General features: G+C 43.8%; 50 protein-coding genes, 1 tRNA gene and 2 pseudogenes (1 of these 53 only partly in view). 19 read left to right on the forward strand and 34 right to left on the reverse strand.

Annotated elements, in window-relative coordinates:
- The 9 genes from B5D77_RS04435 to rpmG form a co-directional block, all read right to left on the reverse strand.
- A protein-coding gene (locus B5D77_RS04435; protein ID WP_106908353.1) for a PBP1A family penicillin-binding protein crosses the window boundary here: on the reverse strand, positions 1-737 show its beginning. The gene continues 1,516 nt to the left of window position 1, outside the view; the window shows 737 of its 2,253 coding nt (coding positions 1-737); the start codon lies at positions 735-737; its stop codon lies off the left edge, out of view.
- 260 nt (positions 738-997) lie between these two features.
- A complete protein-coding gene (gene ilvN / locus B5D77_RS04440) occupies positions 998-1,522 on the reverse strand; it encodes an acetolactate synthase small subunit (RefSeq protein ID WP_002743360.1) in 525 nt (174 codons plus the stop codon).
- 136 nt (positions 1,523-1,658) lie between these two features.
- The gene (locus B5D77_RS04445) at positions 1,659-2,273 is read right to left on the reverse strand and encodes a hypothetical protein (RefSeq protein ID WP_008202449.1); all 615 of its coding nucleotides are present in this window, start codon (positions 2,271-2,273) and stop codon (positions 1,659-1,661) included.
- Positions 2,274-2,684: 411 nt separating this feature from the next.
- Positions 2,685-3,302: a flavin prenyltransferase UbiX gene (locus tag B5D77_RS04450; RefSeq protein ID WP_008202451.1), complete on the reverse strand. Its 618-nt coding sequence runs from the start codon at positions 3,300-3,302 to the stop codon at positions 2,685-2,687.
- Positions 3,286-4,029 carry a HEAT repeat domain-containing protein gene (locus tag B5D77_RS04455; RefSeq protein ID WP_008202453.1) on the reverse strand — a complete coding sequence of 248 codons (744 nt, stop codon included), beginning with the start codon at positions 4,027-4,029 and terminating at the stop codon, positions 3,286-3,288. Before B5D77_RS04455 ends, B5D77_RS04450 begins: the two co-directional genes overlap by 17 nt.
- Before the next feature lie 433 nt (positions 4,030-4,462).
- A tRNA-Phe gene (locus tag B5D77_RS04460) sits at positions 4,463-4,535 on the reverse strand.
- A gap of 76 nt (positions 4,536-4,611) precedes the next feature.
- A complete protein-coding gene (locus B5D77_RS04465) occupies positions 4,612-6,840 on the reverse strand; it encodes a GAF domain-containing protein (RefSeq protein WP_008202455.1) in 2,229 nt (742 codons plus the stop codon).
- Positions 6,841-7,242: 402 nt separating this feature from the next.
- The gene (gene rpsR / locus B5D77_RS04470; RefSeq protein WP_002770735.1) at positions 7,243-7,458 is read right to left on the reverse strand and encodes a 30S ribosomal protein S18; all 216 of its coding nucleotides are present in this window, start codon (positions 7,456-7,458) and stop codon (positions 7,243-7,245) included.
- 40 nt (positions 7,459-7,498) lie between these two features.
- Complete coding sequence (gene rpmG / locus B5D77_RS04475; protein WP_002734724.1) at positions 7,499-7,693, reverse strand: 50S ribosomal protein L33; 195 nt, start codon at positions 7,691-7,693, stop codon at positions 7,499-7,501.
- A 177-nt stretch (positions 7,694-7,870) separates the two neighbouring features.
- On the opposite strand from rpmG, the gene B5D77_RS04480 reads away from it, so the two are divergent.
- Positions 7,871-9,283 carry a DUF697 domain-containing protein gene (locus B5D77_RS04480; protein WP_106908354.1) on the forward strand — a complete coding sequence of 471 codons (1,413 nt, stop codon included), beginning with the start codon at positions 7,871-7,873 and terminating at the stop codon, positions 9,281-9,283.
- Between the two features lie 9 nt (positions 9,284-9,292).
- Here the strand turns inward: B5D77_RS04480 and B5D77_RS04485 are convergent, their stop codons facing one another.
- The 3 genes from B5D77_RS04485 to B5D77_RS25710 all read right to left on the reverse strand — a co-directional run bounded on the left by B5D77_RS04485 (position 9,293) and on the right by B5D77_RS25710 (position 11,516).
- A complete protein-coding gene (locus B5D77_RS04485) occupies positions 9,293-9,679 on the reverse strand; it encodes a DUF2358 domain-containing protein (RefSeq protein WP_106908355.1) in 387 nt (128 codons plus the stop codon).
- Positions 9,680-9,839: 160 nt separating this feature from the next.
- The gene (miaB, locus tag B5D77_RS04490; protein ID WP_008202465.1) at positions 9,840-11,180 is read right to left on the reverse strand and encodes a tRNA (N6-isopentenyl adenosine(37)-C2)-methylthiotransferase MiaB; all 1,341 of its coding nucleotides are present in this window, start codon (positions 11,178-11,180) and stop codon (positions 9,840-9,842) included.
- 102 nt (positions 11,181-11,282) lie between these two features.
- Positions 11,283-11,516 carry a hypothetical protein gene (locus B5D77_RS25710; RefSeq protein WP_008202467.1) on the reverse strand — a complete coding sequence of 78 codons (234 nt, stop codon included), beginning with the start codon at positions 11,514-11,516 and terminating at the stop codon, positions 11,283-11,285.
- Positions 11,517-11,560: 44 nt separating this feature from the next.
- On the opposite strand from B5D77_RS25710, the gene B5D77_RS04500 reads away from it, so the two are divergent.
- The 9 genes from B5D77_RS04500 to B5D77_RS04540 all read left to right on the forward strand — a co-directional run bounded on the left by B5D77_RS04500 (position 11,561) and on the right by B5D77_RS04540 (position 19,544).
- A complete protein-coding gene (locus tag B5D77_RS04500; RefSeq protein WP_002741693.1) occupies positions 11,561-11,845 on the forward strand; it encodes a Nif11-like leader peptide family natural product precursor in 285 nt (94 codons plus the stop codon).
- Positions 11,846-12,811: 966 nt separating this feature from the next.
- Positions 12,812-13,123: a carbon dioxide-concentrating mechanism protein CcmK gene (locus B5D77_RS04505; RefSeq protein ID WP_002734613.1), complete on the forward strand. Its 312-nt coding sequence runs from the start codon at positions 12,812-12,814 to the stop codon at positions 13,121-13,123.
- 66 nt (positions 13,124-13,189) lie between these two features.
- Complete coding sequence (locus B5D77_RS04510; RefSeq protein WP_002733426.1) at positions 13,190-13,531, forward strand: carbon dioxide-concentrating mechanism protein CcmK; 342 nt, start codon at positions 13,190-13,192, stop codon at positions 13,529-13,531.
- A 32-nt stretch (positions 13,532-13,563) separates the two neighbouring features.
- Entirely contained in the window at positions 13,564-13,875 is a 312-nt protein-coding gene (locus B5D77_RS04515; protein ID WP_002734360.1) for a EutN/CcmL family microcompartment protein, read from the forward strand.
- 70 nt (positions 13,876-13,945) lie between these two features.
- The gene (locus B5D77_RS04520; protein ID WP_106908356.1) at positions 13,946-15,904 is read left to right on the forward strand and encodes a ribulose bisphosphate carboxylase small subunit; all 1,959 of its coding nucleotides are present in this window, start codon (positions 13,946-13,948) and stop codon (positions 15,902-15,904) included.
- Between the two features lie 131 nt (positions 15,905-16,035).
- The gene (locus tag B5D77_RS04525; protein WP_008202481.1) at positions 16,036-16,698 is read left to right on the forward strand and encodes a hypothetical protein; all 663 of its coding nucleotides are present in this window, start codon (positions 16,036-16,038) and stop codon (positions 16,696-16,698) included.
- 550 nt (positions 16,699-17,248) lie between these two features.
- Positions 17,249-18,664, forward strand: a complete 1,416-nt coding sequence (locus B5D77_RS04530) for a form I ribulose bisphosphate carboxylase large subunit (RefSeq protein WP_002753365.1) — start codon at positions 17,249-17,251, stop codon at positions 18,662-18,664.
- A gap of 130 nt (positions 18,665-18,794) precedes the next feature.
- Positions 18,795-19,193 carry a chaperonin family protein RbcX gene (locus tag B5D77_RS04535; protein ID WP_002732424.1) on the forward strand — a complete coding sequence of 133 codons (399 nt, stop codon included), beginning with the start codon at positions 18,795-18,797 and terminating at the stop codon, positions 19,191-19,193.
- Between the two features lie 15 nt (positions 19,194-19,208).
- Positions 19,209-19,544, forward strand: coding sequence for a ribulose bisphosphate carboxylase small subunit (locus tag B5D77_RS04540; protein WP_002741682.1), 336 nt, complete (start codon positions 19,209-19,211; stop codon positions 19,542-19,544).
- Between the two features lie 254 nt (positions 19,545-19,798).
- On the opposite strand, the gene B5D77_RS25715 is transcribed toward B5D77_RS04540, so the two are convergent.
- The 4 genes and pseudogenes from B5D77_RS25715 to ntcA all read right to left on the reverse strand — a co-directional run bounded on the left by B5D77_RS25715 (position 19,799) and on the right by ntcA (position 23,102).
- Positions 19,799-19,960 carry a hypothetical protein gene (locus tag B5D77_RS25715; protein ID WP_008202489.1) on the reverse strand — a complete coding sequence of 54 codons (162 nt, stop codon included), beginning with the start codon at positions 19,958-19,960 and terminating at the stop codon, positions 19,799-19,801.
- 291 nt (positions 19,961-20,251) lie between these two features.
- Positions 20,252-20,756: pseudogene (locus B5D77_RS26945) on the reverse strand (DUF4277 domain-containing protein); the annotation flags it as partial.
- A gap of 173 nt (positions 20,757-20,929) precedes the next feature.
- Positions 20,930-22,417 carry a DUF3084 domain-containing protein gene (locus B5D77_RS04550; protein ID WP_106908358.1) on the reverse strand — a complete coding sequence of 496 codons (1,488 nt, stop codon included), beginning with the start codon at positions 22,415-22,417 and terminating at the stop codon, positions 20,930-20,932.
- A 7-nt stretch (positions 22,418-22,424) separates the two neighbouring features.
- The gene (gene ntcA, locus B5D77_RS04555) at positions 22,425-23,102 is read right to left on the reverse strand and encodes a global nitrogen regulator NtcA (protein ID WP_002793163.1); all 678 of its coding nucleotides are present in this window, start codon (positions 23,100-23,102) and stop codon (positions 22,425-22,427) included.
- 214 nt (positions 23,103-23,316) lie between these two features.
- On the opposite strand from ntcA, the gene fabI reads away from it, so the two are divergent.
- The gene (gene fabI, locus B5D77_RS04560) at positions 23,317-24,093 is read left to right on the forward strand and encodes an enoyl-ACP reductase FabI (protein ID WP_002760333.1); all 777 of its coding nucleotides are present in this window, start codon (positions 23,317-23,319) and stop codon (positions 24,091-24,093) included.
- Positions 24,094-24,241: 148 nt separating this feature from the next.
- On the opposite strand, the gene B5D77_RS04565 is transcribed toward fabI, so the two are convergent.
- The 5 genes from B5D77_RS04565 to B5D77_RS04580 all read right to left on the reverse strand — a co-directional run bounded on the left by B5D77_RS04565 (position 24,242) and on the right by B5D77_RS04580 (position 27,270).
- Positions 24,242-24,520: a UPF0175 family protein gene (locus B5D77_RS04565; protein ID WP_002797556.1), complete on the reverse strand. Its 279-nt coding sequence runs from the start codon at positions 24,518-24,520 to the stop codon at positions 24,242-24,244.
- Between the two features lie 70 nt (positions 24,521-24,590).
- Entirely contained in the window at positions 24,591-24,716 is a 126-nt protein-coding gene (locus B5D77_RS27630) for a hypothetical protein (protein WP_002780589.1), read from the reverse strand.
- Positions 24,717-24,830: 114 nt separating this feature from the next.
- The gene (locus tag B5D77_RS04570) at positions 24,831-26,717 is read right to left on the reverse strand and encodes a tetratricopeptide repeat protein (protein WP_106908359.1); all 1,887 of its coding nucleotides are present in this window, start codon (positions 26,715-26,717) and stop codon (positions 24,831-24,833) included.
- A 116-nt stretch (positions 26,718-26,833) separates the two neighbouring features.
- Positions 26,834-27,061, reverse strand: coding sequence for a type II toxin-antitoxin system HicA family toxin (locus B5D77_RS04575; protein ID WP_008198191.1), 228 nt, complete (start codon positions 27,059-27,061; stop codon positions 26,834-26,836).
- 2 nt (positions 27,062-27,063) lie between these two features.
- Entirely contained in the window at positions 27,064-27,270 is a 207-nt protein-coding gene (locus tag B5D77_RS04580) for a type II toxin-antitoxin system HicB family antitoxin (protein WP_008198193.1), read from the reverse strand.
- A 524-nt stretch (positions 27,271-27,794) separates the two neighbouring features.
- On the opposite strand from B5D77_RS04580, the gene B5D77_RS04585 reads away from it, so the two are divergent.
- The 3 genes from B5D77_RS04585 to B5D77_RS04600 all read left to right on the forward strand — a co-directional run bounded on the left by B5D77_RS04585 (position 27,795) and on the right by B5D77_RS04600 (position 32,087).
- Positions 27,795-29,705 carry a heavy metal translocating P-type ATPase gene (locus B5D77_RS04585; RefSeq protein WP_106908360.1) on the forward strand — a complete coding sequence of 637 codons (1,911 nt, stop codon included), beginning with the start codon at positions 27,795-27,797 and terminating at the stop codon, positions 29,703-29,705.
- A gap of 20 nt (positions 29,706-29,725) precedes the next feature.
- On the forward strand, positions 29,726-31,006 hold the full coding sequence (gene hisS / locus B5D77_RS04590; RefSeq protein ID WP_106908361.1) for a histidine--tRNA ligase: 1,281 nt from the start codon (positions 29,726-29,728) through the stop codon (positions 31,004-31,006).
- A 430-nt stretch (positions 31,007-31,436) separates the two neighbouring features.
- Positions 31,437-32,087 (forward strand): hypothetical protein, encoded by a 651-nt coding sequence (locus B5D77_RS04600; protein ID WP_106908363.1) that lies wholly within the window; start codon positions 31,437-31,439, stop codon positions 32,085-32,087.
- 224 nt (positions 32,088-32,311) lie between these two features.
- Here B5D77_RS04600 and murJ read toward each other — a convergent pair whose 3' ends face one another.
- The gene (murJ, locus tag B5D77_RS04605) at positions 32,312-34,021 is read right to left on the reverse strand and encodes a murein biosynthesis integral membrane protein MurJ (protein ID WP_172456670.1); all 1,710 of its coding nucleotides are present in this window, start codon (positions 34,019-34,021) and stop codon (positions 32,312-32,314) included.
- A gap of 199 nt (positions 34,022-34,220) precedes the next feature.
- Between murJ and B5D77_RS04610 the strand changes: the two genes are divergently transcribed.
- Positions 34,221-35,945, forward strand: coding sequence for a diflavin flavoprotein (locus B5D77_RS04610; RefSeq protein ID WP_106908365.1), 1,725 nt, complete (start codon positions 34,221-34,223; stop codon positions 35,943-35,945).
- A 295-nt stretch (positions 35,946-36,240) separates the two neighbouring features.
- Here the strand turns inward: B5D77_RS04610 and ppk1 are convergent, their stop codons facing one another.
- The 9 genes and pseudogenes from ppk1 to B5D77_RS04675 form a co-directional block, all read right to left on the reverse strand.
- Positions 36,241-38,409, reverse strand: a complete 2,169-nt coding sequence (gene ppk1, locus B5D77_RS04615; RefSeq protein WP_106908366.1) for a polyphosphate kinase 1 — start codon at positions 38,407-38,409, stop codon at positions 36,241-36,243.
- Between the two features lie 984 nt (positions 38,410-39,393).
- Positions 39,394-41,052, reverse strand: a complete 1,659-nt coding sequence (locus tag B5D77_RS04625) for an IS1634 family transposase (RefSeq protein WP_104395285.1) — start codon at positions 41,050-41,052, stop codon at positions 39,394-39,396.
- Positions 41,053-41,288: 236 nt separating this feature from the next.
- Positions 41,289-41,549 (reverse strand): hypothetical protein, encoded by a 261-nt coding sequence (locus B5D77_RS04630; RefSeq protein ID WP_254053035.1) that lies wholly within the window; start codon positions 41,547-41,549, stop codon positions 41,289-41,291.
- 282 nt (positions 41,550-41,831) lie between these two features.
- Positions 41,832-47,846 carry a DUF4347 domain-containing protein gene (locus tag B5D77_RS25720; protein WP_159036940.1) on the reverse strand — a complete coding sequence of 2,005 codons (6,015 nt, stop codon included), beginning with the start codon at positions 47,844-47,846 and terminating at the stop codon, positions 41,832-41,834.
- Between the two features lie 225 nt (positions 47,847-48,071).
- Positions 48,072-48,412, reverse strand: a pseudogene (locus B5D77_RS04655) (hypothetical protein); the annotation flags it as partial.
- 26 nt (positions 48,413-48,438) lie between these two features.
- Complete coding sequence (locus tag B5D77_RS04660) at positions 48,439-48,945, reverse strand: hypothetical protein (RefSeq protein ID WP_371515151.1); 507 nt, start codon at positions 48,943-48,945, stop codon at positions 48,439-48,441.
- A gap of 36 nt (positions 48,946-48,981) precedes the next feature.
- Entirely contained in the window at positions 48,982-49,218 is a 237-nt protein-coding gene (locus B5D77_RS27945) for a hypothetical protein (RefSeq protein ID WP_008205433.1), read from the reverse strand.
- A gap of 54 nt (positions 49,219-49,272) precedes the next feature.
- Complete coding sequence (locus tag B5D77_RS04670; protein ID WP_254053036.1) at positions 49,273-49,563, reverse strand: DUF4347 domain-containing protein; 291 nt, start codon at positions 49,561-49,563, stop codon at positions 49,273-49,275.
- Positions 49,564-49,675: 112 nt separating this feature from the next.
- The gene (locus B5D77_RS04675) at positions 49,676-49,867 is read right to left on the reverse strand and encodes a hypothetical protein (RefSeq protein ID WP_106908367.1); all 192 of its coding nucleotides are present in this window, start codon (positions 49,865-49,867) and stop codon (positions 49,676-49,678) included.
- Between the two features lie 588 nt (positions 49,868-50,455).
- Here B5D77_RS04675 and hoxE point away from each other — a divergent pair.
- The 4 genes from hoxE (at position 50,456) to yvcK (ending at position 54,656) form a co-directional block, all read left to right on the forward strand.
- Complete coding sequence (gene hoxE / locus B5D77_RS04680; RefSeq protein WP_002762924.1) at positions 50,456-50,965, forward strand: bidirectional hydrogenase complex protein HoxE; 510 nt, start codon at positions 50,456-50,458, stop codon at positions 50,963-50,965.
- Between the two features lie 28 nt (positions 50,966-50,993).
- Positions 50,994-52,601: an NADH-quinone oxidoreductase subunit NuoF gene (nuoF, locus tag B5D77_RS04685; protein WP_106908368.1), complete on the forward strand. Its 1,608-nt coding sequence runs from the start codon at positions 50,994-50,996 to the stop codon at positions 52,599-52,601.
- A gap of 122 nt (positions 52,602-52,723) precedes the next feature.
- The gene (locus tag B5D77_RS04690; protein WP_008198255.1) at positions 52,724-53,209 is read left to right on the forward strand and encodes a Tic20 family protein; all 486 of its coding nucleotides are present in this window, start codon (positions 52,724-52,726) and stop codon (positions 53,207-53,209) included.
- 73 nt (positions 53,210-53,282) lie between these two features.
- Positions 53,283-54,656: a gluconeogenesis factor YvcK family protein gene (gene yvcK, locus B5D77_RS04695; protein WP_106908369.1), complete on the forward strand. Its 1,374-nt coding sequence runs from the start codon at positions 53,283-53,285 to the stop codon at positions 54,654-54,656.
- Positions 54,657-54,771: 115 nt separating this feature from the next.
- Here yvcK and B5D77_RS04700 read toward each other — a convergent pair whose 3' ends face one another.
- The 3 genes from B5D77_RS04700 to B5D77_RS04710 all read right to left on the reverse strand — a co-directional run bounded on the left by B5D77_RS04700 (position 54,772) and on the right by B5D77_RS04710 (position 57,651).
- Positions 54,772-55,509: an ABC transporter ATP-binding protein gene (locus B5D77_RS04700; protein ID WP_106908370.1), complete on the reverse strand. Its 738-nt coding sequence runs from the start codon at positions 55,507-55,509 to the stop codon at positions 54,772-54,774.
- A 136-nt stretch (positions 55,510-55,645) separates the two neighbouring features.
- Positions 55,646-55,870, reverse strand: a complete 225-nt coding sequence (locus tag B5D77_RS04705; RefSeq protein WP_039899583.1) for a ferredoxin family protein — start codon at positions 55,868-55,870, stop codon at positions 55,646-55,648.
- Between the two features lie 95 nt (positions 55,871-55,965).
- Positions 55,966-57,651 (reverse strand): glycosyltransferase, encoded by a 1,686-nt coding sequence (locus tag B5D77_RS04710; protein WP_106908371.1) that lies wholly within the window; start codon positions 57,649-57,651, stop codon positions 55,966-55,968.
- Positions 57,652-57,671 lie beyond the last annotated feature (20 nt).

A 57,671-nucleotide genomic window follows, 5' to 3' on the forward strand; every position in this document is an offset into this window, starting at 1 on the left:
CGGACAATCCCCAAAGGATCAACGCCAAAATGCCAGTAAAAACGACTATCTTCGGAAGCGACAACCGCCTTGGGCAAATAGGGTGAAAAATCCCCCAGATTATCTAATTCTTGGTGAGTTTCCTGTCGAATGGGATTGAGGGGAGTTTGACCATCCCTAGCATAGACGACCACCGGACCTCTCACCCCGGAAGGGAGTGGATAAACATTAACTTTGCGACTTTCCCAGATAACCGCTAAAACTAATAAACCGAAAATACCCCCCGCACCATAGAAACCATAGCGCAAAAGTCGCACCCACAGAGGAGGGGGACAGTAATAGGAGATGGTGACACAATTGGCTAAGTCTGGAGGGGCCAGGGTAAAGGTATCACCATGACGCAGGGAAACGCTTTTCAGACGACGTTTACCCATATAAACCCCGTTAGTGGAGTTTTCATCTGTGAGCAGGAAATTATGGGGATTTTTCGGGTCACGCTGTAGGGAACAATGAATCTGACTGACCACGGTATTACGGATAGTAATATCACAGGAACTGGAACTGCGGCCTAACAAATAGCGATCGCCAATAAGGGGATATTTGCTTTCCCCGCTGCCATTCTCGTTTTTAAGGCGTAATTCGGGAACTCTAGCCCCTTTTTTGAGATTTACCGCCTGAAAATTCACCTTTCCTTGCAATTTCTGCACGGCAACGGTGACAAGTTGACTAATTTGGGTTTTCGGCGACTGGTTAGACATAGTTTTTATCAGTTATCAGCTTCTGGAGGCAACAGGGGAAGTGGGGGAATGGGGTAGTGGGGGAATGGGGTTGTGGGGGAATGGGGTAGTGGCAAGTGGGGGAATGGGGAATTTCAACTAAAACCCCAACACCCTAACACCCCCCGCAACGCGCACGCAGTGACCACCCTAACACCCCATCACCCCAACACCCTAAAACCCTAACACCCTAAAACCCTAACACCCTAAAACCCTAACACCCCAATTCACTCCCAATATCCCTAAATTGCCATTTTAGCCTCTAAAGCTTTCAGGTATTCCGTATTGACTCCCGACTCGCGAATCAGAGCAATTTTACCGGTACGGGCCACCTCGCGAACGCCAAATTTATTCAGCATTTGCATAATCGCCACCATTTTACCCGGATCCCCCACCACTTCGATGGTCAGGGTTTCCTCGGAAATATCCACAATTCGCGCCCGGAATACCTGCGCTAATTCGATCACTTCGGCCCGGCGCTCGGCGGTAGCATTAACTTTAATCAGCATTAATTCCCTTTCCACACAAGGGGTTTGGGTGATATCCTGCACCTTGAGGACGTTAATTAACTTGTAAAGTTGTTTGGTTAACTGTTCGATACTGTCCTCGTCTCCTGGTACTACCATCGTAATCCGAGAAACTCCCATCTGTTCGGCAGGACCCACGGCCAGACTTTCAATATTAAAGCCCCGACGGGCAAACAATCCAGCAATACGGGTTAAGACTCCTGCTTCATCTTCAACTAATACGGATAATGTGTGTTTCATGGCGATCTATCTACACAACCTAGATTTCCCCATTGTAAGACAGGAGGCAAGGCCACAACAGTTTGTCTTCTCGGAGGGATTTGGGTAGGAAGGAACCTCTACTCTGTCCTGGCCCTGAGCTACGTCGAAGGGAAAGTTAAATCCAATCCTCGTCATCCCCTTTGTTTACCTCCCGATCTTGGTTTTGATCCTGGGCGGGGGGCGTAATAATCCGATAATTGACATCGTACACTTGATCGGCCTTTTCCCCGCGAGTCTGTTTGGCTGTGCGGTAACTATAAGAATAAACCGTGCCAGTTTTAGAACTGTCACTTGGAGGCTTGACAAAATTTGCTTTTTCCTCATCGGCAAGCCTAGGCGAGAATTCTTCCCGATCCTGAATGGTGGTCGGTTGTTCGGGGGGTGGATCAAAATTCCAATCATCACCGCTCTCTCTTTCCCAATCGTTACCCCGTGCAGAAGCAGCAGTATCTTGAATATAGCTAGGTCGGGGAGATGGGGGTGGGACTGTAGGATTATTCGCTATACGAGGGGAGGCTTTTGGGGCAGCCAAAGGACGACCAAAACTATAGAGAAATTGCAGGGTTAAACCACTGATAATTCCCGCTAGGGTGAAAAGTAACACCCAGACCGCTAGGGGCAGTTTTACCGTCATCATACCGCCAAAAAAGACCAAAGTGATCACCGTCAGATTCTGCCAGATCAGTAATCCGCCTACAGCGATCGCAAATAAGACCATTATCCAGCCCATTTTTACCTCCCTTGATTCAGTGATCAGTAAACAGTGATCAGTAAACAGTGATCAGTGATCAATCACTAAGGGACTTGCGTGGGAATAATATCCCAATCGATCGGAGGGCGCAAGCTTTGCGCCCCTACAGTAACGGATTTTGTCCACAATGTAGGGGCGAACTGCATTCGCCCAAAAGGTACATTATCAAAGCGCAGGTCCCTAACCACTAACTAACCACGGGAGCATCTCACCTTTGTAACCCCTAAATCAGGTTTTTATGTCAAGCTATTTTGAAAGTCTTGCTAGAAACCAGTTTTATGGATAAGTATAATTACTCACTTGCATAAATGAGATGCTTTCCCACTAACCACTGTCCACTATCCACTGATAACTGATAACTGATAACTGATCACTGATCACTGATCACTGTCAATGTCCTTGCCAGCGATTAATGGCCACACAATCGATATCTAACTGATCGAGAGTACGAGCGATGACAAAATCGACCAAATCCTCGATCGATTGGGGATGGTGATACCATGCCGGTATTGCTGGCACAATTCTAACGCCTGCCTCAGCTAAAGTGGTTAAATTACGCAGATGAATTAAACTAAAGGGGGTTTCTCGCGGTACTAAAACCAATTTTCTGCCCTCCTTAATCTGCACATCGGCCGCTCTTTCTAGCAAATCGGAACTTAATCCCCCCGCTAATTTGGCCACTGTACTCATGCTACAGGGAATAATTACCATGCCAAGGGTGCGATAGGAACCACTGGCGATCGTTGCTCCCACATCACCCCAACGATGACAGCGTAGTTTTCCCCCTTCCATCACCCCACATTGGCTGCGCCAAAATTGTTCTTGCAGCTCTGGTTCTGGAGGCATCCGCGTCTGATCTTCCGCTTGCCAGACAGTGTAAGCTGATTTGGAAGCCACTAGATCGATCGTGTAGTCGGCTAAAAGTAGATATTTGAGGGTACGCACGGCATAAATCAGCCCTGATGCCCCCGTAACGCCCAAAATTAGCGGTTTAGATAATTCCTTCAAGCTCTAATTCCTCGATCAATTGTAATCCTCTTGGGTCGCCCACTTTTAATAAAGCACCTCTCGCATCCTCCTTGACACCTAAATCCTCATCTTCCACCAAGGCCTCGATTAAAGCATCGATCGCCGTGGCATAAATCACATTGAAGGGCAATTCTCGGCATAATTGACCGATCGACCAAGCGCAATTACTCCGCACGGCTGCGATTAAATCTCGGCGCAATCCTTCAATTAAAGGCGGCAACACGGTGATGATATCTTCATAATTGACCTTGGCAATCTGGGCCAAACTACTGGCGGCCCATAATCGCACCGCCGAAATATCGGTTTTGAGAGCGTGAACCAAAGGATTGATCGCTCTGCGATCACCACAGTTACCCAGGGCCCAAACTACCCCTTTTCTGACGTAACCATTCCAATCTCTGGCCAGTAAATCGATTAAAGGCTCCACGGCGCTAAGACTGGGATTTCTGCCCAAAGCGTAGGCGACACTGACACGCACTAAGGGACAGACATCGTTTAACATCTCCAGTAACGGGGCGATCGCTCTTTCGTCACGCAATTCACAAAAGGCGCGGGCCGCGATCATCCTCTCGCTCAGATGAGCAGAAGTAAGCAATGAGAGCATTTCCTCCGGATCGGGGGGGATTTCCGCTGCTTGATTCGGATCGCTCCCATCGAGAGGATTATTTAAGGAGTTGCTAGAGTCTAGGATTTCATTGTCGTACATACTTGTTAGATTATCTTAATCCGTGACCGCTTACGTCAAGCCCAAAATCAAAAAGTAAGTAGTCGTGCAAAATTAATTTCCTAGTGAAGATAGGCAACAGGCAACAGGCAAAAGAAAGAATCTGGCAATTCTCCCACCTAAAAACAAGGTCAGAAACTAAGTACATCAAAGCTTTTAGCTTACCAAATTAGGTTACACTTCATCTTGACGAGAAAGGCTGCAGGCTCTCCTATTCTTTGTGTGATAAGTTTAACTGATATAGTAGCGATCAATCTTTGTGTCCTTTGTGTCTGGAGTAGTTCGTTCCAGTCGTTCGCCCGCAAGACTGTATCTTAGAATACATTTTACCCACCAAACCTAAGACAGTCAGCTGCATTTACAAAACCTAGCAGAATAGAAAGTAAATACAGGGCAGATTTTCGTTTTTTTGCGATGCCAAGACGCGGATTTGAACCGCGGACACGAGGATTTTCAGTCCTCTGCTCTACCAACTGAGCTATCTCGGCTTTTTTTTGTCCTTTCTCAATATAGCACGCCCTCGAAATAATTGCAAGGTTTTTTTCTAAAAAGTTTTCCGCTCGACTAGATTGGCAAGGTGAGGGTAAAAGTGGTGACAGCATTGGCACTGGTGACATCGATGGTGGCATTCAGGGGTTTAATCAGTTGGCGGACCAAAGCTAAACCCAAACCCGTGCCACTGTAGCGCCAGGGATCTTGGTGAGGAATGCGATAAAAAGGGGCGAATATCTTTGATAACTCTTCTGGGGCGATTTCTACACCTGAATTACTCACACTAATTAATATTTGCTCGTCCGCACGCCAGACATCTACCCTAATTATCCCTTGTTCTGGGGTATATTTGGAAGCATTGGTTAGTAATTCCGCTATGATGCGCTCGATATCACACAGACTGGTATTAATCTCCGGTATGTCCCCATCTATATCTACAATTAACTGCTGTTGTCGCTCGCGGGTGAGAGTGCGAAAAGGTTCCACTAATAAGGGTAGCCAAGAAAGTAAGTCGATCGCTTCGATCGCTGGGGGTTCGCTTTCCGCATCCAGATAGGTTAAAGTCAACAGATCATTAACTAACTTGCTCTGACGTTGAGATTCAATGTTAAGAATTTGCAACAGTTGACCGATCGAATCCTCTGGATCGATCTCGATTCCTTGATATTCTAGGAGACTTTCTAGGGTTTCCACCGCTAGACGAATGCTGGTAATCGGGGTTCGCAGTTCATGGGAAAGGGTTTTCAGGAATTCGCTTTTTAATCTTTCCAGTTTTTCTAATTCCCGCACTTGTGCTTGGGAAGATTCGTAAAGTCGCGCCTGTCGAATAGCGATCGCACATTCGGTGGCAATATGTTGAATCAAATTAGTTTCTAAGGAGTTAAAAATCTGATTAGCCGGTCGAATTAGCCAAAGATTGCCCAAAAAGCCCTGATCATCAAAGATAGCACAAGCGCAACGGTTAACACGACAAATTTGCCGATTGTCAAGGGGAAGATGATCGACAAATTGTAAAATTTGTTTGTGCAGCAGCGGTTGATAGATTTCGGGAAAATCGCTAATTTGACGAGTAATTCCCTGACAGATAAGCTCTTGATTGGTATATTCGTGGACAATGGTGGCTTTGCTGCGACTGGGATCATAAAGCTCAATTTGGGCCCGTTCTACGGGTAAAACCTGCACTAATTCCCTAGTGGTAGTTTGCAAAATATGATTTTCATCGAGACTATCGCGAATTTTTTCGGTAATCCGTCCGATTAATGCTTCATACTTCAAAGTCATCTGCAATTCGGCGGTTCTTTGCTGAACCTCCGATTCTAGAGCAGTATTCAAGCATTTTACCCGTTGGTGTAGTTCTGCTTGTTGAATGGCAATTCCCACTTGAATGGCTAATTGTTTGAGCAGATCGATTTCTTGGGATTGCCAAGGGCGAGTTTTTTGGCAATTTTGGGCAATTAGTAACCCCCAGAGTTGGTTATCGCAGATAATCGGCACCACCAGGTTAGCCTGTACTTGTAAAGAGGTGAGTAAGTTGCGATAACAGGGATCAAGTCCCGAATTATGGACATTTTCAATCACTTGAATCCTGCCACGGCGATAATTTTCCAGACGTTCTGGGGATAAATTAAAACAGGGATCTAATATCCTGTTTCCTAAGACAGAATTAATCCTCCCAGTATGGGATTCCACCACAATCATGCCACTACGATCGGGGAATAAACGATAAATTAACACTCGATCGCAGTTAAGAAATTGTCGCACTTCTTTAACGGTTCTTTGCAAAATGCGATCAAGATCCAACGATTGCCGGATTCTTTCCTGCATTACCCCCAGTAGTTGTTCCCGTTCTGCTTGTAATCTTAAAGCTTCTTCGGCCTGTTTGCGTTCGGTGATATTGGTACTGGTTCCCACTAAACGATAGATGCAGCCATTGTCATCCCGTAGGGGTGTTAGAGTCGTTAGCCACCAGTAGGGTATATTTTGAAAAGGTAAATACTGTTCGTAGGAAATAGTCGTTCCGTAACGCACACAATCACTGTAGTGTTGCCGCACACTACGCGCATCATCGGGGGGAAGGATTTGTTCGGGGGTTTTTCCTTTAATCTCTGATGAGCGCAATCCTGTCCAGCGTTCATGAACGGGGTTTGCTCCCACATAGCGAAAGTCTCTATTTTCCAGCACGTCCACCACAAAAATCGACGCTTGCACGGAATTGAATATACTACGCAGAAACTGCTCGGAATCCTCCTCTTGTGGCTGTCCATCTAACTCGGTATCGATTGCTGATGGCTGCTTTTCCATAAGAGCCTCCCCTTGTGCTAATTGGTGGATTTGGATCGATAATCACAAAATCGTCGGCTACTCCTAGAGGTATTTAACAATTTCTTAAGATCCTCGCACGAATTTTCCGATCCGCTGCCGATTCCGATATATTTCTTTGCAAAAACGAGAAAGCAACCCCAATATACTGAGATCAGTTATCAGTTATCAGTGATCAGTTATCAGTTATCAGTGACCAGTTATCAGTTATCAGGTTTAAGTTTTAAGTTAAGTAGCTAGATACAATTAATTACACATATCCAATTACTTCTTCCATGAGTGCCTATCCTCACCAAGAAGTTAATTTTGTCCTATTACTTATATGTGTTATTTTCAGCGATCACTGTTCACTGATTACTGATTACTGATCACTGATTACTGAATTTAGGCTTCTTGATTGACAAAAGGCAATAAAGCCATTAAACGGGCCCGTTTTACCGCTTCCGTTAAATCTCGCTGTTGTTTAGAAGTTAAACCAGTGATACGTCTCGGCAAAATTTTGCCGCGTTCGGTGATAAATTTGCGGAGGAGTTCGGTGTCTTTGTAGTCAATCGGTTGACTGGGGGAGATGGGAGAAAGACGTTTACGATAGTAGCTCATAGATTTGTAAAGATTGCTTGACTTTTTAACTAAAGTGTGTTTACTTAATTTCCTTGTGGACGGTGTGCTTATTGCAGTGGGGACAGTATTTCTTGATTTCCAGTCTGCCGGTGGTATTGCGACGGTTTTTGCTGGTGGTGTAGCGAGAAACGCCGGGGGTACGCTTATCGGGATTACTGCGGCATTCCGTGCATTCTACAGTGATGATTAGGCGAACGCCTTTTTTACTAGCCATAACAACAGGGGATCGGGTAAATTTACACGCAATCGATCATTATGACATATCTGGGTCCTTTTAGGCAAGAGCAGCCTGGACGAACCAGGGGAACTGTCGGCTAAAAAGTTGAGTTGGGGATGAAATCCAGCACAAAAAAGCTAGAATAATCAGAGCAGTTGGCGAGGATCAGGAAAAATGACGGTAAGATTGGGTAAACCGATTTTAGTGACGGGGATAGGTATTACCATTGCTTTCACCCTGGGGGAAAGTCTCAATAGTACAGTGAGCGAAATTGGTTCCTGGGGTATTTTCGGTGCGATTGCTGTTGGTGCCGGTATCTGGTTTTGGCAAAAACCCAATGCGAAAACCGATTTTTCCCCCCCCAGTCCCCTGAGTCTAGAAAAGGTTAAACAAGGGATTGGCAAGGCCGAGCAGATAATTAATTATCTGGCCAAAGAAGACCCCGATCAAGACTTAACCCCTCTCAAAACCACTTTAACCCAATTAAATCAAGAATTTAGTCGCCAAGACCTGAAAATTGCCATTACCGGTGCGAGAAAAACTGGTAAAACTGCCTTAAAAAAACTACTAGAAAGCGGCAACTTTGGGGAATCTATCGCTTTTCTGGAAACGGAACCGCTTCTAACTCTCGACTCCACCGCTAACCAGAAAAAGGCCCTAGCAGCTGACTTAGTTTTGTATCTGATCAATGGGGATTTAACCGATTCCGAATGGCAAATCCTCCAGCAATTCGATCGAATGCACCAGCGTGTTATTCTGTTACTGAATAAACAGGATCGTTTACCTGCCGAAACCAGAGAAGAAATACTCCTTTCCCTGAAACAAAGACTAAAAGAAACTATTCCCGCTCATCATATTTTAGCCATAGCTGCTGCCCCTGAACCCCTAAAAGTTCGTCAACATCAAAGCAATGGAGAAATCAAGGAATGGACGGAACCCCAAACCGTGGTTATCGCTCCTTTAGACAATCATCTCCGACAAATTATCGAACAAGAAAAGCAGGAATTAGTTCTCGGAACTATCTGGAGACAAGCGCTAGAATTAGCCAAGGAAACCAAACAATTACTCAATCAATCCCGACGCAAAAAGGCTTTACCTGTTATCGAACAATACCAATGGATAGCCGCTACTGCCACTTTTGCTAATCCTCTTGCGGCCCTAGATTTAGTTTTAGCAGCAGCTACTAACGCTCAAATGTTAGTGGATTTAGGGGCAATTTATCAACAAAAAATGTCCCTTGAACAAGCAAAAACAGCTATGACTACCCTGGGAAAAATGATGGTACAATTGGGTATGGTAGAGGTGACAACTCAGGCATTGGGAACAATTCTCAAGGGAAATGCGATTACTTATATCGCCGGTGGTACAGTACAGGGAATCGGGGCAGCCTATCTAACTCGTTTAGCAGGTTTAAGTTTAGTTGAATATTTCCAAGAACAGGAAATTAACGAGCAACTGAATAATGATTGGAATTGGACGAGTTTGCAGAATAAAGTTAAACAGGTCTGGGAACAAAATCAACGCCTAGCATTTTTACAGGATTTTGTCAAGCAAACGAGCGCTCGTTGGTCGGCATTTTCTGGTTAAAAAATGTAGTTAAGAACTGGGAAAAGATAAATGCTGACGCAGCACATCCCAGCGTGAACAATCCCAATAATCGATATGGGAAATAATCAGATTATTGTCATCGAGAGTTAATTCACTGCGTCCAGAAATAGCGATGCGAGGCCGCCAAGGTAAAGGAGTTATCCAGTGCAATGTCCAACGGGTATTAATAATATTTCCCTGATGTTCAATTGCGTGGACATCCATCTTGATAGCTTGGAACCATTGACCCATAAAACCAATCATTTCCCGATAGCGTTTAATCCCCCGAAATTGATTGAGAGGGTCTTGAAAATAAACGTCATCAGCATAAATATCATAGGTTTGATCGAGGGGAAATCTTTGATAATCTTGCTGCAAAATAGCGATAATATCCATAAAATACCCAATTATTCCCGATAGCTATTGTCTTTTTTCGCTGCTGAGGGGTCACTGTTAACTATTAAGTACCTAAGCAAAATTAGTTACACATATTTAACTACCTTTTGCCTATTGCCTATTGCCTCTCCTAACCAAGAAATTTATTTTGCACCACTACTTAAAAGATCACTCCCGTCAAACTAAAGGGACGGACTTCGGTAATTTTAACCTTAACAAATTTGCCTCGCAATTCCTCAATATTTCCGGTAAAGAAAGTTAAGCGATTACCTCCAGTTCTTCCCATAACTTGACTAGCATCTTTAGGGTTAACGTCTTCCACTAAAATTTCCTCAATTCTGCCTAAATATCTTTGGGAACGTTCGGCGGCTTTGGTGGCCACTAAATGATTTAATCTTTGTAGGCGATCGCTTTTTACCTGCTCACTTAATTGATCATCCCAAATAGCGGCCGGAGTGCCTGGACGGGGAGAATAGGCCGCCGTATTCAATTGATCAAAACCAATCTCATCGACTAATTTTAAAGTATTCTCGAACTGTGCCTCTGTTTCTCCGGGGAATCCGACAATCGCATCGGCACTAATGGCAGCATCCGGCATTAAATCGCGAATATTAGCAATAATTTGTCGGTATTTTTCCTGAGTATAGCCCCGTTTCATCGCCTTGAGAACATCATTATCCCCCGATTGAAAAGGGATATGAAAATGTTCACAAACTTTAGGTAATTCCTGACAAGCTTTAATTAAACGTTCGGTAAAATAGCGGGGGTGACTGGTGGCAAAACGGAGACGTTCAATACCGGCCACATCGTGAATGTAGTAGAGTAAATCGGTGAAATTGTGCAGATGTCGGCCGCTTGCCGTCACTCCGGGTAAATCCCGTCCGTAGGCATCGATATTTTGACCTAAAAGGGTGATTTCTTTATAACCCTGTTGTCCTAATTGTTCCATTTCTGCTCGAATTGCCGCAGGAGTGCGAGATTGTTCCACCCCACGCACCCCCGGAACCACACAATAGGTACAGCGTTCATTACAACCATAGATGACGTTTACCCAAGCGGTAATATTACTATCCCGGCGCGGTTTGGTGATATCTTCCATGATGTGGATGGGTTCGGTGGCCACCACCTGGGAACCGTCAAAAACTTGTTGTAATAAGTCTCCCAAACGGTTGGCGTGTTGGGGACCGATAATTAAATCCACTTCGGGAACCCGTCTTAATAATTGTTCCCCTTCCTGTTGGGCCACGCAGCCAGCGACCACTAGAGTAAGGTCGGGTTGAGTTTGTTTGCGTTTAGCCTGTCTGCCGAGATAGGAATATACTTTCTGTTCGGCATTATCGCGAATTGTACAGGTATTGTAGAGGATTAAATCGGCTTCGTTGGCATCCTCGGACCATTGAAACCCCAAATCTTCTAAAATACCCGCCATGCGTTCGGAGTCAGCTTTATTCATCTGACAACCAAAGGTGGTGATATGGTAACGACGTGGGGATTTATTCATGATGCTGGCTACAGAAACAAGAGTGCAGGTTTCTATTTTAGGCTATTTATTCTCTGACTTGAAAGAAGCGGTCGGCGGTCGGCAGGATTCAGGAGTCAGGATTCAGGAGTCAGGATTCAGGAGATTATTTTTATTTATTGTCCCCACACTCCACACCCCACTTCCCCACTTCCCCACACCCCCACTCCTCAATTCATAATTCATAATTCCCACTTGCCACTCCCCAGAAAAAGCATACTCAGCCATACAAGCAAATAAAAACGAAACTTTTGCTTTGAGGATATCTCCTGACTGGTAGGATAAAAATAAACCATAACTAGGCAGTTTAACCTCCACGCCGCCGAGGCCACACCTTTAATCATCAAAGGAAAAGTATTTATATGTCTAAAAATCAAGTGTTCGATTTCTTCGCCTTAGCCGCCAAAAACGAAGAATTAGGTCAAAAAATGCGCTCAACCCAAGATCCTCAGCAATTACTAGAGATAGCTCGCTCCCAAGGCTTCGATTTCTCCCGTCCTGAATTAGAAGCGGCACTTAAATCCTTGCACGAGAGTCCCGACTTTTTCCAAAAGTTGGCCCATGCAGTGTTAGAAGTTTTCAGTCCTAACCACGATAATTATCCCTCGATCGGTGTTCAACCCTACGAAGGCGAGATCGATCGCTAGAATCAGTCATCAGTGATCAGTTACCAGTGATCAGAGGTGAGTTTTGATTTCACTGTTTACTGATCACTGAAAAAGGCTCCCCTCTCTCCCCAATTCATAGGGAGCATCCCACTAAGCATTTCGCGTCTAAGTATAATTGCTTATGGCAAAATTGGAATGCTCCCAATTCATAATTCATAATTCATAATTTATAATTCCCAGAACTACCGAAAAGGCTTGCCATCTAAGCATTTCGCATCTAAGTACAATTGCTTATGGCAAAATTGGAATGCTTCCAATTCATAATTCATAATTCATAATTTATAATTCCCAGAACTACCGAAAAGGCTTGCCATCTAAGCATTTCGCATCTAAGTACAATTGCTTATGGCAAAATTGGAATGCTCCCAATTCATAATTCATAATTCATAATTTATAATTCCCACTCCCCTCACCCCACTCCCCACCCCAGCCGTATATAGTATAAAAAAATTATAAAAAAGCCAAAATCAGCGAAAAATAGGCTTTTATCTGCCAATAAATCTGGCAAAGACAAGCAAGCCGCCAAGAGAGAAGTTAAAGCGAAAATCCGTTCTTAGCAAGGGTTTTCGCTTTAAATCTCCCGATAATTGCTGAGGCTGATGGGTGAAGGGAGGGAATGATTAACTTTCGTTAACGTGAAGATGAGAAATAATCATAATGTTTTATATTGTCAAAGGTGTCATAGTTTCCTATGCTTTTTTTAGGTTGATAATTTTGCCTGACTCGTCAAATTTTTACCAACCAGCCCTAGAAAATAAAATTAGTGGATGAAAACGGTCACGATCGAGATAAAATTCAGGATGGTCTTACCCACCTTGCCACGATCCCGACTGCCACCAAAGCTAGAGCAGGAAAAGTAACAAGGAAAGAATTTGACTGAAACAAAATTGATAACGCTAACGAGATTAATAGTTTAGTTTGGCTTGACAAGCGAGGAACAAAAAAATGCCAATTGCAGTAGGAATGATTGAAACCCTAGGATTTCCCGCCGTTGTGGAAGCGGCCGATGCCATGGTCAAGGCCGCCAGGGTGACTCTAGTGGGTTACGAAAAGATCGGTAGTGGTCGCGTCACTGTCATCGTCCGGGGAGACGTTTCAGAAGTGCAAGCTTCTGTGGCTGCCGGAGTGGAAAACGCCAACCGGGTTAACGGAGGACAAGTGCTATCTACCCATATCATCGCTCGTCCCCACGAAAACCTCGAATACGTGCTGCCCATTCGCTACACCGAAGAAGTAGAGCAATTCCGCAGCTATTAAACACCGTTGATCGGGGTCAGCATCTATAGAGTCGAAGAAAGCCAACCATTAGGAGACAAAAATATTATGTCAATTGCAGTGGGCATGGTGGAAACCTTGGGTTTCCCAGCCGTTGTCGAGGCGGCTGATGCCATGGTAAAAGCCGCCCGCGTAACCCTAGTAGGTTACGAAAAAATTGGTAGTGGTCGCGTCACCGTCATCGTCCGAGGAGACGTTTCGGAGGTACAGGCCTCCGTATCGGCGGGGACAGAAGCGGCATCTAATCGTGTTAAAGGTGGTCAAGTCCTCTCGACCCACATCATCGCCCGTCCCCACGAAAACCTCGAATACGTTCTTCCCATTCGTTATACAGAAGCCGTGGAACAGTTTCGTGAAAGTGTTAACCCACAACCTTTAAGACGAATCTAGAGCGCAACTAACTTTTAGTGTAAACAAATTCCATGCAAATTGCCAAAGTTTGCGGAACCGTCGTTAGCACCCTGAAACCGCGCAGTATGACGGGAGTGAAACTTCTGCTTTTGCAATTCATCGACGCACAGGGGCAACTTTTGCCTAAATACGAAGTAGCGGGTGATATTGTCGGAGCGGGGCTTAATGAATGGGTGCTAGTGTCCCGGGGAGGAGCGGCTCGTATCGAAGACGGGCAGAACAATCGCCCCCTTGACGCGATGGTGGTGGGGATTATTGACACTATAACCGTAGAAAATCGCACCCTCTACAGCAAGAGAGACGAATTTCGTCAATCCGGTTAGAAATCGATAGGACCCAAACACAGTTAATTAACAACCAGCCAGCCAAATTCAGTATGGAGGAAGACTAACTATGGTCGTCCGCACAACGGCGGCTAGTCCGAAAAAGCGGACCAAATCCCCAGAGGAAACGCGCATAGACGAGAGTGCCAAAGTCCACACCTTCTCTAACCTCAGTGGTGCTATCGAGATCGGGGCGCGAGTGGTGATCGCTCCGGGGACTTCCATCCGCGCCGATGAAGGAACCCCCTTTCACATTGGCGACGACAGCAAAATTCAGGACGGAGCAATCATCCACGGTTTAGAAAAAAGCCGTGTGGTGGGAGATGACGGCCGAGAATATTCGGTGTGGATCGGCCGGGGCAGCTGTATCACCCACATGGCACTCATTCACGGGCCCGCCTATGTGGGCGATCGCTGTTTTATCGGTTTTCGCTCCACCGTCTTTAATGCCCGCATCGGTGCCGATTGCATCGTCATGATGCACGCCCTCGTTCAAGACGTGGAAATCCCCGCCGGTAAATTCGTGCCATCCGGTTCCGTGATCACCAGTCAACAACAGGCCGACCGCTTACCCGATGTCACAGAAATCGATCGAGCCTTCACTCGTCACATTGTCGATATCGACCTCGCCCCCAGCGTCGCGGTCAAAGCCCACAGCCCAGCGACTCCTGCACCAGCAGCCGCTATAAACATCGCTAATGAGACGCTATATAGAAATTCGGTGACACCTATGAGTTTAAATACAAACATTCGAGCGCAGGTTCGCTCCCTCCTCTCCCAAGGCTACAAGATCGGCATCGAATACGCTGACAAACGCCGCTTTAAAACCAGTTCTTGGTTAAGTGCCGGCTTTATCGACGGCAGCCGCGAAGAACAGGTATCCCAATCCCTAGAAGCCTCCCTGAGAGACCTACAAGGCGAATACGTCCGCCTGATCGGAGTCGATCCCGCCGCTAAACGGCGCATACTGGAAATGATTATCCAACGCCCCGAAGACACCCCGGGAGAACCGGCCCGCACCACCACCGCCGTCCACGGCGGTCATGGCAACGGTAACGGCCATTCCGACCTGTCCGTACAAGTGCGTTCCCTGCTCGCCCAAGGACTGAAAATCGCCACCGAACACGCGGATAAACGCCGGTTTAAAACCAGTTCTTGGTTAACTGGACCTGCGATCGAAACCAAGAGCGAAGCGGGCATCATTCGCGATATCGAAGCGATCGTGACTGAAAATAGCGATGAGTACGTCCGCCTGATCGGGATCGACCCGCACGCGAAAAAACGCGTCGTCGAAATGATTATTCACCGCCCCGGCGGCACCCCCGCTAGTAACGGCAGCGGCAAAGCCAGCAGCTACAGCGCCCCCGCTAGTAACGGAGCCAGTTATAGCAGCAGTGGTAGCTTAAGTGGGGAAACGATCGCTCAAATTCGTTCCCTGCTCGCCCAAGGCTACAAAATCGGCACCGAACACGCGGATAAACGCCGGTTTAAAACCAGTTCTTGGCAGAGTTGCGCCCCGATCGAAAGCAATCGCGAATCTGATGTAATTACTGCTTTGGAAGATTGTTTACGCGAGCATAGCGGCGAATACGTCCGCTTACTCGGTATCGATGCTAAAGCCAAAAAACGGGTTTTAGAAACGGTGATCCAGCGTCCCGATGGTTCGGTGGCCAGTAATGGCAACGGTAAAACCGCCACCGTTGCTGAACCGAGTTTCAAAAGCTATGCTTCTGGTTCTTCTGGCGGCGGTACTGCCACTTTAACCAGTACCTTAACTGCGGAAACGATCACTCAAATTCGCTCTTTATTGAACCAAGGTCACAAAATCGGGGCCGAACACGCGGATAAACGTCGTTTTAAAACCAGTTCTTGGCAAAGCTGCACCCCGATCGAGAGCAGTCGCGAATCCGATGTGGTGGCCGCTTTAGAAACCTGTCTGCGCGACCATCAAGGGGAATACGTTCGTCTGATCGGGATTGACTCCCAAGCGAAACGTCGTGTTCTCGAATCGATTATTCAACGCCCTTAATTTCAGGACTCGGCGATCGGTGAAGGGAGATAGGTGTTAGGTGTTGGCAGACCGGGAAAAATACCGGAAACTCTAACTCCTACCCCCTAACCCCCGCTCACTGATCACTGATCACTGAGTAACTGTCAATTATGTCCTTACCCCCCGTTCAACCTATTAGCCGCTCGGAATTCTATGTCAATGGTGATGTAACCATTGATGAGAGTGCGATCGTGGCTCCGGGGGTGATTCTCCGAGCAGCCCCCAATAGCCAAATAATTATCGGTGCGGGTGCTTGCCTGGGTATGGGAACAATTTTAACCGCCTATCAGGGTGTGATTGCTATCGGTGCGGGAGCAATTTTAGGTACAGGTGTTCTCGTCGTCGGTCGGGGTGAAATCGGTGAAAATGCCTGTATCGGGTCAACCACAACGATTTTTAATGCTTCTGTGGCTGCGATGTCGCTCGTACCGTCTGGCTCCCTGATCGGAGATACTTCCCGTCAAATTACCATCGAGGTGTCAGCGACCCCATCGGAACCGGAAAGACCCCCTTTACCGGAACCGGAACCCGTAGTCAGTCAAGTGTCCCCAGTCCCGTCCATGGAGGAAGTGGTCGCCGAAACCGTGGCCAGTCCTTGGGATAGCGAGGAAATGGTCGCCGAGGCCAGTCCTCCGGAAACCAGAGAACAAGCATCTACTACTAACCGACCGAATCAAGCATCGGTGGTCGGAAAGGTCTATATCAATCAGTTATTGGTCACGCTATTTCCAGAACGTCATCGTTTTAATGGCAACAATAACCATAATTCTTGAAGGGGAAAATAATCGTTCACAAGCCAAAAATCTCAACAATAATTACTGAGTAATTAGACCTAATTTATCTAGAGTTCACGGCTGTCTAACTGTCCTCTAGGTACTGGGTATAATTGCTTAGAAATCCCATTAATATTTAGCGATTGCCGACATTTTTTGAGGTTGTAATTATTGATAATTTTCCTCAATTAAGGAGTAGTTTTAATCGCTCAAAGCCTGATGAGCAGAAGTTTCTGTGTGTCAATCAGGTAAATTTTTGTTGATTTTTTTGTGTTTTTGTAGAGATTGTCAAAGTTAGATGACGACAGATTAAAGAAACTAATCGCCTCGAGAAAAAAAAACAATCAAAATTTTAGGGATAGAGAAAAAAAATGATCAGAATAGGATAAAGTTCGTGTTAAGATGATCAGTTGAAAAAAACATTAGTGAAAATTGCTCCCTAACTTCGCTCCTAGCAGCAGGGGACAGGAGCTTAAGAAAAATCTATGTCGGTTGACGGCGAGATTTTACAGGTGCGACTAATCATGCAGTTTATGGAGGAATAATCCCAATGGTGCAAGCCAAATCCAAAGGTTTCCAGGCCGGCGTAAAAGACTACCGCCTGACCTACTACACCCCCGACTACACCCCCAAAGATACCGATCTACTAGCTTGCTTCCGGGTAACACCCCAACCAGGAGTTCCTCCTGAAGAAGCAGGTGCGGCAGTAGCGGCGGAATCTTCCACAGGTACCTGGACCACCGTTTGGACCGATAACTTAACCGACCTCGATCGCTATAAAGGCCGTTGTTATGATATCGAACCCGTACCCAACGAAGATAACCAGTTCTTCTGTTTCGTTGCCTATCCTTTAGATCTATTTGAAGAAGGTTCCGTCACCAACATCCTCACCTCGATCGTTGGTAACGTTTTCGGTTTCAAAGCTCTACGCGGTCTCCGGTTAGAAGATATCCGTTTCCCCGTCGCTTTAATCAAAACCTTCCAAGGTCCTCCCCACGGTATCACCGTTGAACGGGACAAATTAAACAAATACGGTCGCCCCTTACTCGGTTGCACCATCAAACCCAAACTCGGCCTTTCCGCTAAAAACTACGGTCGTGCCGTTTATGAATGTCTCCGCGGTGGTTTAGACTTCACCAAAGACGACGAAAATATTAACTCTCAACCCTTCATGCGTTGGCGCGATCGTTTCCTCTTTGTCCAAGAGGCGATCGTTAAATCCCAAGCAGAAACCAACGAAGTTAAAGGACATTACCTCAACGTAACCGCTCCTACCTGCGAGCAGATGATGCAACGGGCTGAATTCGCTGCCGAAATCAAAACCCCCATCATCATGCACGACTACCTCACCGGTGGTTTCACCGCTAACACCACCCTGGCGAAATTCTGCCGCGACAAAGGGTTACTGCTCCACATTCACCGGGCAATGCACGCGGTTATCGACCGTCAGAAAAATCATGGTATCCACTTCCGCGTTTTAGCTAAGTGCTTACGTCTCTCTGGTGGTGATCACCTGCACTCGGGAACCGTTGTCGGTAAACTCGAAGGTGAACGCGGAATCACGATGGGTTTTGTTGACCTGATGCGTGAAGACTATGTAGAAGAAGATCGCGCTCGTGGTATTTTCTTCACCCAAGACTATGCCTCCTTACCCGGGGTAATGCCGGTTGCTTCCGGTGGTATCCACGTTTGGCATATGCCGGCGCTGGTGGAAATCTTCGGTGACGATTCCTGCTTACAGTTCGGTGGTGGAACCCTCGGCCACCCCTGGGGTAACGCACCGGGTGCCACCGCTAACCGTGTGGCTCTGGAAGCTTGTATCCAAGCTCGTAACGAAGGACGCTCCTTGGCCCGCGAAGGTAACGACGTTATCCGGGAAGCTTGCCGTTGGAGTCCTGAACTGGCTGCCGCTTGCGAACTCTGGAAAGAAATCAAATTCGAGTTCGAGGCTATGGATACCCTCTAATACAGCCATTCAGAAGGTTGTTAGCAGTTATCGGTGGAAAATAATGCCGGGGACTTGCCCAAAATCGGGAAGCAGTCGCTAGAATTTCAACACTGATAACTGTCTAGCCAATAACTGAAAACTGTATAAAATGTATCCGAAAAAAGTTGTTCAAGATACCGCGAAAGTCTTACAAAGTTACCTAACTTACCAAGCGGTTCGCACGATTATCGATCAATTGTCAGAAACTAATCCGACTTTGGCTATTTGGTTGAGTCACTATACTTCTAGCCATTCCATTCAGGATGGCGAGGCCTATATTGCCGGGTTAATGACTGAGAATAAAGAGTTAGTTTTGCGGATCATGACGGTAAGAGAACATCTAGCCGAACAGGTTTTAGAGTTCTTGCCAGAGATGGTAAAAACGGGAATTATTAATGACAATACCGAACATCGTCGGCAACTTTTGGAACGTCTCACCCGTACTGCTATAAGTCAACCAGAGACATCGGAATTAAATCTCGATGTTGATGATCTACCCAACCCATAAGGAATCAAGAAACCCATGAAAACTTTACCTAAAGAGAAGCGTTACGAAACTCTCTCCTACTTGCCCCCCCTCACCGATCAACAAATTGCTAAACAAATTCAATACATGATCGATCAGGGTTATATTCCTGCTGTGGAATTTGAAAAAGATCCCAAACCCGCGGATTATCATTGGACGATGTGGAAACTGCCTTTATTCTCTGTTTCTGGCCCCCAAGAAGTTCTTAATGAAGTTCGCGAGTGCCGCACCGAGTATTCTGATTGCTACATCCGCGTTATCGCTTTTGACAACATCAAACAATGTCAAACCATGAGCTTTATTGTTCATAAACCCAATGCTGGCCGCTACTAATTTGGTTGTCATCTAATTATTAACTGTTGAGGGGGGTTCTTAAACCTCCCTTTTTTGGTTTTGTTGCTAAAATAAATCTTCCTGATTCTTGTCTTTTTTTGCCTATTTCTTCATTCTTAAGTTCAATTTTTCCCGTAAATTTATATTTTTTTGTTGGCTTGTGAAGCTATTTCAATAACTTAAACCTCCTTAATTAAGGCTAATTTAAGCAACTTATTTATCTGATTTAATTTATCTGGAACGACCGCTAGATTTTACAATTCTTCTTTTTCTAATTTCCTGAGTAACTTTTCAGCTTTTGCTTCTTCTTTTTTAATTTTTTCTTCTAGTTTTTTCCAATCACTTTTCTTTCTTGATTCACTTTCTACAATTAACCATCTTTGTTTTATAGCGGTTCTCGCATCTGTGCGGCACACTTAAACCTTTGCCGATTAAGCTGTTCAGGATCGGAAATGTACCTCTTCTGAATCAGAAACGCTATATACTAAATCCGTTGAGTATAGGCTACTTATAGAGGGGAGGCAAAAGGCAACAGACTTCGGCCGTGACCTCAGCCGAACTGCAAGAGGCAAAAGGGGAAATAAATAATCAGTTTTTAATAACAAGATTTAGTATTACTTCCCCATAATTAACTATTGTTTCTTTTTATAGCCTTTTTCCTGTAGCTTTACTATTAGTTATTTTTCGACCGGTTCTAGGTTTTCTAGGTCTTTTAGTGATTCTATTGATAGAGATTGAATTAATTCTTTGGTCTTTTTAATAGTTAATGGTACTCTGGTTATCCAGTTCTAATTCTCTATTATTTTCAGGTTTTCTTGACTATATAATGCCCTATCTGCTACCATTATAATATCTAAATTTGCTTGTCTCTTGAACTCTACTAATATCTGGTCAAATACGGCTTTATCTGATTCATTTCCATCTCCACTATTTGATGAATTTCCTCCATGAATCTACCAATTTTATCATCGTTTAAATATTCACTTTTAATCTTAATCTCATCTCCTAATAATTTTTATGCAGCTTTGTCTTCAAAAAATTGACTAAATAAATACCAGGGGCGTGATACCATTCCTAGCCATTGAGAATCATGGCTTTTAAGACTTGTTCCGAACTAATTTTTTCTCTTTTATCAACACCTAGTTTTCCATTGATTACTGCGACTATTCCTATTTCATCAATTAGTCCTGCCAATATTCCTAAATGGTCGATATTTTAAATTTGTATTTCTTCTGAAGGAGACATTTCTTATGTTTTTTCGATCATTAATACTTTTTCCATTATCTCATGTTTTGGTCAAGGAAATTCTGAGTATTTATATTCAGTTAGTCTTTCAACTTGTTGGTAACGTTTTCTGTTACAAACTGAAGTGCGGAATCTAGGTTTTAAGAAGACGTACTAAAAACAATTTTACCATCTTTTACCGCTACCAAACGCAAAGTTAAGGGACCAGCAGTATTAGTTTTACTAGCGGCAATTGCCTCAAGTGTCTCGATAGAATTACCCGACTTTTTGACTTGACCAATAAAGTTAACTACCGTAGTTAATAACCCATCTTCCACTTGAATTGACCCTAAAACTCCCGCACTTCTAGCGCGGAATTGAGCCGATGCTAAGAGTAAATCTAAGCGCTTTTGTAGGTCTTCTTCTGTCATATTTTGGGGATCGATGGAAACGGCAGCGATTACCTGTTTCTCCTCAAAAACTCTTTGATTGGGAACCACATCAGCAAAGACACGAATCTCGGTTTCTCCTAGTACATAATTACCTGCTGAAAGAATTCTCACCACATATTCTTTACCGTCCTGTAATTGTTGACTTAACTGTTCTACCTGTGCTTTTGTGATCTTAACTAAACGCTGGTCAAAATTAGGCTGATTCGGTTGGGTGGCGCGGATAGCATTTATATTCGCTTCTCGCAATAACTTATCGATAACAGCGACAATAGCTTGGGGATCAACAATACGAAAAGCTCCAAAAGATAACACCTGTCCCCGGAAAATAGCGATCTGTTTTTCCCGCAATTCTTGATAGGTTTGATAGTATTGTTCTAAAACTTCCACTTCCCGCTTAAGAAAAGCCATTTGGGTTTCTAAATCTTTTAATTTTCCCTCGCGCTGTTCCAAAGCTAAATTTTTATCGATGATCGAGCTATCGAGTTCTCCAATACGTTGATCCCGACGATCAATTTCTAGCTGTAGGGTTTTTTGTTGGGTTTCCAACTGTTGAAGTCGCGCTTGTCTGGTTGTTAATAACTTTTGTTGATTAGCCAACTCTTTATCTCTAACTTGAACGGTGGTTTGTAGTTGATTGATCTGACTAGAAAGAATTGATTTTTGTTGGGACAATTGATCCCTTTGACTGGTTAACTGTGCCTTTTGATTAGTTAAAATGACTCGTTCATTATTTAAATTAGCCACTTCCTTACGAAACTTTTCCAACTGTCCAGAAACTAATCGCAAACGTTGACGAGAAGCTTGATAATTTTTATTAAGAACCTCCAGACGTTTCTGCACGGCTATCTGTTCACTTTTAGCCGTTTTTAACGCCTTTTCCACCTGATTTTTTTGTTCGGTGGTTTCTCTGACCTGACTTTCCAAATCCTTAATAGCGGCACGACGTTCATTTAAAAGACGATCCAGTTCAAAAACTCCTTGACGCAGGGATTTACTAGAAGCAAACAAGACAATTAAAGTGGAACCGGCGATAAAAATTCCCGTTACAATCGTCATCAAAGTTGCGGTTTGTTTCGGACGCAGATTAAATAAACGCATCCTTTTCTTACCGATACGGCTCCCTATGCGATCGCCAACCGCCGCTATCAGACCACCTAAAACCACGATGGCCAAAACCAAAATATAAGCGCTAGTCATCCAGAATTTAAGTAAATTGTTGACTGAGAGCGACGGGATTATGGACGGTAATTTTCTTCTTGTAAATTGAGACCATTTCTTGATCCCGCAGCTCTCCCAATAAACGGGTGACAGTGACGCGGGTAGAACCGATCGCTTCTGCGATCGCTTGGTGAGACAATTTTAGATCAACCCGGATACCATCGGTGGTGGGAACCCCAAAATCACGACAGAGAATTAATAAAAAACTGACCAAACGTGAACCCATATCCCGGTGAGCTAAGGTTTCGATCATCATTTCCGTTTGCAGAATCCGCGAGGACAACCCCTGCAGCATCAACATTGATAAATCGGGATTATTGCGGAGGGACCTTTCTACCTGATCGATCGGGGCCGAGAGTAATTCTACCGGAGTAAAAGCCACGGCATGATAAAAACGATCCGATCGCTGGCCGGTGAGTAAGGATAGCACACCAAAGACGCTATTTTCCCGCAGTAGAGCCACGGTAATTTCTTCTCCCGCTTCATAGACTCGCGACAACTTAACGGCTCCTTTCAGCAAAAAATAGACTCTTTCAGCGGGATCTCCAGGGAAAAAGATCGTTTTGCCACGCTCGAACAACTCCACCACCGGGGGGAAATTGCCGCTGCCGATTCGACGGAACACATCTGCTAGGGGTTTATCTTGTATTAATGATAAGTCCATCTCACATCCAAAAAAGGGGAAAATTGTTTTTATTATGCAACGAGTGTAACCTCTATTAAACATAACCGCTCCCTAAACTGGGAAAAGTTTTGGGCGCTTTTTGCCAGACAATGGGGGAGGGGTGATCATTGCTGCCCCGTTATCTGTATCCCTATTATACCGAATCTCGCTGGGGTCGGCTATTGGGGAGATTTTTGTAAGAGAAACGAGAACTATGTTAGATTTAACGGGAAAAAACGCCTTAGTGACGGGAATTGCCAATAATCGCTCGATCGCTTGGGGAATTGCCCAACAACTCCATCAAGCTGGTGCGAATATCGGTGTCACCTATCTCCCCGACGAAAAGGGCCGTTTTGAGAAAAAAGTGCGAGAATTGGCCGATGAACTTAATCCCGCTTTTTATGTCCCCTGCGATGTCCAAAATGACCAACAGGTAGAAGATACTTTCGCTACAGTGGCGGAAAAATGGGGTAAACTGGATATTTTGATTCACTGTCTCGCTTTTGCCGATAAAGAGGGTTTAACGGGCGATTTTACCGCCATCCCTCGGGAAGCTTTCACTAAATCCCTAGATATTAGCACTTTTTCCCTAACCCGTCTAGCTCGATCGGCTAAACCTTTGATGACGGAAGGGGGAAGTATTATCACTCTTACCTATCTCGGCGGTGTCAAGGTAATTCCTAACTATAATTTAATGGGGGTGGCAAAAGCTGGTTTAGAAATGAGTGTTCGCTATTTAGCCGCCGAATTAGGTGGCCAAAAGATCCGAGTTAATGGTATTTCCGCCGGTCCAATTCGCACCTTAGCATCTTCGGCCGTGGGGGGAATTCTTGATATGATCCATCATGTGGAAGAAATCGCTCCTTTACATCGCACCGTGACACAAATTGAAGTGGGAAATACGGCTGCTTTTTTAGCCAGTGATCTTGCTAGTGGTATTACCGGTCAGATTATTTATGTAGATTCCGGTTACGAAATTATGGGAATGTAGTTTTAAGTAGGTAGGTGTTAAAAACCATCAGCGCCCCCCTTATTAAGGGTAGTAGGGTTGATTCATGAATCAACCCTACTATGAATCAACCCTAGGATCAAGGAGGTATCAAAGGCGAAATCTATCTTCAATTTAATTGAAACGACTATCATAAAAGACTATGATCGTGTTTGTTGCGAAGTTGCTGAAGGGTTTTGCGATCGCTCTCTAGATCGACTTCATTGTAATGTAAATCGGCATCGTGGTTTTTCAAAAAAGCATCCACCACCCAACGAGAAGATAGACCTAAAATACTTCCGACCTCGGCACTGGTGATTTTTTCCGCTCGGTAGGCCTGCACCACCAAAGCCTCTAAAATTTCACGGGTAAGATTATTGTAGTTGTAATGTTGAAGCAATTCATCGGGAATATCGATAGTAATTTTCATGATTTAGCTTCCTTTTTTTTGGGTTTACCGATAATTTTTATAGAACTTAGGTTGAGTTGAAGCATGAAACCTAACACCTTAGTAATCGTCCAATTTCTTTGAGCGATCGCTGTAGATATTCTGGCAAGGGTTCAGTCTGCTGTGCGAGGGCAATTAGCAGCGCTTCAAGATCGATAATTGTTTTGGGAATTTCCATAAGTTAGTCCTGTCCAGTCAGGGTATAGGCTGCCCAATGGTAAGGATCGCTGTATTCTGTTAGTTGATCTAGCCCTATTTTACCCAGAGAACAAATCGCCCACCCTCGGTCAGACTAAGCTTGATGGTCATCGGATTTAATGGCTACCGCTTGGTAGTAAGAGGCGATCGCTTCTGCCCATCTGCCTAAATTCCTTAACGCATTCCCTCGGTTGGTCCAAGCTTGATGGTCATCGGGTTTAATTTCTAAAGCTTTGTCGTAAGATGCGATCGCTTCTTCTAATCTGCCTAAATTCTTTAACGCAATCCCTCGGTTGTACCAAGCTTGATGGTCATCGGGTTTAATTTCTAAAGCTTTGTCGTAAGAGGCGATCGCTTCTGCCCATCTGCCTAAATTACCTAACGCAACCCCCCGGTTAGTCCAAGCTAGATGGAAATCGGGTTTAATTTCTAAAGCTTGATCGTAAGAGGCGATCGCTTCTGCAAATCTGCCTAAATCATCTAACGCAACCCCTCGGTTGTACCAAGCTTGATGATAATCGGGTTTAATTTCTAAAGCTTGATCGTAAGAGGCGATCGCTTCTGCCCATCTGCCTAAATTACCTAACGCAACCCCTCGGCCGGACAAAGCTTGATGGAAATCGGGTTTAATTTCTAAAGCTTTGTCGTAAGATGCGATCGCTTCTGCCCATCTGCCTAAATTACCTAACGCATTCCCTCGGTTGTACCAAGCTTCATGATAATCGGGTTTAATTTCTAAAGCTTGATCGTAAGAGGCGATCGCTTCTGCCAATCTGCCTAAATCATCTAACGCAAACCCTCGGCCGTACCAAGCTTCATGCTTATCGGGTTTAATTTCTAAAGCTTTGTCGTAAGATGCGATCGCTTCTGCCCATCTGCCTAAATTACCTAACTCAACCCCTCGGTTGTTCCAAGCTTGATGGTCATCGGGTTTAATTTCTAAAGCTTTGTCGTAAGATGCGATCGCTTCTGCCCATCTGCCTAAATTACCTAACGCAACCCCCCGGTTAGTCCAAGCTAGATGGAAATCGGGTTTAATTTCTAAAGCTTGATCGTAAGAGGCGATCGCTTCTTCTAATCTGCCTAAATTCTTTAACGCAATCCCTCGGTTGTTCCAAGCTTCATGCTTATCGGGTTTAATTTCTAAAGCTTGATCGTAAGAGGCGATCGCTTCTGCCAATCTGCCTAAATCATCTAACGCAAACCCTCGGCCGTGCCAAGCTTCATGCTTATCGGGTTTAATTTCTAAAGCTCGATCGTAAGATGCGATCTCTTCTGCCCATCTGCCTAAATTACCTAACGCAAACCCTCGGCCGTACCAAGCTTCATGCTTATCGGGTTTAATTTCTAAAGCTTTGTCGTAAGATGCGATCGCTTCTGCCCATCTGCCTAAATTACCTAACGCAACCCCTCGGTTGTGCCAAGCTTCATGGTAATCGGGTTTCATTTCTAAAGCGCGATCCCAGGATGCGATCGCGCCGATAAAATCCCCATTGATTGCTTTCTGGTATCCTTGCTCAAACCAGAATTCGGCATCCTGAACCACTTCCGTTAAATCCGTCTCCTTTGAGTCTAGATTTTCCCCCTCCACACCGGAAACATCCCTCACCGCGTCGCGCAACTGGAGGCTAATCCGTTGGGACACTTCCCCCAGATTTCCCGTCATCACCTTGCCTAAAGCCGCCAGATTCCGCCCTAAAGTTTGATAATCTTCCGGATACTGTAGCCATTCCTCGCTTTTGACCTCTAACCACCGCGCCAGCTTTTTATCGTCACAATGGCGACTGTATAGCCATCCCCGTAACCCGCCGGTAGTGGTTCCCGCCGCCACCTGCTCGAATAACCCCATCAATATCCCTTCATATTCCCCATCGCTGGGTTCTGGAGGAGTATTTTTGACTTCTTTGGGGTTAATTGCCCTCGGACTGGCAATAAAGAGCGATTTTAGCCAATTCCAGAGCTTTTTTAGTAAGGATAGCATCGGAGAAAGGGGGAAAGGAAGATAAGGAAATTATATCTCTACTGCCGAAAGTCGTCCCTTTCGGGGTTCATACTCGTCCTCTAATAGCCAATTTTCCGCTTCCTCGACTTGTTTGTTCATCTCATGCCAGAAACAAATTCTTGTAAAGTAATTCCAGCAGTACGAAGAAGACTACGAAGCGTACCTTTAGCCACTTCACGATGATCAGGAACAGAGAGTGTTACCTGTTCACCCTCCTTAACCATAATGATATGGCTTGCACTTTGACGCGCAACTTGCCAGCCAAAGGTTTCAAATATTCGGACTACTTCACGTCCGCTGAGAACAGGAAGAGCAGAGGACATGATTAGGCCATTACCTCTACTTGACAAGTTTCAATCGTGAGCGGTAGTCCACGTTCTGCACGAACTTCAAGGCAAGCGATAATCGCATCTCTGATATTTTCTAGAGCTTCTGCTCTCGTTTGACCTTGGCTGACACAACCCGGAATACTGGGGCATTCTACAACCCAAACCCCATCTTCGTCACGGTCAAGTGTTACAGTCAACTTCATAACTTCTCACTATAATCTCCCAGGTTATATTTTACCTATTAGGGCCTGAGTTGGTTAAGCGGCGATCGCTAATTCTTGCTAAACAGCATACAGAATCAGGGTTTTGAAGAAAAGCGGAAAGGAAGATCAGGAAATTATATCTCTACTGCCGAAAGTCGTCCCTCTACCGGTTCAAATTCGTCCTCTAGTAGCCAATTTTCCGCTTCCTCGTAACTCGCACGGCTCTCTTCTTCTTTGTCTGATCAGTTTAACTGAATGTAGTGATCGATCTTTGTGTCCTTTGTGCCTCTGTGGTTCCTTCCACTCTTCTTTGTCTGATCAGTTTAACTGAATGTAGTGATCGATCTTTGTGTCCTTTGTGCCTCTGTGGTTCCTTCCACTCCCTCGCCAGCAGGACTGTATCTTAGAATACATTTTAACCAGCAAACCTAAGAGAGCCTTCGCACCGGTGAATACCACATAGGGGTTTTCTGCATCGATCCAATTTTTTCTAGAATGGGGAGAAAAGTAATTGCCATCGATCCATGATTCAGAGTATCTCGTCCTCTTGGTTGTCTGAGTATTCCTCGGCAGTTGCCGCGGGAATTTGCGCTATTTTAGTCTTTTTTGGTTGGTTATGCCTACACCTTAATCTGATCGGCCCGGCTTTTATCCTACTAGCGATCGCATATCTGGTGGGAGGATACGAGAGTACCCAAGCAGGATTGACGACTTTATGGGAGGAAAAAGAACTGGATGTGGACCTGTTAATGATTGTAGCGGCCTTGGGGGCGGCGATTTTGGGACTCTGGGACAGTAATTACTATCTCATCATCGATGGAGCCATTTTAATCCTGATTTTCGCCATTAGTGGCGCATTAGAACAGATTGCCATGGCAAAAACCGATCGCAATATTCGTTCTCTCATGGCCATGACCCCCGATACTGCTAGATTAATCACGGGAGACAGGGAAAAAGAGGTTCCTATCAAGCAATTACGGATAGGGGACACAGTTTTGGTCAAACCGGGTGAATTAATCCCCATTGACGGCATTATTATGGAGGGAAACAGTCCCATCAATCAAGCGCCAATTACCGGAGAATCCCTTCCCGTGGATAAAACCATCGGTGAAGAAGTCTTTGCGGGAACTCTCAACGGTGCGGGAGTGCTACGTTTAAAGGTGGAAACTCCCCCCGAAAGTCGCTTAATTGAGAGGGTGATTCGTTTGGTAGAAAAGGCACAAAATGAATCCCCTCCCTCCCAAGAGTTTATCGAAGGTTTCGAGCGAGGTTATGCGAAAATTATCGTGATTTTGGGCTTAATTTTCGGGATTTTACCGCCTTTTCTCTGGGGTTGGACCTGGGAAACCACTATCTATCGGGCCTTAATTTTTCTCGTGGTGGCTTCTCCCTGTGCTTTAATGGCCTCGATTATGCCAGCTTTGTTATCGGGTATCGCTAACGGGGCAAAACAGGGGATTTTATTCAAAAATGGCGCAAGATTGGAGATGATCGGCCGCATACGAGCGATCGCTTTTGATAAAACCGGCACTCTCACCCTTGGTAAGTTGCAAGTGGTGGAAATTATCCCTATCCATGCAGTCAGCGAAAATGAGGTGTTAGCGGTGGCTGCATCCCTAGAATCCTGTTCGGAACATCCCATCGGGTCTGCTATTACCGCCACAGCCAGGGAACGTGGTATAAATTTCTTCAGTGCTAATCAGGTGCAAGCGGTATCGGGACGGGGTATCACGGGAAAAATTGCCGATAAGTCGGTATCTGTGGGCAATTTTGCCTATATTCGTGACCATATTGCTGATCTTGACCAGAATATCCTAGCTATCCGCGAACGTTTACAAAAAGAAGGTAAAACCCTCGTCTGGGTAGTACAAGAGAATCAGATACTTGGTGCGATCGCTGTAGCCGATAGCCTGCGGGAATCGGCAGTTAATCTGGTGAAGCAGCTAAAAAAGATCGGTATCGAACATATCGTTTTAATTACGGGTGATAATCAACAAAGTGCCGATAAAGTTGCGGAAAAACTCGGTATTGAGGAGGTTTACGCTGATTTACTGCCCGAAGATAAGTTAACCGTTATCCAAAATCTGCAAGAAAAATATCACACTGTCGCTATGGTGGGGGATGGCATTAATGACGCGCCCGCTTTAGCTATGGCTAATGTGGGGATTGCCATGGGAAAAGCTGGTAGTGATGTGGCCTTGGAAACGGCCGATATTATCCTTATGTCCGATAATTTAGCCAAAATTCCCAGCGCGATTAACCTTGGTCGTCGTGCCAATCGCATCGTTAAACAGAATATCACCTTCGCCCTCGCGTTTATCGGCATATTGCTAATAGCCAATTTTGCCGGTGATATAACTTTACCTCTTGGTGTCATCGGTCATGAAGGATCGACGGTATTAGTGACTCTAAGCGGTTTAAGATTGTTCAAATAGGGATAAAAATACAGAGAACTATGGGCGAAATCCAGGCAATCCGAGGCACAAAAGATATTTTACCGGCGGAGGTCGGTTACTGGCAGTGGTTAGAGGAAACTGCCAGCAGAATTTTAGGGACTGCGCTGTATCAAGAGATACGAACTCCCATTTTTGAACAGACGCAACTTTTTGAACGGGGTATCGGGGAAGCGACGGACGTGGTAGGTAAAGAAATGTACACTTTCCTTGATCGCGGTCAACGTTCCCTGACTTTGCGACCGGAGGGAACGGCTGGGGTCGTTCGCGCCTATATTGAACACAAATTACAGGCCGCCGGAGGAGTACAAAGACTCTGGTATAAGGGGCCGATGTTTCGTTATGAACGTCCGCAAGCGGGTAGGCAGCGACAGTTTCATCAAATCGGGGTCGAATTGTTGGGAAGTGATGACCCTAGGGCGGATGTGGAAGTAATTACCCTTGCCAGCGAGATATTAAAAGCTGTGGGGCTAGAAAACCTAAAATTAGATATTAATTCCCTGGGAAATGCCCAAGATAGGCAAAATTATCGTCAGGCCTTGCTAGATTATTTGACTCCCTACAAAGCTGATTTAGACGCGGATTCTCAACAGAGATTAGAAAAAAATCCCCTGCGAATTTTGGATAGTAAGGACGAAAAAACCAAGATTATCTGTAAGAATGCCCCCAGTATTCTTGAACATCTCAGTAGTGATTCTCAAAAGCATTTTGAACGGGTGCAATCTTTACTAACCGATTTGGGAGTTATCTATAATCTTAATCCCTGTTTAGTCCGAGGATTGGACTATTACACCCATACGGCCTTTGAAATTCAGTCCGATGATTTAGGCGCTCAAGCTACGGTTTGCGGTGGTGGTCGTTATGATGGTTTAATAACTCAATTAGGCGGTCTAGACACGCCAGCAGTGGGTTGGGCGATCGGTTTAGAACGTCTGATTATATTATTACAACAAAAGCAATCTTTATCTTTTTTGGTTCCCGATTTTTATCTCGTCTCCAAAGGAGAAAAAGCTGAGGCCCGCAGTGTGGTGTTAGCGCAGCAATTACGCGGATTGGGGTTTAGCGTCGAGTTAGACTTAAGCGGCAGCGCTTTCGGAAAACAATTTAAACGGGCTGATCGAGCTAAGGCCGTGGGCTGTATAATTTTGGGGGATGCTGAGGCTGAAAATGGCACGGTACAACTGAAATGGATGGCCACCCAAGAACAAATTAGTCTAACCCAAGCGGATTTATTGACACAAGCAAGGGAATTAAAAGCGCAAATCTCCCGGCACAAATCCTAAGTTTTAGCGTCATGGCCAAACATTAGGCTCTCTTGTTCTTTGTGTCCTTTGTGGTTAGTTCTACTCGCTGGGTGCATCTCATTTTTGTAAATCTACCAATTGGGATTTTTACGGGGAAACCCTCTGCTAAAATCGGACGTTGTTTCTGATTTTACCACTCAATCCAGGCTTTTGGGGGGTTCTACCCCCCAAACCCCCCGTTGGGGGCGTGGCGCCGCCCCCAAACCCCCCGCGCATTAGTTTTTCGGTGGGATGCTTACACGCAGCTGCTGATACATTTGTCATCATCTAAGAGTCACTGATAATTGCTGATTGTCGGTATTCCTGCAAATGTGAGATGCAGCCCACTCGCTCGCTGGCGGGACTGTATCCTAGAATACATTTTACCCACCAAACCTAAGAGGCCAAACATTAGGCCTAGGCTAAGACTATGGAATTTATACTGCAAAAACAAGGGGAGAATCACGGACGCACAATTTCTAATAATTCTCTAGAAATTGTCTCGGGAAACTATCGTCTCTTGGCCCGTCTGGATTCTCCTTTTGCTCATATTGAAGTGCGTATCGATTACGAATCTCCCGAAAGTAGCGAACGATATACCCATTATTATCGATCGGATGCCGGGGGTTGGCTAGAAATTTTTTCCTATCGAGATTTGGGAATAGGTAGCTGGAAAATTCGCTGTTATGGGGATATTCTGGCAGAATTGGGGGGGCAAGGTTGGCAAGAAATGTTAACTTTAATTGTTACTCCTGTTAAGATCAATTATCTGGCTCAATTAGAACAGTTAATTAAGACCGAAATTGAACCTTTATTAGTACAAGAATCCTCTCCAGAGATGGTAAAATTAGAATTGGCTGATTTAACTAATAATTCTGCCTTTGTTTTTGATTTATGCCTACCAGAGGAAACAATGACTGCTAGAGAAGGGGTAACTCTAGAACTGCCGGAACCTGCTAATATGAAAAAGAGCCTTCAAAGTTTATCTAATCGCAATTCTGCACCTTTACCACCGAAAATATCCGGTTCTAATTCTCGCCGAAAATCACCGCAACTTCCCCCAATTCCTAAAAATAAATAGGGTTTGCTGAATAAATGTGAAAACCTTGTTGGGTAAAACTTTTAGACCTTTTGCCCATCAAAAAGTGCCGACCCTTGGAGTGATTGGGGGGAAAATTCAGGTACTTTTTCCCTGAAAATTAGATAATTGACCAGATGAAAATCTGTAAAACCCTACACCCTACACCCAGAAAAAACTTTTTCAGCAAACCCTATGTAATGATGAGGTGAGGCAGCAACTTAAACCTAAGATTTTTTCAAGAACTTCTGACGAACTCGCGAGATTAACAGGTCTAATTCTGGTAACTTTAATAACATCGCACCGAGGAGGAATAAACCCACCGCTACGGTCGAGGCCAAACCCAACTGTAATAATTGCAAGAAAATATTACCAGCACCGAAAACCTTTTCCCAACCCCAACTAGCTCCCCAACTAGCAACACCAGAAAGCATTGTAATTACCGTTAATCCCAATAAGGATAAACCCCATTCTCCCAAGGGTAAACCCCCTAAACGACGATTTAAAATCACCGTAAAAATGCCCATAGAAATGATATTAACCCCCACGGTTGCTAAAACAATCCCCGGAGTACCAAAAGGTTTATACAAGAGGAAATCCAGCGCACCATTGAGAAAAATATTTACCATACTCACCTTAAAAGGAGTTTCGCCATCACCCAAAGCATAGAACACTCGTACTAAAACATCGCGACCGAGATAGAAAAACATCCCGAAACCGTAGGCCATTAATACGGGAACCACCTGTTCCGAGGCAGCCAGATTAAAGGCACCCCGTTGATAGATAACCCGCACTACAGGGAAAGCGAGGGCGATAAAGATAGCGGTGAAGGGTAACATGGTTAAAGCCGTCAATAATAAACCCTGACGGATTCTTTGCTTCAATTCTCCCCAATTTTCCGGTTCCGTCAGTCGAGAAAATATCGGCATAAACGGCACGAGAATCATGTTGGACATGATGCCCAAGGGCGTGAGAACGATAAAACTGGCGTAACGCATGGAAGCGGCGGCATTTTCGATAAAAGAAGCAAAAAAGAGGTCAGTATAAACGTTAATATGCAACATTCCCGAAGATAAGGTCGCCGGAATCATCACCCGCAACACCTCCGACACCCCCGGTATCCGCCAATCCCAACGAAATGTTAATTTTCCTAAACCTGCCTTGACTTGTGCGCCCACTTGTGCCAACCATTGCCAGATCGCCCCGATGAGAGTACCGCCGGCGAGGACAAAACCCCCTAGTTGAATGTATTGCGGATTATCAATGCGATCGCCAAGTGACCAGGCCAGCAAACCCACCCCGATAATCACCGCCACACTGGAAAAAAGCGGACTGAGACTCGGTAGCCAGTATTGGTCCGCCGCGTTGAGAGTACCGAAACCGATGCCGATTAAACCGGCTAAAACCGCCATGGGGGCCATAATTTGCAGTTGTTGAATGGCCATGCTGCGGGTGGCGGCATCTAAACCGGGGGCGAGAACATCGATAAAAATATTGGCAAAAACGATTAAAAAGACGGTGACAGCTAATAAAATCGCGCTGACTAGGGTGGTGACAGTCTCGACAATCGGCGCGGACTCGGATTTATCTCTTTTGGCCAAAACACTGACCAAAGCGCTATGAAAGGGGCCGTTAATGCCACCGAGGAGAATTAACAGAAAACCGGGGATAACGTAGGCAAAAGCGTAGGCGTTCACCACTGGCCCAACACCGTAGGCAGCGGCGATTACCTGTTCGCGGACCAAACCAAAAACCTTACTGATTAAGGTGGCAACGGCGACAATTCCAGCAATACCGGCTAAGGAACGGGTAGCTTTCTTAGTAATGATGACACCTCGAAAGAAAACAACTGCATTGATCGATTCTACCCGTTTCTGTGTTCCAGGAGAAAAGCGCTCTCTAGTTGGAAAATTTAACTTGACTGGACTGTATAACAGCCATTTTCCCGCACAGACCCCTAGAGAGCTTTTCTCATAAATATGAAGTATAAGCTAATTCGGTATCGACGCTCGACTCCCATCTGAGCATTAAGATAACTGTTCTCAGTAATTATTGAGAAAATAAATCCCCATACCTTATTTCCTCGTGGCACAATAGAGACAAAGTATAAAAAACTTAACAATAAGGAGAGGTTCGATGGTTGCTACACCAGTCAAAACAAAACGTCTCACCGTGCAGGTGGCCAATCTCAGCGCAGACACCACCGCTATTCGTTCCCTCGATTGGGATCGCGATCGCTTCGATATTGAATTCGGATTACAAAACGGTACGACTTATAACTCCTATCTGATTCGTGGGGAAAAAATCGCCCTGGTGGATACCTCCCACGAAAAATTCCGTCAACTATATTTTGATAGCCTCAACGGATTAATTAACCCCCAAGAAATCGATTATTTAATTATCAGTCATACCGAACCCGATCACAGTGGGTTAGTCAGAGATATATTGCAACTCGCTCCCAATATTACCGTCGTTGGGGCGAAAGTAGCAATTCAGTTTTTAGAGAATTTAGTTCATCATCCCTTTCAACGTCAACTGGTCAAAAATGGCGATCAGTTAGACCTAGGCAACGGTCACATTCTCGAATTTGTTAACGCTCCTAATTTACATTGGCCCGATACTATTTTTACCTACGATCACGGTTCGGGAATTTTATTTACCTGTGATGCCTTCGGAATGCACTACTGTTCCGATGATCTTTACGATGAGCAATTAAGTGTTATTGAACCGGATTATCGTTTCTATTATGAATGTTTAATGGCTCCTAATGCTCGTTCCGTACTAGCGGCGATGAAACGGATGGAACCCCTGGGTAATATTAATCTCGTGGCTAATGGTCATGGACCGCTATTAAAACATAATATTACCGAATTATTGAACCATTATCGTGATTGGAGTCAGGCACAAACTAAGGGAGAAAAAACCGTCGCTGTTTTCTATATTTCCGACTATGGTTATAGCGATCGCCTCTGTCAATCCCTGGCCAAAGGTATTACTAAAACCGGTGTGGCTGTAGAAACTTTAGACCTGAAATCCGCCGATCCCCAAGAGGTAAAAGAATTAGCTTCTTCTGCGGTGGGAATCGTCATCGGTACTCCCCCCGTTTCTGGTATTAATGCCCAAGAAATTACGGGAAATCTAGGCACAATTCTCGCCTCGGTTAACCCCAAACAATATATCGGAATGTTTGAATCTCAAGGGGGTGATGATGAATCAATTTTACCTCTATTTAATAAGTTTCGTGAAGTTGGTTTAACCAAAGCTTTTGATCCCATTCGTAGCGCGGAAACTCCTAACGAGAGTCTCTATCAACGCTGTGAAGAAGCAGGAACAGATATGGGACAACTATTAACCCAAGAGGTAAAAGTTAAACAAAGAAAATCCCTCGATACTGACCTTGATAAAGCCATCGGACGGATTAGCGGTGGTCTATATATTATCACCACCAAGAAAGGAGACAGAAGCGGAGCAATGGTCGCTTCTTGGGTGACGCAAGCAAGTTTTGATCCTCCCGGTTTTACCGTTGCTGTGGCCAAAGATCGGGCGATCGAGTCTTTAATGCAAGTGGGGGATCAATTCATTTTAAATATTCTGGAAGAAGGCAATTATCAAACCCTGATGAAACACTTTTTAAAACGTTTCGGACCTGGGGAAGATCGTTTTGCAGGAGTCAATACTCGCACCGCTAATAATGGTTCCCCAATTTTAGCCGATGCTCTCGCTTATTTAGAATGTGAGGTAGTTAGTCGTATGGAATGTGCTGACCACTGGATTGTTTACAATAAAGTCACCGATGGTCGCGTTTCTAAACCTGATAGTTTAACGGCTGTTCACCATCGCAAAGTCGGTAATTATTATTAGGATTCTTGCTTGATTTGACTGGTTGAGAAAATACAGATCAAGATGCTTGCTCTCAGCTTTTGAGATGGTTTAACCTCTCAACCAGTTAGTCATACTAAATCCGTTGAGTATAGGCTACATATCAGGAGAGGCAATAGGCACTCTTGCAATAGGCAAAAGGAGCAATAGATAATCAGTTTTTAATAACCGGATTTAGTATCACATCTGATCACTGATTACTTACCCACTGATAACTGATAACTGATAACTGATAACTGATAACTGATAACTGATCACTGATAACTGATCACTGTTCCTATTGACTAACCCCCGCAGATTTAAGGGCTTTTTCCATTAAAATTACATGGGTACTGCTTTCCTGTCCCTGGTTGGCAGGACGACGCTGAATATAACTGCCATCGGATTGTAATTCCCATGCTTGCCGGTTATCTGACAACATGATGCCGAGAATTTCTTCCAGTTCTTTGGCGATCGCTGGGTCATCAATGGGTGTCACTGCTTCCACGCGACGAGTCAGGTTCCGCGTCATCCAATCGGCGCTACCAATATAAACCTCCTCCTGACCACCATTGTAGAAGTAAAAAATGCGGGAATGTTCCAAAAAGCGGCCGATAATGCTAATTACTCGGATATTTTCGCTCACTTCCGGCAATCCGGGCCGTAAACAACAGATCCCACGAATAATTAAGTCAATCTGCACACCAGCACGAGAAGCGGCGTATAAGGCTTCTATAATCGGTTTATCGACAATAGAGTTCATTTTTGCCACAATGCGCCCCGTACCCCCATTTTTACAGTTTTTGGCCTCGCGCTCAATCATTGCTAACATCCGTTTTCGCAAACTCACGGGAGCAATTAAAAGTTTGCGATAGGATTGCTGACGGGAGTATCCGGTCAGAAAGTTAAATAAATCGGTGATATCTGCCCCCAAATCCTCGCGACAGCTAAGTAAACCCAAATCAGTGTATAATTTAGCTGTTTTTGGGTTATAATTACCCGTGCCAATATGGAAATAACGACGGATTTTATCCCCTTCTTTTCTGACCACGAGAACCACTTTCGTATGGGTTTTGAGACCAACTAAGCCATAAACAACGTGAACTCCGGCTTGTTCGAGCTTTTTCGCCCAAGTAATGTTATTTTCCTCATCAAAGCGTGCTTTTAGTTCCACTAACGCCGCTACCTGTTTGCCATTTTCCGCCGCCGCAATCAGGGAATTGACAATCGGGGAATCTCCGGAAGTACGATACAAAGTCATTTTAATCGCTAAAACATGGGCATCATGGGCAGCCTGGGCGATAAACTGTTGTACTGAGGCACTAAAGGAATGGTAAGGGTGATGAACGAGAATATCGTTATTGCGAATTAAAGTAAAAATATCTTCGCCATCCTGTTCTAGTATCCCGTCTTCGTTACCGTCAACTATTTCTCGCAATCCCTGTAAAACCGGTGGGGTGACGGGATTCCAAGGCGGATCTTTCAGTTCGGGACAGGGTAAGGACAGAAAATAAAATAAATCCTTGTGTCCCAGCATTCCATCCACATCGTAAACATCGATCTCCTCAAGTCCGAGATCGCGCATGATCCGGTTTTTAATATTGCTAGGGGTAGAACTGTGAATTTCCAGACGTACTGCCGATTTACCAATGCGGCGCTTGCGGACTTCTTCCTCGATCGCTAATAATAAATCATCGGCCTCATCTTCTTCGACGGAGATATCGGCGTTGCGTGTCACCCGAAAAGGATAACATTCTTGAATGATCATGCCGGGGAAAAGTGCCTCTAAATTGTGCATTACCACCTGTTCAAGGGGTACTCCCGTCCAAATCGAAGCTTTTCCGTCTTGGTGGCGTAATTCCTTGGATAATGCCAGAAAACGGGGGAAAACCTGCGGCACTTTCACCCTGGCAAATAGTTCTTTATCGGTGTCGGGATCGCGAACAACTACGGCTAAATTGAGACTGAGATTAGAAATATAGGGAAAAGGATGACTAGGATCCACCGCCAGGGGAGTTAAAACCGGGAAAATATTTTGTTCAAAGTAATCATGGAGATAATTGCGCTGTTCTTGATGCAAATCCACATAGTTAATCAGATGAATTCCCTGTTCTACTAAGAGGTTTTTCAGGGTGTGTTCAAAAAGATGATCCTGCTGTTGCACAAGGGGACGCAGACGGTTACTTATCTCGGTTAGCTGTTCCGAGGCAGTCCGGCCATCGGCACTTAAAACGGCTACATTTGCCTCTACCTGTTGTTTAAGAACTGCCACCCGTACCATAAAAAATTCGTCGAGATTGGCACAAAAAATGGCGGTAAATTTTAATCTTTCTAGTAGGGGAGTCCGAGGATCAAGTGCCTCATAAAGCACGCGATGATTAAATTCTAACCAGCTTAATTCTCGGTTAAAGTAATATTGCGAATCTTTAAGATCGACTTCGGAAGTTACGGTGGACGCTTTAGCCATAGAGTCTAATACCTAAATAATAGATTAAACAGTTAGTAAGAAGCCACTTCAGCCTAAATTTGACTATTTTGGGCGTTTTTGGCCATACTACCCCAGATTAAGCCAAGTTACCCCGATTATCTTGGATGCTAATGCTACTGATTCTAGCCTGACTAGGGAAAAAATCAATTTATTAAAAGGTTAAGAAATCAGTCCCGACAGATCAAGGTTAAATTAATCTTTCGGTGAAATTAGAGTAGCAGTAAGAACAATAGGCATAATTTGCTGAGAATATCGTCTTTAAAGCCTTACCTTGATTATAACACAAAGTCGAGCCGATCTGACTTGTTGAATATATCATCTCCAAGTTCAGGCAATAATCTAATCCGAATCAGAATATTTGGCTCTTCTAGGTTCTGTGTGATAAGTTTAATTGACATAGGATCGATCGATCTTTGTGTCCTTTGTGTCTTTGTGGTTCGTTCCACCCCCTCGCTCTTGAGAAATGTATCTTAGAATACATTTTACCCACCAAAGCTGGGAGAGCCAATATTTTATAAGGATGATGATTAGATTGCCAATTGACCATTAGTTGATATATTTGTGTTTGATAAAAATAAGATAACTCATAAGCTAATCTTAAGTCTCTTTCCAAGTCTTCTTTTTTAACCCACATTCCGCACCCTAAGCTGTCACAGAGAGAAATTACGGAGAGAAAAAATCAAAGTGAGCATAAAAATAAACATAAGGAGCGAAAAAAGGCATTTGAGAAACAGTAAAGCACCAAAAATGGCATCAAAACCTATTCTCAATAAGGAGCAATAAGAATTAACACCACCTAGAGGAGTCAACAGATAAATAAAAGAAGAAATCCAAGAGATAAATCATAATTTAGACTAATCAATTAAAGTAAAAAACTAAATTATAGACATAGTAAAGTGGAGCTATAAATCAAAGATATTAGCTCATGTTCACTCATAGAAATTAAATTGATAGAGATAATAATTAGGTGGCTAATTGATAGTAACGTAAACAATCATCTGGTAAAAGACGCAAGATAAAATCTCTGTCCTTATTCCAATTAGAAATATGTTCCTCCTGATTAAGTGTAATCAAATGAATACAATGAAAGCATTGAAAAATCCAGCGTAAAGTAGGGGAATTAGTTGCTTTACCTAATTGATTTTTAATTGTTGATTTAGACTCTTTCAGAGCATTTCTAATTTGACGTTGAGCCAATGTATAAACCAAGAGACATAAACCCATAATCATTCCCATAGACTCTATTCTCTCAGGACTTTTAAGGAAAATACTATCGGCAAAAAATAATGGGTCTTTGAGAAAACCAAACCCCCGTTCACATGATTGTTGAGCTTTATATTCCCTGAGCATAGAATCATCACTAAGTTCCTGTGAATCTAAAACATTCGTAGCAATAATAAAACATCCTGCACTCAGCAATTCTGTATTAATTTTACTTTCATCCTGGCAGACTGTAGCTGATATTTGGTAGGATATTTCATTTAGAGAATCTTTTTTATTAGATTTGGCTGGAGTAACCTTACTTTCGTTAATTTGGTGATATTTGAACTGGGTTGATAATTTTGATAATGCCTTGATAGCATCTGCTTCACAAGCAAATCTCTCTTGTGATAACTTTTTCAAATCAAGAACCGCTTTTGATTCGGCTTTGGTAATTTTTTGGGTTAGTTTACGCAGGTCTGATTCTCTTCTTTCTTGACTTTGTACTACTAACCATCTTTGTTCTATTCCTGCATAATTTTCGGTTTTTGATACTAATTTATATCCTGGTATTGTACTATCAATAAATTCTGATTCTGGTATTGTTGATATTAATGATTTTGCTGCTTTTATGCTTAATGGTACTCGACATAACCACTGTAAATCTGACATCATTTTCAGGTTTGATTCTGTATATAAGGCAGAGTCAGCAACCATGAGACTATTAACTTCTAATTGTTTGTGATATTCTACTGCTATTTGACCAAAACATGATGAGTCTGCTTGGTTTCCTGATGCTAGTTTCAAAAATATTGGGATGTCTCCATCTCCTGAACATATCATTTCTATGATGAACTGTTTTAAGTCCGGCCGATGGTCACGAGAATAACCATAAGTGATGGTTATTTCTTTTGGTGATTTTACTGCTATTTCTTCTAATTCTTGGTTATTTCCTATTTTTTGATTCTCAAATATTACTTCTGGTAAGCTAGTGTTATACTGCCCATGTACGTGGATTGATGATGAGTCTAGATGTGATGTTGATAGTGATACTCCAAATTTTTGGGCGGCTTTTACTGCGATGATGAAAAATATTGTATCTAATCCTTTTATAAATAGTTTATCCATGACTCTCCCCAATTTATCGTCGTTGAGATATTCTGGTTTTACTCCTGTTCCTATTAGATGTTCACAGGCGATTGTTTCAAAATATTCGGGAAACATATATAAGGGTTTGGAAACAAATCCTAACCCGTTGATTATCATGGCTTTTACTACTTGACCTGCATTTACTTTTTCGTCTTTTTCGACTCCTATCAATTCGTTTATTATTTCTACTATTCCGATTGAGTCTATTATTCCTGCCACTATCCCTAGATGGTCTATGTTCTGAATTTCTATTTCTTGGGGTTTTAATTTCACAACAGATTCCTCCACTACTTCTAAGTACCTAAGCAAAATTAATTACACATATCTAACCCCGCTCTTGCCTCTTGCCTATCTTCACTAGGAAATTAATTTTGCACGACTACTTATTGTAATCAATTATTTCTTGTTTTCTGAACAATTATTTTTTTCTCTTGAATTTTCTCTTTCTCGCTCCATACCCCTTTTAATGCTATATATTCTCATTAACCCTTTTAACCTTTGAATTAATTTTAGTTATTATGTACTACTTTAATGGCTTTTTTGATCTGTGACAGTTGAGGGTGCGGAATGTGGGTTTTAACATCAGTAGCATTCAATGTACCTAAAACTTTACAGAGTGCGTCAGATAAATCCTGTTTAATTTGCTGTTCATCTAAGGACAGTTTCTGAGAATGATTTTTGATAATTATAATTAATTCGTCAATATCTATTGACAGATTATTTTTGTCAATAAACTTACCAAACTTTAATCCTTCAAACTTTAAATCCAACTTATTTTTCTTAAAGTCCAGAAACCCGTTTTCTCAAAGAAAACGGGTTTCTAAATAGTTTCTTGAAGAAACCCGTTTTCTAGGTGACTTAATGCTTCTTTCCAGGGTTCATCATAATTGGCGGTTGTTGGGTTCATTTGAGTTGTCCGCTTACTCCTAGGGGGTGAAGCGCGACAGCGTAACGCACCGATTTAATAATAGAGGTGGTGAGTTACGGCGGCTTGTTAATTTTGGTTTTTTGACGGAATTGATAGCCGCCTAACGCACCCTACGCCTACTTAATTAAACAAAGAAATTACCCACTGGAATGCTTCCTAAAGCAGGTAAAGTACCAGTAAATCCAGTGATATTTATTAATAAATCATTGCTGGATTGGAAGCCAGCCGTGCTATCATTAATAACGAGGTAAGTTCCAGCTATTGCACCGGTTGTTACTTGCACTAAGGCTGCACTATTAATCCCTAATCCTTGATTACCTGTAGTCGCTCCATTGGCATCAGTAAATACCTGATTGACTAAATTGTCTAAAGTGGTAGCAGTGCTATCAGCAGCGCGACTGAAACTGCTAGGCGCACTCATGGGAAGTCCACCTTGAGTTAATAAGTCAATTTTATCAGTATTGATGGCAAAATCCATAATTTGATCGCTTGCTGCTATGGTAGATTGGCCAAATTGGAAAATGAAGATGTCTGTCCCCGTCCCACCGGTTAAAGTATCGGTTCCAGCAGCACCATTGAGGGTATCGTTACCAGCGCCACCCACTAGAATATCATTACCTAAGCCACCAACTAGACTACTTGGGGAGGGATTACCAATCTGATTATCACCGTTAAAGTCTTGTTGGAAGTTGGTTTCTTGGCTGAAAGCTTGGGTTGAGTTTAATCCCCACCCTCCCTGGGAAGATTGCCAATTCCAATTGCTATCTAAATTCCATATATATAGAAGGTTTTGTGATGTATTCCTCAAGAGGACTTGGTTAATTCCATTAACGGTTTCTGCGGCTAAGATTTGCCAACCAGGATAGGTATTTGTGGTAATATGAGTGGCACCATTTTTGATGACAGTGGGGTTATTATTGCCAATTTGTGCGTAAAGTTTATTAGTCGCATCTTGGACTAATTTGGTGTTACCAAAGGCTTCGATTGGGGTGTAGGGTGAACCGATGATTCCATCGCTATTAAAGTCTTGTTGGAAGTTGGTTTCTTGGGTAAAAGCTTCCGGGGAGTTTAATCCCCACCCTCCCTGGGAAGATTGCCAATTCCAGTTACTATCTAAATTCCATATATATAGAAGGTTTTGTGGGGTATTTTTCCAGAGGACTTGATTGACTCCATTAACGGTTTCTGCGGCTAAGATTTGCCAACCAGGGTAGGTATTTGTGGTAACCTGAGTGGCACGAACTTTAAGGGTGATGGGGTTATTATTGCCAATTTGTGCGTAAAGTTTATTAGTCGCATCTTGGACTAATTTGGTGTTACCAAAGGCTTCGATTGGGGTGTAGGGTGAACCGATGATTCCATCGCTATTAAAGTCTTGTTGGAAGTTGGTTTCTTGGGTAAAAGCTTCCGGGGAGTTTAATCCCCACCCTCCCTGGGAAGATTGCCAATTCCAGTTACTATCTAAATTCCATATATATAGAAGGTTTTGTGGGGTATTTTTCCAGAGGACTTGATTGACTCCATTGACGGTTTCTGCGGCTAAGATTTGCCAACCAGGGTAGGTATTTGTGGTAACCTGAGTGGCACGAACTTTAAGGGTGATGGGGTTATTATTGCCAATTTGTGCGTAAAGTTTATTAGTCGCATCTTGGACTAATTTGGTGTTACCAAAGGTTTCGATTGGGGTGACACTGATATCATCATTGAGAATTGTCCCCGTCACTGGAGTAGTTGTCCCAACTGTATAATCAGTCCCAGAAGCGAGGGTTAAAATGACGGTTTCATCATCTTCAACAGTTGTATCAGCCGTGGGGTCAATTGTGACGGTAGCAGTAGCTAAACCAGCAGCGAAAGTCACTGTCCCTGTGGTTGCGGTAAAACTTGCTGCACCGGTTTGGGTGTAATCTGTACTAAATGTCGCTGTCCCCCCAACTGTATAGTTGACGGTTAAAGCATCAGTTGTTACACCAGAACGAGTGAAGGTATAGACGAAGTTAGTTGTCCCATCTTCATTGACACTACTGGGAGAAACCGCTAAGGTGACACTTGGTAAAGGCGATGGGTTATTGAAGTCACTCACATCAATAATTTGCAATCCGCCTGCACCAGGAGAGTTTGAACCGGCGGCATAAGCATAATTACCAACTACTTGCACATCACGGACTATATACGCATATGACAAAGGAGAGTAAAAGTTTTTATAATTACCTTTGATAGTGGGATTAGTAGGGTTGCTGATGTCGATGATTTGTAGTCCATAACCCCCCCAACCCCCCGAGTGGGCAGCTAGATATGCGTAGTTACCGATTACTTGCACATTAGCAGCCTGGCCAGAACTATAATAATTGCCTTTTAATATGGGGTTGGTGGGATTGCTGATGTCGATGATTTTCAGTCCTGCCATATCATCAGCTACATAAGCATAGTTACCGACTATTTGCACACCAAAAGCATAAGAAGTATCATAACTGCCTTTTAAGATGGGATTAGTGGGATTGCTAATGTCGATAATTTTCAGTCCCGACTCTCCATCAGCTAGATATGCGTAATTTCCTACTACCTGTAAACCAAAAGCAGGGTCAGAATCATCATCATAACTGCCTTTTAATGTGGGGTTTGTGGGATTGCTGATGTCGATGATTTGCAGTGATGAAGCCCCATTATTAACCAGATATGCGTAATTTCCAACTACTTGCACACGAAGAACCGCACCAAAATTAGCATAATTGCCGATGAAAGTGGGATTACTAGGGTTACTGATGTCGATGATTTGTAGTCCTGAACTCCCATCAGCTATATAAGCGTAATTCCCCACTACTTCGACACCATAAGCAGCGTCAGTATCATAATTGCCTTTGAAAATGGGGTTAGTGGGGTTGCTAATGTCGATAATTTGCAGTCCTGAAGTCCAATCAGCCAAATATGCGTAATTCCCCACTACTTTCAAATCCCAAACCCATCCTGGAGTATCATATTTGCTGATGAAAGTGGGGGTAGGGGGGTTGATATCGTCATTAATTGTTCCCGTCACTGTGGTGGTTGTCCCCACTGTATAACCAGTCCCCGAAGCGAGGGTTAAAGTTACAGTTTCATCCGGGTCAGCTATATTATCTGCTGTCGGGTCAATTGTTACGGTAGCATTATTAGCATTAGCGGCGAAAGTCACTGTCCCTGTTGTCCCATTAAAACTCGCTGCACCGGTTTGAGTGTAGTCTGTATTAAGGGTAGCTGTCCCCCCAACTGTATAGTTAACTGTCAAAGCATTAGTTGTTACACCGTCGCGGTAGAAGAAGTAAGCTAAGTTGGTTGTCCCATCTTCGGTGACAAGACTAGGAGAAACCTGAAGGGTAACACGGGTATCATCATTGAGAATCGTTCCCGTCACTGGAGTAGTTGTCCCAACTGTATAGTCAGTCCCAGAAGTGAGGGTTAAGCTGACGGTTTCGTCATCTTCAACTGTGGTATCTGCTGTGGGGTCAATTGTTACAGTTGCAGTCGCAGAATTAGCAGCGAAAGTCACTGTCCCTGTTTCACTTGAGTAATTTGGGAAACTGGCTGCACCGGTTTGACTGTAATCTGTGTTAAAGATGGCTCTTTTCCACCAGTCTGTATCATCGACTGTTGTAAAATTGACCGTCAAAGGATTGGTTGTGTCTCCTGTGCGGGTGAAGGTATAAACGAGATTAGTCGTTCCATCTTCAGTAACACTGGTGGTGGAAACTGCTAAGGTGACACTTGGTAAAGGCGATGGGTTATTGAAGCCACTTACATCAATAATCTTCAATCCGCCTGCACCAGTAGCCACATAAGCGTAGTTGCCTACTATTTGCACACCAGCAGAGTAGCCAGAAGTACCAGAATCCACAAGAGTGGGAGCGGCTGGATTGCTGATGTCGATGATTTGCAGTCCTGACTCATCAGCTACATAAGCATAGTTGCCTACTATTTGCACATCAGAAGCAAAGCCAGGAGTATCATAATTACTCACAAAAGTGGGAGCGGCTGGGTTGCTGATATCGATGATGTGCAGTCCTGAAGTCCCATTAGCCACATAAGCGTAGTTACCGACTATTTCCACATCACCACCGTCAAAAAAATTATAATAATTACCCTTAAGAGTAGGCGTTGTCGGATTACTAATGTCGATGATTTGCAGTCCACTCCCTGCAACAGCCACATAAGCGTAGTTGCCTACTATTTCCACATCAGTAGTAGAGCCAGAAGTATAATAATAACTGACAAAAGTGGGAGCGGCTGGGTTGCTGATATCGATGATTGTCAGTCCTGTATAATAATAACTAGCCACATAAGCGTAGTTACCGACTATTTGCACACCCCTAGTACCGCCAAAAGTATCATAATTACCCACAAAAGTGGGAGCGGCTGGGTTGCTGATGTCGATGATTTGCAGTCCCCCTCCCCGATCAGCCACATAAGCGTAGTTGCCGACTATTTCCACATCATAAGCAAGGCCAGAAGTATCATAATTACTCACAAGAGTAGGTGCGGCTGGGTTGCTGATATCGATGATTTGCAGTCCTGAATACCCATCAGCCACATAAGCGTAGTTACCGACTATTTCCACATCACCAGCAAAGCCAGAAGGATCATAATTATCCACAAGGGTAGGAGCGGCTGGGTTGCTGATATCGATGATTGTCAGTCCACCCCCTCCATCAGCAACATAGGCATAGTTACCGACTATTTCCACATCCTCAGCATTGCCATAAGTATCATAATTACCCACAAGAGTGGGAGTAGTCGGGTTGCTGATGTCGATGATGTCGATGATTGTCAATCCTGACCAATCCCAATAATCAGTTACATAAGCGTAGTTGCCGACTATTTCCACATCATAAGCAAGGCCAGAAGTATCATAATTACCCACAAGAGTGGGAGCGGCTGGGTTGCTGATGTCGATGATTTGTAGTCCACCCCCTCCATCAGCCACATAAGCGTAGTTGCCGACTATTTCCACATCCTCAGCATTGCCATAAGTATCATAATTACCCACAAGAGTGGGAGCGGCTGGGTTGAAAATCTCGAAGATTTGCAGTCCTGACCAATAATCGGCTACATAAGCATAGTTACCGACTATTTCCACATCATAAGGAAGGTCAGAAGTATAATCAATATCCACAAAAGTGGGAGCGGCTGGGTTGCTAATGTCGATGATTAGCAACCCTCCATCAGCCACATAAGCGTAGTTGCCTACTATTTCCACATCATAAGAATTGGCAGAAGTATCATAATTACTGACAAAGGTGGGAGTATCTGGGTTACTGATATCGATGATTGTCAGTCCTGAATACAAATCAGCTACATAAGCATAGCTACCGACTATTTGTACATCTTGACCATCGGAAATATCGTAATTCCCCTTGAAAATCGGGTCACTGGGATTACTAATATCAATGATTTCTAGTGTATCCCCCACCGCGTAGGCGTAGTTACCTACTACTGTCACCGCATTGGCAAAGCTTAAACGATCCCACCTTCCAACTAAAGAAAGAGCAAATACTCCCTCATAAGTAGCTAAAGTCCCCCCATCAAACGCCAACGAAATATTCAAATCTTGCTCACTTTCAGCGCGAGAAACTATTACCTCTAACTCCCAATTTCCTCCCCCTCGACTACTTCCCGTAGGTGTCGCTGAAGCCATCACCGTCGCACCCGTCAACTGATGCAACTTCTCAATAAACTCTGTCCCCGCATCTCCCGCTGCTACCTGACAACCGTACAGTAGAATACGATTAATCTTTGCCCAATTCTGTAACTGTTGGCGATAATCGTAAATATTTGTTAAATTGAGTTGACAATTCCCTAAATATAAGCACCCCGGCGCACCATGGGAAACGAGGTGAATGGTGGTAATCTGGGGATTTTGTTGTAAAAAAGCGGAGATTTGTTCGATTCCGTCTTGATTGGGAGAGAGAATAACCGTGGCGACTTCTGGAATTACTCCAGCTTGGAGGGTTTGATAATCGCTAACACCAGCATCGAGGAAAACTACGGTAGCGGTTAAACGCTGATTTCTCGCACTATTCACCTGATTAGCTTGACTCAAGCCATCAGATTGAGCAAAATTGAACAAAGCATCGTCAACAGCAGGAAAGCTCGGCAAAAGGGTAGAAGTCATGACGTTAACCGCAAAGGTTTATTGCTAACAGTTTTAGCCTAACAATGGCCAATCTTTCAAGACTTCCATAACATAAATTAACATTTATACAAGAAACGGGTTTCTCAAAGACAAGAAACCGGGTTTCTCAAAGAAACCCGGTTTCTAAATAGGTTCTCAAAGAAACCCGGTTTCTAAATACCAAAGAAACCCGTTTTCTCATGGTTTCTCGCAGAAACCCGTTTTCTAGATATTGATTTTTGCCAAAGACTGCTTAAATTCTGCGAGAGAATTAGCGGTAGCTGCTAATTTAACAATCTCTTGTAATGTAGATAGTACCGAAACTTTATTCAGGTATTGTTCCACATCTAAAGGAACTTCACCTAAGCGAGCTTGCAAAACTGTTTTGACAAAATCACGAGCATTTTCTAACGCCCCAATTTCCTTACCCTGTTCTATTCCTCGTAACTCCATATTACTCATTAAAGGCATGGTTCTTTCCTCCTCAAATTGTTTGATTTACTCTCTAAACTTGACTGCAATTCAGGGGATAAAGTCATCATATTGTCGATGATTTCAAACAGTTTACTAAGTAAGGTAGGTATTACCCACCCTACTTATTTATGATGATACTAAAAGACTTCCTACACTCCTCAAAAGAATTTACTATAAGTGCGGCTTTTAACATCTCTTCTAAAACCGAAATAACTGAAGCATCATTGAGACATTGTCCAATATCTCCAGGGATATCGCCTAGTCGGGTTTCCAAAACTTTTTTCACAAAATCACGAGCATTTTCTAACGCTCCAATTTCCTTACCGCGTTCTATTCCTCGTAACTCCCCAATTTCCTTGCCTATTTCCTTACCGCGTTCTATTCCTCGTAACTCCATATTACTCATTAAAGGCATGGTTCTTTCCTCCTCAAATTGTTTGATTTTACTTTCTAAACTTGACTGCAATTCAGGGGATAAAGTCATCATATTGTCGATGATTTCAAACAGTTTAATTATCTGTTCTCTCTCGAACTCCTTTTCATACAATCCCCTGATTAACTTCCACTTCCACTGTTCCCGTTCTGGCAGTTTCCCAGTAGTCGCTTTTGTTTTCAGGTGTGCCATCACTATTATAGCAAAGGGATTGCTACTTGTTTCCAATTAGTCACTGATAACTGATAACTGGTAACTGATAACTGAATAGAGTTTGTCAGCGAAACGTTTTTTTGTCTTTGCTGAAGCGGTAATCCGTTTGAGTTCTTTTTCTAGAGATTCGGGAGTTTTTGTCCAATCAATTAGTTGGTGAACTTCGGGAAAAAAGAAGTATAAAAACGCTTCAAAATACTCGGTTAATGCTTCTTTCCAGGGTTCATCATAATTGGCGGTTGTTGGGTTCATTTGAGTTGTTTGCTTACTCGTAGGCTGTGAAGCGCGATAGCGTAACGCACCGATTTAATAATAGAGGTGAATGGTGGTAATCTGGGGATTTTGTGGTAAAAAAGCGGAGATTTGTTCGATTCCGTCTTGATTGGGAGAGAGAATAACCGTGGCGACTTCTGGAATTACTCCAGCTTGGAGACTTTGATAATCGGTAACACCAGCATCGAGGAAAACTACGGTAGCGGTTAAACGCTGATTTCTCGCACTATTCACCTGATTAGCTTGACTCAAGCCATCAGATTGAGCAAAATTGAACAAAGCATCGTCAACAGCAGGAAAGCTCGGCAAAAGGGTAGAAGTCATGACATTAACCGCAAAGGATGACTTCGACTATTTTATGCAAAGAATCCCGAATTTTTCAAGGGGGATATAACAAAAATTAACAGAAAACGGGTTTCTCAAAGAAACCCGTTTTCTAGATATTGATTTTTGCCAAAGACTGCTTAAATTCTGCGAGAGAATTAGCGGTAGCTGCTAATTTAACAATCTCTTGCAATTTAAACAGCACCGAAACTTCATTGAGGTATTGTTCCACATCTAAAGGAACTTCACCTAAGCGAGCTTGCAAAACTGTTTTTATGGCATCACGGCTTTTTTGTTCAATCAATCAATCGGTGAACTTCGGGAAAGAAGAAGCTTAAAAATGCTTCAAAATACTCGCTTAATGCTTCTTTCCAGGGTTCATCATAATTGGCGGTTGTTTGGTTCATTTGAGTTGTCTGCTTACTCCTAGGCTGTGAAGCGCGATAGCATAACGCACCAATTTAATAATAGAGGTGGTGCGTTACGGCGGATTGTTAATTTGGGTTTTTTGACGGAATTGATATTCGCCTAACGCACCCTACACCTTAGATAAAGAAGCCACTGTAACAGAAATTAACGTTTATCAGGAAAAATATAGAAAACGGGTTTCTCGAAGAAACCCGTTTTCTATATATATGAGATTGCTTCAGGGTGTTATAGTGTTGAGACAAGTGCAGCTTTTTACCCCATCTCCCCATCTCCTAATCCCTGACTGATAACTGATTACTGGTCACTGATAACTGAATATCCCCCAATAACTAAAGGAAAGATAAAGTTATCGATCGCCCTCCGGAGCCAGTGTCAGAATAAAAGCAGGGAGATGACCAAGGAAAACCGACAACTCTCCATCTTTTTCCCGTCATCGCCCCTAAAATTTATTTGGTTCAGATTTATGCAAACTGCCAATCCTCGTCAAACGGAGAAAAAAGAGCATCCCAGTGGCGATAAACGCTTCAAAGTCCTCGACATCACCATGAAGCGGGCAGGATATAATCAATCAGCCCTGATTGAAGTCCTGCACAAAGCTCAAGAAGCCTTTGGATTCCTAGAAGAAGATGTTCTCCTCTACGTTGCCCGGGCGCTAAAACTGCCCCTCAGTCGCGTCTATGGGGTAGCAACCTTCTATCATCTCTTTTCCCTGAAACCGGCGGGAAAACACACCTGTATCATCTGTATGGGGACTGCTTGTTATGTCAAAGGCAGCGGCAAAATCCTCGAAGACATCGAAAACGCCTTTGATGTCAAAGTGGGAGAAACCACCGCCGATGGAGAAATTTCCCTAGTGTCGGCCCGTTGTATCGGGGCCTGTGGGATTGCGCCGGCCGTGGTCTTCGATGGAGTCGTGGCCCCGAAACAAGATTCGGAAACTGTCTTAGCGAAACTACAGAGTTTCTCCCAGTAATTTTTCACTCTAGTGGATTGAGAAGAATATGGACTTACAAGAATTATTGGCAGTGGCCGAGAAGGAAAAAGCTAGACAAAAAAGCATCCGGGTGCATTGTTGCACTTCCACCGGTTGCCAAGCTGCTAACTCCCTCCAAATCGAAAAAAACCTCGCCACTGCCGTCAAAGAGGCACACCTAGAGGATACAGTCGAAGTGGTGGGGGTCGGTTGTATGGGTTTTTGTGGTCGCGGTCCGTTGGTGGAAGTGGATCCCCAGGATCTTTTATACGAAGAAGTCACCCCGGAAAGTGCGGCCAGCATTATTGCGGCCTTAAACGGCGGCAAAACCGAGGTGCAATTAGGGGACTCAAAACATCCCTTTTTCTCCCATCAAGTCAAAATTGTCCGGGAAAATAGCGGTAAAATCGATCCCGATCGCATTGAGGAATATATAGCCGTCGGGGGTTATCAATCTCTCTACAAGGCACTCTATGAGATGACTCCGGCCCAAGTGGTGGAGGAAATCACCCAAAGCGGTTTGCGCGGCCGAGGCGGTGCGGGTTATCCCACTGGTTTAAAATGGGCGACGGTGGCTAAACAACCGGGTAAACAAAAATACGTTATCTGTAATGCTGATGAAGGGGACCCTGGCGCGTTTATGGACCGCAGTGTTTTGGAAAGTGACCCCCATTTAGTCCTGGAAGGAATGGCGATCGCTGCCTATGCTGTGGGGGCGGATCATGGTTATATCTATGTTAGAGCCGAATACCCTCTGGCGATTGATCGTCTGCAAAAAGCGATTAATCAGGCCAAAAAATTTGGTTTAATGGGTTCCCAAGTATTCGAGTCCACTTTCGATTTTAAGGTGGATATCCGCATCGGGGCGGGAGCTTTTGTCTGTGGAGAGGAAACCGCTCTCATCCATTCCATCGAAGGCGGCCGCGGCACTCCCCGCACCCGTCCCCCCTATCCGGCCCAATCGGGCCTCGATGGTTGTCCCACCCTGATTAATAACGTGGAGTCCTACGCTAATATCGCCGCTATTATCCGCGAGGGAGCCGCTTGGTATGCCAATATCGGTACTGCCAGCAGTAAAGGCACAAAAATCTTCGCTTTGACGGGAAAAATCCGCAATAATGGGCTGATTGAAGTGCCGATGGGTATTACTCTCCGGGAAATTGTCGAGGAGATGGGGGGGGGTGTTCCCGATGGTCAGGTGAAAGCGGTACAAACCGGCGGCCCCTCCGGGGGTTGTATTCCCGCTAATTTACTCGATACTCCCGTAGATTACGAATCCTTAGCCAAACTCGGTTCGATGATGGGATCCGGGGGTATGGTGGTCATGGATGATACCACCAGTATGGTGGAAGTGGCGAAATTCTATATGGAATTCTGTCGCGAGGAGTCCTGTGGTAAATGTATCCCCTGTCGCACGGGAACAGTACAAATGTTTGAATTATTGGCCAAAATTATCGCTCGAAAGGCCGATATTCACGACCTCGAAAACCTAGAACATCTCTGTCAAATGGTTAAAGAAACCAGTCTTTGTGGTCTTGGCCAAAGCGCTCCCAATCCGATTTTAAGTACCCTAAAGTATTTTAAGGAGGAATATCTGGCTCTGTTACAGGAAATCAAGCACCCCGTCTCTGTTTGAGAATAACTCGATCGAGGCCTAACAATCTTCGGCCTCGATCAATTTCTTTGGTTATGGGAAGTCTGGTGGGCTGCCGGGTTATCTTGAAGAGAGTTAGCAGTAGTCTCAGGAGACAATAGATTATGACTTGGCGCGGCTCAACCGATACAAAAGATCGCATTTTTGCAGCCTTAGTATATCTTTTACCCTTATATTCGGCCTTTGCCTTCGGTATCTTTATCTTTCAGCAAATCCCTTTCTTAGGAGCGGCCTTAGCAATAGTTTTAACTCCCTTAGCTTTTCTCTATAGTTCCCTGGGAACCTTTGGCAATTTAATTATCTTTTTCGTCCTCTTTTTGGCCGTGGTACGCAATCCCCGCATCAGTCATTTTATCCGGTTTAACACCATGCAGGCGATTTTAATCGATATTTTGGTGTATTTATTGGGATTGCTCTTAGGTTTCATCGCTAGGGGTTTAGGGGCGAATTTAGTGGTAGAAACTCTTTTTAACGTCGTCTTTTTGGGAGCATTTGCCGCCTGTGTTTACAGCATTATACAGTCGGTTATCGGTAAATACGCCGATATTCCCACAATTTCCGAGGCGGCCTATTCCCAGGTGGGAGGTTAAGTTAACTTGAGTTTGTCCCCTTTTTCGGCTACAGTCTCTCCAGAATCAATGCGTTCGCTGCCAGGCCACATCTATGAGTCCATTTAAACAGACGCTACGGGAACTCAACGCTCAGAAGGGGAAAATAGCCGCTTCTGTGGGCAAAAAAACGCCTAAACGAGTTAATCGTTGGTTTAAATGGCTTTCTCCCGGTCTTTTTGTCAAACGCTGGCTTTTAATTAGTTTAACCGGCGTTTTTCTCACCTCCTTCGGTTTAGCTGTTTGGGTAAAATTAACCCCAGTTAATCGCTTTTTAGAGTTTGTTTCCCAAGCATTAGAAACGATCGCCCGTTTGGTCCCTAATTCTGTTTCCGGGCCGCTGGCGGTTTTGCTAGGTGTCTTTTTGTTATTCTGGGGTCAGAGTCGCACCGTCGAAACGATTACAGAAGCACTACAACCGGACGCATCAGAGGAATTAGTCGATCGCCTACGCACCCATCGTCGTCTCCATCGCGGCCCGAAAATTGTAGCAATTGGTGGCGGTACAGGTTTATCGACGCTTTTACGCGGTTTAAAACAGTATAGTTCCAATATCACCGCTATTGTCACCGTAGCTGATGATGGCGGTTCTTCGGGCCGATTACGTCGGGAAATGGGCATTTTACCCCCGGGGGATATTCGCAATTGTATCGCCGCTTTAGCCGATGAGGAAAAGTTATTAACGGAATTGTTTCAATATCGCTTTCATGCCGGGGATGGTTTATCGGGCCACAGTTTTGGTAATTTATTTATCAGCGCTATGACCGAGATTACCGGCGATCTGGAACAGGCGATCGATGCTAGTGCCAAAGTTTTGGCCATTCGCGGTAAAGTGCTACCTGCTACCCTTACCGATGTTAGTCTCTGGGCTAAGTTAGCCGATGGGCGCCTTATTGAGGGAGAATCGAAGATAACCGAAGCTATGGGGCAAATTCGTCAGATTGGCTGTCATCCTGCCGATCCGGTCGCTTTACCGGCTGCTTTAGCGGCAATCAAGGAGGCAGATTATATTATCATCGGGCCGGGTAGTCTTTATACCAGTATTATCCCTAATTTGTTGGTTCCCGCCATTCGTCAGGCCTTAGCACAGGTGACAGTCCCCCGGGTCTATGTTTGTAATATTATGACCCAGCCGGGGGAAACGGATAATTATTCGGTGGCTGATCATATTCGGGCGATCGAAAAAGTCTGCGAGGAACGCATCTTTGATGCAGTTTTAGCCCAAAGAACTGCACCATCGCCCCAATCTCTGCAATTATACGCCCAAGAGCATAGTCATCCTGTGTTTTTAGACCGCGAGGAGGTGGGAAAAATGGGTTATCGCATTGTTTTAGCGAATGTAATGGCAGAAGATGAAGTTACTGCCAAAGTTCGTCACGATCCCCAACGTTTAGCGCGAGTTTTATGGCGCTGGTATGCTAAAAAGTGAAACTTCGTTTTGGGTAGCCGGTCGTCGGTCGTCAGGAGATTATTTTTATTTATTCTTCCCACTTCATAATTCATAATTCATAATTCATAATTCCCTGTTCCTATACCTTTTAATATTAATTCTTTCCATGGACGCCATGATCAGCCGCACCGAGGTATAATTCCCCTACTTTTGGGTTATTGAGTAAATCTTGACCCGATCCCTGAAAACGATCTTGACCATTTTCTAAAACATAACCCCGATCAGACATCATTAGGGCTTTTTTGGCATTCTGTTCCACTAAAATAATGGCAGTTCCCGTCTGGTTAATCGCTTTTATCTGTTCAAAAACGCTGGTGACTAAGATAGGAGATAAAGCTGCCGAAGGTTCATCGAGAATTAATAAATCTGGTTGCAACATCAGCGATCGTCCCATGGCTAACATCTGTCTTTCTCCTCCGGATAAAGTGCCAGCTTTCTGACGACGGCGATCGAGCAAACGAGGAAACATGACATAAATGCGCTCTTTTAAAGATTTTATATTTCCTTTGCTCGTAAAAGCTCCCATTTCCAGATTTTCCTCGATGCTCAGGGATGGAAAAACATTAGCAATTTGGGGAACATAACCCATTCCGAGGGGAACGATTTGATTAGATTTCCAACCAGTGATATTTTTTCCCTTAAAAGTGATGGTTCCAGCACTGGGTTTTAATAAACCAAAAATCGTCTTAGCAAGGGTAGATTTTCCTGCACCATTGGGCCCGATAACCGTGACTAATTCCCCCGGTGCAATGCGAAAGTTAACTCCTTGCAATATGTATAAATCCTGCACATAACCAGCATAAACTTGTTCAACTTCTAAAAGGTAATCCATGGCAAGGTAAAAAGGAGAGAGTAATATGAATTATGAATTATGAATTATGAATTGGGGTGCATTTTCAGTGAACAGTAATCAGTAAACTGAAAACTTACATCTGATAACTAATAACTGATAACTGATAACTGATAAATTAGGGCGTTTTTTGTAAATCGGGACGTTCTTCTGGGAGAATTGCACCTTCGACGGGACATACTTGAAGACAGATACCACAGTCGATACAAGTGGCAAAATCAATCCAATACCAATCGGTTCCTTTAGCATTTTTACCCGGTCCCGGATGGATACAGGCCACGGGACAAGCGGAAACGCAATCGGCAACCCCTTCACAAATTCCAGTGACGATCGAATGTGGCACAGTGTTTTCTCCTCTAATTCTTAACATTACTTTACCACTTTTCGGCACTGCTGTGCCAGGATCGGATCGTTGTTAGGAAACTTGGCCTTAATTCTCTAAAATATTGGCAGTTTTTTCTTGATCTTAGCAAGAAGTAAAATAGAAGTTTTCGCTAGGGTTTTTACTATTCCCTTACGAGAGGACAAATAGTTGATTTCTTCCCGTAATTCCTGATTATTTTTCTGGAGATAGTTATGATTATTTTCTAATTCTTTTAAGGATATTTCCATCCCTTGCATAGTACGATAATCTTGCTGTTGTTTCAGATACATTATCTGTTGTGCTTCCTGTAATTTTCTTAACTCTAACCAGACTTGATTCTGACTTGATTCCTTACTTTCTCTGAGCGCATACTGGAAAAAATTAGTGATTTGTTCGGCTAGTTTTTGATTAACTTCAAAAAACTCGATAATATCAATTTTTTCGGGGTTAATTTGAGGGTATGAATTGATTAAATTTTGGGAGATTTCAGAGGAAAAAGCGATGATTCTAGCCGCGGATAAAATTGCATAGTGTTTTTCTAAATCTACCAGTAAATTGCCCTTTTCTTCTGGGAATTCAGAAGCAAGCAAAAGCAGAGAAGGAGTGGTTAAGGGACTGGTATAAAAAGTGGAAATAAATAAATTTGCCTGTAGGCGATCGCAAATAGCTTGAATTTTTCTGGCATCCTTTCCCGTACAATTATAATCGTAGGATTCTGCGGGCCAATATTTAAATTCTTCCCATCGTGGTGCGGTGTTATTTCTATCTAAAATAACAATGTGTTGACTCAATTCTAATTGAGTCCAATGCTCTAGAATTGAAGACCAAACCCAGGCTAATTTCCCTTGATCGATTTGAAAAATTACGCCATCAATAACAATAATTGGAGTTTTATTCTGGGAGATAGCTTGAATTGTTTGTAATTTTTCTCGCTCATCCTTATTTAAAATTTTCCCTAAATCTTCCATCTTAACTGGATTGGGTTTAATTTCTATATCCTTAATTTCTGGGTGAGGAATTTCATAGATTTTACATACTTGATAATGTTCCTCTAATGCTTGACCATTGCTGCCATGTTCTAAACCTTGGAGATTTAAATAATATAAACCTAAAATCTCAGGAATTAAAGCCATTTTTTCCCCTTGACTGCCGATTCTTAACCAAAATTCGTAATCACCAGCACAGCGAAAATTTTCCTGAAAATAACCATATTTATCGTGCAGCATTTTTCGCCACATTGGTTGAGAACCCACACAACAACCTTGACGCATCTGTTGATAGGAGTAATTTGGCCAATTCCAATGTTTTAAAGCGGGGGTGGTGGCAAAAGTATCATTTTTGATGGTGGTAATTAATTGATCGGCATAAACTAAACTAATCTCTCTATTATTATCTAGATAATTAGCCAGAATTTCTAGAGCATTGAAACAGCGACGGTCATCAGTATTCCCATTGGTGATATAGGAACCCCTAGCTAGTTTAATAGCGCGATTCCAAGCTCGATAGAGGGTTTCTCGTTCTTGAGTTCTCTGGTAAATAATATTAGGATAATTTTCTTGAAACTCTTGGATAATCTCCCCTTCATTCTCTGGAGAAGCACTATCGATAATAATAATTTCTACTTCTCCCTTTTCATAAAGAGTTTGAGTAACCAAATCCTCTAGACAACCTCGGATAAACTCCGCTGATTTATAGGTAGAAATAATTACAGAAACTTTGATCCTCTGCACTGGTATAGAGTTATTATAACTAGGATTCATCAGCTTATCGGGTCGCAATT

The sequence above is a fragment of the Microcystis sp. MC19 genome, assembly GCF_003019735.1.
In the GTDB taxonomy this organism is placed as follows: domain Bacteria; phylum Cyanobacteriota; class Cyanobacteriia; order Cyanobacteriales; family Microcystaceae; genus Microcystis.

What these genes read in the sequence shown, in the direction of transcription:
- B5D77_RS04515 (WP_002734360.1), top strand. Translation starts at nt 13,564, where the DNA reads ATGCAAATTGCCAAAGTTTGCGGAACCGTCGTTAGCACCCTGAAACCG.
- yvcK (WP_106908369.1), top strand. Translation starts at nt 53,283, where the DNA reads ATGAGTCCATTTAAACAGACGCTACGGGAACTCAACGCTCAGAAGGGG.
- B5D77_RS04465 (WP_008202455.1), bottom strand. Translation starts at nt 6,840, where the DNA reads ATGGAAAAGCAGCCATCAGCAATCGATACCGAGTTAGATGGACAGCCA.
- B5D77_RS04710 (WP_106908371.1), bottom strand. Translation starts at nt 57,651, where the DNA reads ATGAATCCTAGTTATAATAACTCTATACCAGTGCAGAGGATCAAAGTT.
- B5D77_RS04530 (WP_002753365.1), top strand. Translation starts at nt 17,249, where the DNA reads ATGGTGCAAGCCAAATCCAAAGGTTTCCAGGCCGGCGTAAAAGACTAC.
- B5D77_RS04520 (WP_106908356.1), top strand. Translation starts at nt 13,946, where the DNA reads ATGGTCGTCCGCACAACGGCGGCTAGTCCGAAAAAGCGGACCAAATCC.
- B5D77_RS04580 (WP_008198193.1), bottom strand. Translation starts at nt 27,270, where the DNA reads ATGAAGTTGACTGTAACACTTGACCGTGACGAAGATGGGGTTTGGGTT.
- nuoF (WP_106908368.1), top strand. Translation starts at nt 50,994, where the DNA reads ATGGACTTACAAGAATTATTGGCAGTGGCCGAGAAGGAAAAAGCTAGA.
- B5D77_RS27945 (WP_008205433.1), bottom strand. Translation starts at nt 49,218, where the DNA reads ATGAACCCAACAACCGCCAATTATGATGAACCCTGGAAAGAAGCATTA.
- B5D77_RS04535 (WP_002732424.1), top strand. Translation starts at nt 18,795, where the DNA reads ATGTATCCGAAAAAAGTTGTTCAAGATACCGCGAAAGTCTTACAAAGT.
- B5D77_RS04540 (WP_002741682.1), top strand. Translation starts at nt 19,209, where the DNA reads ATGAAAACTTTACCTAAAGAGAAGCGTTACGAAACTCTCTCCTACTTG.
- B5D77_RS04510 (WP_002733426.1), top strand. Translation starts at nt 13,190, where the DNA reads ATGTCAATTGCAGTGGGCATGGTGGAAACCTTGGGTTTCCCAGCCGTT.
- B5D77_RS04575 (WP_008198191.1), bottom strand. Translation starts at nt 27,061, where the DNA reads ATGTCCTCTGCTCTTCCTGTTCTCAGCGGACGTGAAGTAGTCCGAATA.
- B5D77_RS25720 (WP_159036940.1), bottom strand. Translation starts at nt 47,846, where the DNA reads ATGACTTCTACCCTTTTGCCGAGCTTTCCTGCTGTTGACGATGCTTTG.
- B5D77_RS04700 (WP_106908370.1), bottom strand. Translation starts at nt 55,509, where the DNA reads ATGGATTACCTTTTAGAAGTTGAACAAGTTTATGCTGGTTATGTGCAG.
- ilvN (WP_002743360.1), bottom strand. Translation starts at nt 1,522, where the DNA reads ATGAAACACACATTATCCGTATTAGTTGAAGATGAAGCAGGAGTCTTA.
- hisS (WP_106908361.1), top strand. Translation starts at nt 29,726, where the DNA reads ATGGGCGAAATCCAGGCAATCCGAGGCACAAAAGATATTTTACCGGCG.
- B5D77_RS04455 (WP_008202453.1), bottom strand. Translation starts at nt 4,029, where the DNA reads ATGTACGACAATGAAATCCTAGACTCTAGCAACTCCTTAAATAATCCT.
- miaB (WP_008202465.1), bottom strand. Translation starts at nt 11,180, where the DNA reads ATGAATAAATCCCCACGTCGTTACCATATCACCACCTTTGGTTGTCAG.
- B5D77_RS04600 (WP_106908363.1), top strand. Translation starts at nt 31,437, where the DNA reads ATGGAATTTATACTGCAAAAACAAGGGGAGAATCACGGACGCACAATT.
- B5D77_RS04610 (WP_106908365.1), top strand. Translation starts at nt 34,221, where the DNA reads ATGGTTGCTACACCAGTCAAAACAAAACGTCTCACCGTGCAGGTGGCC.
- B5D77_RS04660 (WP_371515151.1), bottom strand. Translation starts at nt 48,945, where the DNA reads ATGGCACACCTGAAAACAAAAGCGACTACTGGGAAACTGCCAGAACGG.
- ppk1 (WP_106908366.1), bottom strand. Translation starts at nt 38,409, where the DNA reads ATGGCTAAAGCGTCCACCGTAACTTCCGAAGTCGATCTTAAAGATTCG.
- B5D77_RS04525 (WP_008202481.1), top strand. Translation starts at nt 16,036, where the DNA reads ATGTCCTTACCCCCCGTTCAACCTATTAGCCGCTCGGAATTCTATGTC.
- ntcA (WP_002793163.1), bottom strand. Translation starts at nt 23,102, where the DNA reads ATGGACTTATCATTAATACAAGATAAACCCCTAGCAGATGTGTTCCGT.
- B5D77_RS27630 (WP_002780589.1), bottom strand. Translation starts at nt 24,716, where the DNA reads ATGGAAATTCCCAAAACAATTATCGATCTTGAAGCGCTGCTAATTGCC.
- fabI (WP_002760333.1), top strand. Translation starts at nt 23,317, where the DNA reads ATGTTAGATTTAACGGGAAAAAACGCCTTAGTGACGGGAATTGCCAAT.
- rpmG (WP_002734724.1), bottom strand. Translation starts at nt 7,693, where the DNA reads ATGGCTAGTAAAAAAGGCGTTCGCCTAATCATCACTGTAGAATGCACG.
- B5D77_RS04690 (WP_008198255.1), top strand. Translation starts at nt 52,724, where the DNA reads ATGACTTGGCGCGGCTCAACCGATACAAAAGATCGCATTTTTGCAGCC.
- B5D77_RS04670 (WP_254053036.1), bottom strand. Translation starts at nt 49,563, where the DNA reads ATGACTTCTACCCTTTTGCCGAGCTTTCCTGCTGTTGACGATGCTTTG.
- B5D77_RS04505 (WP_002734613.1), top strand. Translation starts at nt 12,812, where the DNA reads ATGCCAATTGCAGTAGGAATGATTGAAACCCTAGGATTTCCCGCCGTT.
- rpsR (WP_002770735.1), bottom strand. Translation starts at nt 7,458, where the DNA reads ATGAGCTACTATCGTAAACGTCTTTCTCCCATCTCCCCCAGTCAACCG.
- B5D77_RS04550 (WP_106908358.1), bottom strand. Translation starts at nt 22,417, where the DNA reads ATGACTAGCGCTTATATTTTGGTTTTGGCCATCGTGGTTTTAGGTGGT.
- B5D77_RS04570 (WP_106908359.1), bottom strand. Translation starts at nt 26,717, where the DNA reads ATGCTATCCTTACTAAAAAAGCTCTGGAATTGGCTAAAATCGCTCTTT.
- B5D77_RS04585 (WP_106908360.1), top strand. Translation starts at nt 27,795, where the DNA reads ATGATTCAGAGTATCTCGTCCTCTTGGTTGTCTGAGTATTCCTCGGCA.
- B5D77_RS04500 (WP_002741693.1), top strand. Translation starts at nt 11,561, where the DNA reads ATGTCTAAAAATCAAGTGTTCGATTTCTTCGCCTTAGCCGCCAAAAAC.
- B5D77_RS04565 (WP_002797556.1), bottom strand. Translation starts at nt 24,520, where the DNA reads ATGAAAATTACTATCGATATTCCCGATGAATTGCTTCAACATTACAAC.
- B5D77_RS04485 (WP_106908355.1), bottom strand. Translation starts at nt 9,679, where the DNA reads ATGGATATTATCGCTATTTTGCAGCAAGATTATCAAAGATTTCCCCTC.
- B5D77_RS04480 (WP_106908354.1), top strand. Translation starts at nt 7,871, where the DNA reads ATGACGGTAAGATTGGGTAAACCGATTTTAGTGACGGGGATAGGTATT.
- B5D77_RS04445 (WP_008202449.1), bottom strand. Translation starts at nt 2,273, where the DNA reads ATGGGCTGGATAATGGTCTTATTTGCGATCGCTGTAGGCGGATTACTG.
- hoxE (WP_002762924.1), top strand. Translation starts at nt 50,456, where the DNA reads ATGCAAACTGCCAATCCTCGTCAAACGGAGAAAAAAGAGCATCCCAGT.